We start from the raw sequence: 54678 nt of genomic DNA, 5'->3' as shown, positions 1-54678 counted from the left end.
TTGTAACCCGCTTCATCTTTCATCTCACGATTCTATATTCATCACAAAACCAATTCATTTTTTGAATGAACTCCAGATATTCTTCGTCCGCTATTAAGTTTGGCTGTTAACTTATAAATAACAATAAAGTAACAACCAGGGCGGCAGGAAGCCGAATTTCATCATTGCTATGGCTCGGAGAACATATCATGACAGAAACAACCTCAGCTCTTGAGGGTGAGCGCGGCGTCGAACAGGGGGCGCTGGATAACAAGAAACGCATTTTCGCTATCGTCGGGGCTTCATCAGGCAATCTGGTGGAGTGGTTTGATTTTTACGTTTACTCCTTCTGTTCCATTTACTTTGCCGCCTCGTTCTTTCCGGCGGGCAACAGCACCACGCAGCTGCTGCAAACCGCCGGGGTGTTCGCCGCCGGCTTCTTTATGCGACCTATCGGCGGCTGGCTGTTCGGCTATATTGCCGACAAACATGGCCGAAAAAACTCAATGCTGATTTCGGTCTGCATGATGTGCGCCGGATCGCTGGTGATCGCCTGCCTGCCGACATATGAATCGATCGGCAGCTGGGCACCGGCGCTGCTGTTGATCGCGCGCCTGTTCCAGGGGCTGTCGGTGGGCGGCGAGTACGGCACCAGCGCTACCTACATGAGCGAGGTAGCGATCAAGGGCCGACGTGGCTTTTATGCCTCGTTCCAGTACGTGACGCTGATCGGCGGGCAACTGCTGGCGCTGCTGGTATTGGTGATCCTGCAGCAAATATTGTCCGGCGAAGAACTGAAGGCCTGGGGATGGCGTATTCCGTTTGCCTTGGGGGCGGTGTTGGCGGTGGTGGCGCTGTACCTGCGCCGTTCGCTGAATGAAACCTCCGATGCGAAGACGCGTAACCACAAAGATGCCGGTTCGCTGACGGGACTGTGGAAGAACCGCAAAGCGTTCCTGATGGTGCTGGGCTTTACCGCCGCCGGTTCGCTGACCTTCTACACCTTCACCACCTACATGCAGAAATATCTGGTGAACACCGCCGGTATGGACGCCAAGCTGGCCAGCGCCATCATGACCGTCGCGCTGTTCGTCTTCATGCTGCTGCAGCCGGCGGTCGGCGCGTTCTCGGATAAAATCGGCCGTCGCAGCTCGATGCTGATCTTCTCGGCATTGGCCACCGTGCTGACGGTGCCGATCCTGTTCGCCCTGAAAGAGGTGACCAACCCCTTTATGGCGTTCGGCCTGATCGTGCTGGCGTTGTTCGTCGTCAGCTTTTATACCGCGATCAGCGGGCTGCTTAAAGCCGAGATGTTCCCGCCGGAGGTGCGTGCGCTAGGGGTGGGTTTGTCTTATGCGGTAGCGAATGCCATGTTCGGCGGTTCGGCGGAATATGTCGCGTTGTCGCTTAAATCGTTTGGCGTGGAGAACGCTTTCTTCTGGTACGTTTCCGGCATGTGCCTGCTGGCGTTGCTGGTCTCGCTCCGGCTGCATCGCAAAGGCAAGGAAATACAGCTGTAATAAAAACCCCGGCCTTGGCCGGGGTCAGAGTAGATCTTACAGGATACGGCTAATCAGCCGATCGATGCGGATACGCCGCAGACGGCGAATCAGCTTACGCACCTTGATCGGATACTGCTGAATGCTTTGCAGCTCCTGATAGTGGCCGACCACGGTGGTGTGGGTGCGGATGCATTCCAGCTCTTTTTGCCGCTGCTCGCGCATTTCCTGCTTGGGATCGTGGATCAGAATGGCGTTTTCCAGATCCAGCCGCCAGGCGCGTGGGTTGAGGTTATTGCCGGTGACCAGCTGCCACTCTTCGTCTACCCACATGCCTTTCAGGTGATAGCTGTTATCGCCATCCTTCCACAGACGCACGATCAGCTGGCCGGTGTCGACATAACGCTGCAACCGGCTCAGGAAGCGGCGCAGGTTGATCTCGTACAGGTAGGGCAGTGCGCCGATGATTTTGAACGGCTGGTCTTCCGGAATATAGAAGTCGTTGGCGGTTTTGTCGCCGACGATGATCTCCACCTGTTTGCCCTGGCGCAGCAGATAAATGATGTTGCGCACCAGCAGCGCCGGCAGGTTGAAATAGGGGGTACACAGCGTCAGTTTCTGGTCGGCGCACGACATCAGGTGATGAATGGTTTTATTCAGCACGCTTTGCTTGCCAAGCCCAACCAGCGGCGTCACCGCCAGCTCATCGTTACCGGCTTTACCGCGGAAGTGGTAACCGGCGCGGCGCAGGGCGAAACGAAACAGACGGGTCTCGTTTTTGATCTCCGGGCTTTTCGGTCGATCGCTGCGATCGAGGCGCTGTACGGCGCCGGCGGTGAGCAGATGCTGCTTGATGTAATCGATCAGGGTATCGGCCAACACCTCATTGGTGATCAGCTGGTAGCGATCGTAACGGTATTTCTCATGCTGATGCAGATAGACGTCATTGATGCTGGCACCGCTGTAGATCACGGTATCGTCGACCACAAAGCCCTTCAGATGCAATACGCCCAGCGCTTCGCGGGTATTGACCGGCACTCCGTAGATAGGCACCGATTGCTCCGGATGCTGGCTGGCCATGGCGCAGTACCAGTCGGCGTTGGTATTGGCGGCGGCGGCGCCGATGCGCCCGCGCTGTGCGCGGTGCCAGTCAACCAGCACGCAGATTTCCAGCTCGGGGCGCCGCTGTTTGGCTTGATACAGCGCGTTGAGGACCTCACGCCCGGCGTCGTCATGCTCCAGATACAGGGCCACCAGATAGATGCGTTGGGTGGCGTTGGCGATGGAATCCAGCAGCGTGGTGCGAAAGTCGGACGGCGCGTACAGCGTACGAACATCAGCAACCGTCTGGGGGAGTTTGGGCAGTTGTGCAAGGTGTTGTTGATGTTTGCTACGTTTAAATTTTGACAACATCACAGTGCGCTTCTTCTCTCATGATTGATGGCCGGAACGCCACAGGCTTAAAAACAATAAACCGAATAATCGGGCGATAATACCATTAGTTGCCTCGATTGTGCGTATGTTTTGGCGTTAAGTGGTGGATTCGTAGCGCATTGCGACGCAGGTCACTGCGCGTCGGCGGCCTGCAGCGGCAGCGTCAGATTGACGATGCCGTCCTCAAGCTGCACCTCGATGCCAAAGCCCAGCCGCTGCGCCAGTGCGATCATGCCGCGGTTATTCGGCATGGTGATGCCGCTCAGGCGAGTCAGGCCATGAGCGCGCGCATAGGCGATCATTTTCTCCAGCAGCTGACGGCCCAGGCCCACGCCTTTCAGATCGGAACGCACCAGCACGGCGAATTCGGCGTCGGTGTTGTCCGGATCGGACAGCGCGCGGGTCACGCCGATGATCTCGTCTGCGCGCACCGCCACAAAGGCCATTTCTCGATCGTAGTCGATCTGCGTCATGTTGGCCAAATCGTCATGGGTAAACTCGTTGATCTCGCTGAAGTAGCGATAATAGAGATCTTCCTTGGTCACTCTATCGATGAAATGCTTCAGCGCCGGCTCGTCTTCCGGCAGGATTGGGCGGAACAGGCATTGGCTGCCGTCTTTCAGCGCGATGGTCTCTTCCAGCTCCTGCGGATAAGGGCGGATCGCCAGCCGTGCCTGCGGATCGCCGCTGAACGGCGCGAGCTGCATCGAAACGTCCAGCAGGGTGAACTCGCTGCCGGAGGCCAGCACCGGGTGAATATCCAGCCGGGCGATCTCCGGGCAGTCGAGGATCAGGTTGGAAACCTGCACCAGCAGGCGGCTCAGCCCAGGGATATCCAAAGGCCGCAGCGCGCTGCGCCCGCGGATCTTGCCGCCTTTCACCGCCTGCAGCACCAGATAACGCGCCAGCGCCATGTTCAGCGGCGGCAGCGCGACCGCCACCTGATTTTCCTGGCGCCACTCTACGCCGCCTTCGCCCAGCATGATCAGCGGGCCGAAAATCGCATCCTGCTCTACCGCGATGCGCAGCTCCTGGGCGCCGGCGCGGTTGGCCATGCTCTGCACCAGCAGGCCATGGATGCGCGCCTGGGGGTAGGTGCGCTTCACGCGGTCGAGGATCGCCTCCGCCGCGCGCTGCACTTCGGTCGCTGTGCGCAGGTAGAGCATGACGCCCTGAACTTCCGATTTATGCGGGATATCCGGCGAACGCAGCTTCAGCGCTACCGGGTAGCCGATCTGTTCGGCAATGTGTACCGCTTCGGCGCTGTCCTCGGCAATCCAGGTCGGCAGGGTGCTCAGATCGTAGGCCTGCAGGATGGATTGCACCTCGTGGGTATCCAGCTGGGTGGCGCCTTCGGCCAGCGCCTGATGGATAAGGCGGTGGGCGTCGGCGGTGTTGGCGGTGAGGCCGACCGGCAGCGCCGGCGTCTCTTTCAACTGCTTCTGGTTGCGGCGATATTCCACCATATGCATAAAGGCGGTCACCGCGCCTTCCGGCGTGCGGTAGGTGGGAATGGCGGCCTCGGTAAATAACCGGCGCGCCTCTTGCGAAGAGTATTCGCCGCACCAGTTGGTCAGCAGCGTGATGCGTTTGCCGCGCGGATGGCGGTGCAGCGCCTCGATCAGCCGCTGCGCCGTGGCGGTGCCCGGCGCCGCCGCGCTCGGCGCATGGATTAACAGCAGCGCGTCATAGTCGTGGCTGTCGAGCAGCGCTTCGATTGCCGCCAGGAAGCGCTGCGGCGTGGCATCGTCGCGCAGGTCGAGCGGGTTGCCGGCGCGGATGAAATCCGGCAGCGCGTCGCTCAATGTCGCCAGGCTCTCATCGCTCAGCGTGGCCAGCTTGCCGTTGCGTCCGAGCAGTTCGTCCAGCGCCATCGCCGCCGGCGCCGCCCCGTTGCTGACGATCATCAGCCGCTCGCCGCGCAGCGGATGCATATGGCTGAGGGTTTCCACCGCCGAGAACAGCTCATGGGTATCCTGCACGCGCAGCAGGCCGGCGCGCTGGATGGCGGCGTCATAGGCGGCGTCCAGCCCCAGCTGGCTGTTGAGCAGCAGCTGCGCCTGTTGGCTGCGGCCGCTTTTGATCACCAGAATGGGCTTGTTGCGCGAGGCGCTGCGCGAGGCGGAGAGAAAGCGCCGCGCGTCGCTGATGTTTTCCAGATACAGCAGAATGGCGCTGGTCTTGCTGTCGCGCGCCAAAAAGTCGAGCAGGTCGTCGACGTCGATGTCCAGGCTGTCGCCCAGCGCGATGAAGTAGGAGAAGCCGACTTCGCGCTGCTGCGCCCAGTCGAGAATGGTGTTGGCCACGGCGGCGGACTGCGAGATAAACGCCAGCTTGCCCTTTTGGATCGGCACCGGCGAGAAGCTGGCGTTGATGCCCTGCCACGGCGCCAGCAGCCCCAGGCTGTTGGGGCCCAACAGCCGCATGGCGTAGCGCTGCGCGCAGGCCTTCAGCTCGGCGAACTGTTCCGGCGGCGAAGAGAGTACGATGGCAGTTTTGCAGCCGCGTTGGCCCAGCGCTTCAATCAGCGCCAGATTGCGTTTGGCGTGGGTGCAGATGATCGCCAGATCCGGCGTCAGCGGCAGGCTGGCGACGTCGGGGTAGGCCATGACGCCGCATACCGCCTTGTAGCGCGGCGTGACCGGCAAGATGGGCCCGCCGAATCCGCCGGCCAGCAGGTTGCTCATCATCAGGTTGCCGGCGCGGCCGGGCTGCTGCGAAGCGCCCAGCACGGCGATGGATTTTGGACGTAGTAGCGCTTCTAACCCTCGCTGACTCATGCACGGCTCCTTTATATCCGTCATCCTTCAAAAGACAGGGGTGTTGGCTGCCCTCTCTCACCCAGGTCACTTAGTTAACTAAGCTCCCAGGGATTCGTTCAGTTGCCGCCTGCCTGTCTTTTGAATGCTATTGGCTATAGGCAACGTTACGCCTGATTTTAGGCGCTTTCTGGCTACATTGCTGTGACCGGTGCCTCCGGCCGGGTCGGTTTTCCCGCCAGATATTGTTGACGGAAATAGCGGAAATGCTGATTCAATCCGTCGGCGGCCGGCAGATCGCCCGCCTGTTGCAGCAGGGCGGCGGCCACTTCCGCCGTGCAGTGTTGCTCGGCGCGGCTGGCTTCGCGCAGTTGGTAGTCCGATGCCGCGTCGACGTTGAGGGAAAACACCGGGAATTGATTGAGGTACGGGCTTTTACGGAACATTTTGCGCGCTTCCGCCCAGGTGCCGTCCAGCATAATGAACAGCGGCGGTTTGCCACCGGCGGGCAGCTCGCTGAACACCGGCCGTTCGGCGTCGGCGTAGGAAGCGGGGAACACCACATAAGGCTGCCGCGCCGGATCGTTGATGGCCGCCAGCAGGGCCGGATCGACTTCGGTGCGCGACCAGAGGAACGCCTGGGTGTCCGGCAGGATATCGGCGATCAGGCGGCCGGTGTTGCTGGGCTTGAGCGGCTCGGCGCCGAACATGATCAGGCAGAAACGGCTGCCGGCCTGCTGCGGGCGAATGGTGTCGCACAGGCAGTTTTTATGCGGCAGCAGGCAACCCTGACAACGCGCCACCCGGCAACCGCGCGCCAGAAAGGGGCGGGTGGCGCGGTCTAAACGGAATTGACGCAGGCGAAGTACGGCGTTGTCGGTCATAACGATCCTGGGGAAAAACCGCCATTGTAACGCAGAAAAAAGCCCGCCGGGAGGGGCGGGCTCGATCGAGGCGCGTTCGCGCGCGATGGCGGGATACGGCCTATACTTGCCGAATCACACTAACTCGTTGAGCCAGTTGTCAAACGGCGCTTTTGGCATCGCGCCGTTGAGCATATCGACCATCTTGCCCTGACGGAACACCATGATGGTCGGGATGCTGCGGATGCGGAAACGGGCGCTCAGTTCCGGCTCGGCTTCGGTGTTCACTTTCACGAAGCGCACTTTGCCGGCGCGCTCTTCGGCCACGTCTTCAAAGATCGGCGCAAAGCTGCGGCACGGGCCGCACCATGGCGCCCAGAAATCGACCACGACCGGCAGATCGTCCTGCAGCAGCTGGTCCAGCGTGGCGGCGGTGGCGTTGATCACTTCACCGTCGAAGAGCTCATGGCCGCAGCGGCCGCATTTCGCGTTGTCCGCCAGACGTTCTTCCGGCACGCGGTTGGTGGCATTGCAAGCTGCACAAACTGTATTCATGTTGACCTCGGGTACAGAGAAAGCATGGTCCCCGCAACGCAGTTGCAGAGATGTTTCTTTAATGCTGACAATTATCGGCAAAACCCGGCGCATGAACAATGAGGTTTGTTCAATGGATGTGATAGTTGGGAGCTTTTAGCGCAAGTTGGTGGCTTCATGCACCAACATCAGGTAATCTTCGCGCCCTGCGCGTTGGTGGAGAAGACAATGAACGATTCATTTAGTGGCAAGAACGGTAAGGTCAAAGTGATGTACGTCCGCAGTGACGACGACAACGGCGACGACCGCAACAAGAATAAACGTCCGGCCGGCAAAGGCCGTCCGGCTGACGGTGCGCGCTCCGGCCCCACCGGTCAAGACAAGGCGCGCGGCGGCAACGATCGCCGCGGTGCCGACTCCCGCCGCAGTGAAAGCGATCGTCCTCGCCGTCCGGCGCGCACTGAAGATCGCGGTGGCAACGAGTCGCCGTGGAGAACCGTTTCGCGCGCGCCGAATGAAGAGCCGGCGTTCGATCACGGTGGTATCAGCGGCAAAAGCTTTATCGATCCGGAACAGCTGCGCCGCCAGCGCGCGGAAGAAACCCGCGTTTACGGTGAAAACGCCTGTCAGGCGCTGTTCGCCAGCCGCCCGGAAGCGATCGTGCGCGCCTGGTTCGTGCAGTCGGTCACCCCGCGTTTCCGCGAAGCGCTGCGCTGGATGGCGGCTAACCGCAAGGCTTACCACGTGGTGGATGAGGAAGAGCTGGCCAAGGCTTCCGGCACCGAGCACCACGGCGGCGTCTGCTTCCTGATCAAAAAGCGTCAGGGCCTGGATGCGCAGACCTACCTGAAAAGCGCACCGGCGACCGACTGCGTGCTGGCGCTGGAAGAAGTGGGTAACCCGCATAACCTGGGCGCTATCGTCCGTTCTTGCGCTCACTTCGGCGTCAACGGCGTGCTGCTGCAGGATCCGGCGCTGCTGGAATCCGGCGCGGCGGTGCGTACCGCAGAAGGCGGCGCGGAGCACATCAAGGCGATCAACGCCGACGATTTCCTGTCGGTGCTGGACACCTTCCGCAAGGCGGGTTACACCATCGTTACCACCTCCAGCCACAAAGGCACCGCGCTGGCGCAGGCCAAGCTGCCGGCCAAGATGGTACTGGTGCTGGGCCAGGAACGTGACGGTCTGAGCGACAGCGCCTGGCAGCAGGGCGACATGAACGTGTCTATCGGCGGCACCGGCAAGGTGGAAAGCCTGAACGTTTCCGTGGCGACCGGCATTCTGCTGGCGGACTGGTGGCGTCAGAATCAGGCGTAATCTGTTCTACGTCGGATAAAAAAACGGGCGCCCCAGGGCGCCCGTTTCGTTTATTGAAGCTTAGTGAGCGCCGCCGCCCCCACCGCCGCCGGAGCTGAACGGCGGTTTCGCCACCCACACCAGCACCAGCAGCACCAGGAATACCCCGGCCGACAGCCAGAAGATCTCGTTGGCGGAGATGATCAGGCCCTGCGCGGTGATCTCGTTGGCGATATACGCCGACGCCTGTTGTTTGCTCATGCCGAGCTGCTCCAGCTGCCGGTACATCTCCTGCGACTGCGGGTTGTACGGGTTGACGAACTCCGTCAGTTGCGAATGGTGCTGCGATTCGCGCTGCGTCCACAGGGTGGTGGTGATCGAGGTACCGATCGACCCCGCCAGCGTTCGCGTAAAGTTCGACAGGCTCGACGCCGCCGCCATGCGTTCCGGCGGCAGGCCGGACAGCGTGATGGTGGTCAACGGCATGAAGAAGCAAGCGATGGCGAAGCCCTGGACAAACTGCGGCCAGGCGGAAGCGCCGAAGTCCATGCCCGGTTCAAACGTATAGGCGCGCCAGTAGAAGCACACGGCATACATGATGAAGCTGAAGGTGACCAGCCGGCGCATGTCGAGCCGGTTGCCGAACTTGCCGATGATCGGCGACAGCAGCACCGGGATCAGCCCAACCGGCGCCGACGCCAGCCCCGCCCAGGTGGCGGTATAGCCGTACACCTCTTGCAGCAGCTGCGGCAACAGCACGATGGCGCCGAAGTACAGCATGTAGGCCAGGCTGATACACAGGCAGCCGATGGTGAAGTTGCGCGACTTGAACAGCGACAGATCCACCACCGGATGGTCGTCCGTCAGCTCCCACACCACCAGGAACAGCAGCGCCACCACCGCGACGACGGTGAGCGTGATGATCTCGGTCGAGTTGAACCAGTCCAGCTCCTTGCCCTGATCGAGCATGATCTGCAGCGAACCGATGCCGACGATCAGCAATACCAGGCCGACGGTGTCGATCGGTTTGATCTCGGTTTTGGTTTCCCGCCCCTTCAACGTCGCCATCGCCGCCACGATCACGAAGACGCCGATCGGGATGTTGATGAAGAAGATCCAGCCCCAATGGTAGTTGTCGCTGATGTAGCCGCCGAGGATTGGCCCAAAGATCGGCGCGACGATAACGGTCATCGACCAAAGCGCCAGGGCCATCGCTCGCTTGGCGGGCGGATAGTTGTTCAGCAACAGGCTCTGCGACAGCGGGATCAGCGGCCCGGCCACCACGCCCTGGATCACGCGGAAGAAGATCAGCATGCCGAGGCTGTTGGAGATGCCGCACAGCCAGGAGGCGAGGGCGAACAGCGCGGTGGACCAGAGGAACAGCCGCACTTCGCCGAAGCGCTTCGCCAGCCAGCCGGTGATCGGAATCGAGATGGCGTTCGCCACGCCAAACGAGGTGATCACCCAGGTGCCCTGCGAGTTGGAAGACCCGAGGTTACCGGAAATGGTGGGGATCGCCACGTTGGCGATGGTGGAGTCCAGCACCTGCATGAAGGTCGCCATGGCGAGCGCGACCGTCATCCAGGCAAGCTGGGCGCCTTCAAGCGGTTTCTGTGGCAAGATGGCCTCCCGCGCGCTTAGCCGGCGTTCGCATGGATCACGTCGGCGATCAGCTGGTTAACCGGCGCCAGATTCAACGCCAGCGCGTCGCTCTGGTACAGCGGTTTGTCGCGCACCACGTCGGCCAGCACGCGGCCGTCCAGGTTGGCGGTGTCGACGGTCACCAGCGTCGAAAGACCGATGCGCAGCGGATGATCGGCCACCTGCTTGGCGTCGAGCTCAATACGCACCGGCAGACGTTGCACTACCTTGATCCAGTTGCCGGTGGCGTTTTGCGCCGGCAGCAGGGAGAAGGCGCTGCCGGTGCCCATGTCGATACCGGCCACTTTGCCCTGATACACCACGTCGTCGCCGTAGACGTCGCTGACCACCGTCGCCGGCTGGCCGATGCGCATGTTGGCGATCTGGGTTTCCTTGAAGTTGGCGTCAACCCAAATGTGATCGGCCGGCACCACCGCCATCAGCGGCGAACCGGCGGCGATTTGCGCGCCGACCTGCACGCTGCGGCGCGAGACATAGCCGGTGATTGGGCTGATCACTTTGGTACGCTGCAGCGCCAGCCAGGCATCGCGCATCTGTGCGGCGGCCTGTTGGATCGCCGGCTGCTGTTCCAGCGGGGTGTTCAGCACCATCGCCTGATTGGCGTTGTATTGCTGCACCGCCACTTCCAGCGCGGCCTTGGCGCTGTCGACCGCATCGCGAGCGTGTTGCAGCTCTTCGCGGCCGATGGCGTCAACGCTGCCCAGCACCACGCGGCGCTTCAGATCGTTCTCGGCCTTGCTCAGATCGGTCTTGCGCAGGGCGATGTTGGCCTGATATTGCTTGCTGTTGATGATCAGCTGGTGGGTCTGACGCACGCTGTTGGCCAGGCCGGTCTTGGCGCGTTCAAACGCCTGCTCGGCATCGGTCGGATCGAGCGTCAGCAGCACGTCGCCCTGCTTGACGTAGTCGGTGTTGTCGAAATTGACGCTGTTCACGCTGCCGGACACCTGGGCCATGATCTGCACCTGGTTGCCGGAGACGTAGGCGTCGTCGGTTTCCTGGTGATGACGCAGCACCAGGAACCAATACACTAAGTAAGCCACCCCTATAACAATGAAAATAACCGTCAGCAACAGCAGCCAAAATTTACGCTGCTTCTTTTTGCCGTTCGGCTGCTGCGGGTTTTGGATTTCCGCGCTTGCGCTCATGGTGTTCTCCAAGCCTTATATTATTATGCTTTCGAATCCGCTGCGGCCGGGGCCTGATAGCCACCGCCCAGCGCGCGGATCAGTCCTATCTTCGCCTGCAGTAAATTGCTGCTGGCATTCAACTCCGCCTGTTGCTGCTGTAATAGCTGCGTCTGGCTGGTCAACAGATCGTCGCGCCCGATAATCCCTGCCTGGTAACGGGCGTTGGCGACCTGATACACCTGTTGCATCGACTGGGCCGCGGACGCCGCCTGCAGCTGCTGTTGCGCAGAGCTCTGCTGGATGGTGATGGCGTCGGCGGTTTCCTGTACCGCATTCAGGATGGTTTGGTTGTAGGATTCCACCGCTTCGTCATACAGCGCGGATTCCTCGCCCAGCTTGCTGCGCAGCGCCCCGGCGTGGAAGATTGGCAGCGAAATCGCCGGCATCACGTTCCAGGCCTGGCTGGCCGCTTCAAACAGGTTCGGGCTGGTACCACTGGTATTGGTGGTCATCAGGCCGGCGAAGGCTGAAATGGTCAGGCTGGGGTAAAACTCTTTACGCGCGGCGCTGACGCGCTGGCTGTAAGACTCCACCAGCTGGCGTTGCGCGGCGATGTCCGGGCGTTTGCCCAGCAGATCCGCCGTCAGCTCGCCCTGCGGCGCCATCAGGTTGTCTGCGGGCAACGGCACCTGACGCAGGTGCTGCATGGCGTTCGGCCCCTGGCCGGCCAGCGCGGCGAGCTGGTGTCTGAGCTGCTCGATCTGCGATTGCAGCTGCAGGATCTGCTGCTTGGCGACGTCGGACTGTGCCTGGGTTTGTTGCGGCACGTCGACGCCGGTCAGGCCGGCCTGATAGCGCTGTTGGCGCAGCGCGGTCAGGCGCTCATTGTTGTTCACTTCCTGCTGCAGCAGCTTCTCGAGCGCCAGATTGCTCTGCAGCTGATAGTAGGCGGACGCCACCGAACTGGTCAGCGTCAGCGCCGCCTGTTCCTGCTCGGCGCGCGCGGCGTTGACCTGCGCCTTGGCGGCGTTCACCTGGTTGCGGTATTTGCCCCACCAGTCGAACTCGTACGCCAGGTTCAGCCCCAGTGAATTGGAGCTTTCGTAGATCGGCTTATGCGGATACCCCAGCCCCATATTGACGTTTTGCGGCACGCGCTGGCGTTGGGTGCTGGCATTCAGATCCAGGTTCGGCCCGTTGGCGGCGCTGGCTTCACCCACCACGCTCTGCGCTTCGCGCACGCGGGCGGCGGCCTGCCGCAGGGTCGGCGAGCTTTGCAGCGTCTGCGTCATCAAGGCGTCCAGCTGCGGATCCTTGAGGGCGCGCCACCACTGCGGGCTGACGGTCAGCGAACTGACTTTCGGCTGAGCCAACTGCAGGCTCTGCGGATCCATCAGCGTGGATTGCGGGGCAATATTATCGGTCGAAGCACACCCGGCCAGCAGCAACACGGCGAACAGCGGGGTGAATCTCCAGTTAAATGGGGATCGCATAAGTAGGTACCTGAACAGAAATTGTGAATTAGGATAACTGTTCTGTGATTTCCATTTGATCCAGACGTGCCAGCAATTTGCGCGTCAGCTGTTCCAGCTGTTTTTGCTCATCGTCGGTCAGCGTGGACCACAGGAAATGCAGACATTGGTGCTGCGGCGGCAGCAGTTGACTGAGAAATTCTTCCCCCTGCGGCGTCAGATGCAGATGCAGGCAGCGGCGATCGTTGTCGCTTTCCCGGCGCTCGATCCAGCCGCGTTTCTCCAGCTCGTCGGCGATGCGGGTCGCATTGGTGCGCGAGGAGCCTAAGGCAGAGCTTAGCTCAGAAGGTTGGATGCTGTGGCTTTCCTGCGCATCCAGGGTGATCAGCGCCATAAACAGTGTTTCGTTAATCCCCTGCGCCTTCAGCATCTTATTGCGGTTTTCCAGCAGCTTGCCTTGCATGTGCATGCATAGGCGGGTCAGCAGGATTTCCTGATAAGGGAAATCTTTCTGCCGGGTGGCGCGGAAATTCAGCATTTGTTCTATGGGGGCAAACGAGCTTTCCATAATTTAGGGCCTCATTAATTTCGTTCGAGATAGTAACGACGGTGACAAATAATGTAAATGTTCAGCCGTGCGGATAATTTAGCAATTCGTGTCATTTGTCAGTGTTTGTAAAGATGTGGCGCATGAAAACGCCAAAGTGAAGCCAAACGATCGGGAGCGGCGTCAGCCCGGACCGAAAAGCATTAACAGCTTTAATGTGACGCCAAAGGCCGTCGCGCCGAGCAGCGTCGACAGAATGATGCTTTTGCTGCGGTAGAAGCACAACGCCAGCGCGGCGAACCCTACCAACGTCGGCAGCAGCTTGTCCGGTTCGCGCATGACGACCGGCGTGCTGGAGACCACCAGCAGGGCGCAGATCGAGGCGATGCCGATGCTGTCGAGCAGCAGGGCGGCTTTACCGCGTTTGAGGCCGGGCTGGGCGCGCGCCGGCGCCAGCCGCAGCGGTAGATAACGGAACAGGTAATTGGCGCAGCCCACCACCAGGCCGATCACCAGCACATCAGTGTTCATGGTTGGCCTCCGCAGGGGCGGGCTGGAACAGGGCGGCGACGCAGCCGGCGCCGATGCCGGCCAAAATGGCGACCGGAATGGAGAACAGCACCACGCCGAGCAGCGCGCCGGCCAATGCGGCAGCAATGGTCAGGCTCTGCGGGCGCCGGAAGGCGGCCAGCAGGAAACTGAGAAACAGCGCCGGCAGCATGAAGGCCAGCGAGGCTTCGAGCACCGGGAACTGCTCCAGCGGGCCGTTGCCGAACAGCGCGCCGAGCGCGGTGCCGGCCACCCAGGAAAGCCAGGAACAGAGCGCGATGCCCAGCATCCAGTTTTCGCTCCAGCTGCGGTTATTGCGCATCAGCCTGGCGGTAGCGGCGGCGAAGACCTCATCGGTCAGGCCAAAGGCCCACATCGCCGTTTTACCGGGCGACATGCGCGAGACGATGCGGTGGCGCAGCGCCGGGCCGTAGAGCAGGTGGCGCACATCCATCGCCATCACCGTCAACGCGGAGACCCACAGCGACATCCCGGCGCTCAACAGGGCGGTGATCACGAACTGGCTGGCGCCGGCGTAGATAATGCAGGAGAAGAAAATGCTTTCCAGCGGGGAAAAGCCCAGTTTGACGGCGCTGAGGCCGAAGGCGAACGCCACCGGGACATACCCGATGACGATCGGCAAACTGTCGACGACGCCGTTGGCGAAGGTGGCGCTGACGGCGGGCGGATTGAGGCTGTCTGCAGCTTGGCTTTGCATGGTTGTGGGTCGCAGGGTAGATAGGACTTCAATAGTTTATGCCCAGAACATTACCAGAGAGTAAGTAATGTTTATACCCTGCACCGCTAATAAATTTCTTAAGTGACTATTTGCACGATAATCAGATTGTCGCCGGCCCCTGCGGATCGTGGTGCTTGCCGAGCCACCAGGTCAGCAGGTTGAGCAGGCATAGCACCCCGCCGGCGGCGGCCACGCCGTACCAGCCGGCATGCTGATAGGCCGAGGCGGAGAGCAGTGAACCGAGGGCGCCGCCGATAAAGTAGCTGGTCATGTAGCCGGCGGTCAGGCGGTTGCGCGCGTCCGGCATGATGCGGTACATCACGCTCTGGTTGGTGACATGTACCGCCTGCACCGCCAGATCGAGGATCAGGATGCCGGCGATCAGCGCCCACAGCGATTGTTTGGCGAACGCGATAGGTATCCAGGACAGCAGCAGCAGCACCAGGCCGACGGTGGTGGTCAATCCGGCTTTGCCCTTGTCCGCCAGATGCCCGGCGCGTGAAGCGGCCAGCGCCCCGGCGGCGCCCACCAGGCCGAACAGCCCGATCACCCCCTCGGAATAGTTGAACGGCGGCGCGGCGAGCAGAAAGGCCATGGAGGTCCAGAGCACGCTGAAGTTGGCGAACGACAGGGCGCCGAGGATGGCGCGGGTGCGCAGCAGCGGCGTGCGGCAGAACAGGCTGAAGATCGAGGCCAGCAGCTGCGGGTAGTTCAGCCCGGAGTGTTGCTTATAGCGCGGCAGCGCGCGCCACAGGATCAGCGCCATCAGGATCATCAGCACGCTGGCGACCCAGTAGATGGTGCGCCAGCCGCCGAACGACGCCAGCGCGCCCGCGACGGTACGCGCCAGCAGGATGCCGAGCAGCAGGCCGCTCATGATGATGCCGACGGTCTTGCCGCGCTTTTCCGGGTGGGCCAGCGTGGCGGCCAGCGGCACCAGGATCTGCGCCACCACCGAGAACAGCCCGGTGAGCGCGGTGCCGAGGATCATCATCGGCAGGGTGGCGGAGGTGGCGGTGATCAGCATGCCCCCGGCGGCCAGCAGCGTCATGAACACGATCAGCCCGCGGCGCTCGAACATATCGCCGAGCGGCACCAGCAGCAGCAGCCCGGTGGCGTAACCGAGCTGCGCGGCGGTCACGATAAAGCCGGCCTGATTGACCGACAGGTTGAAGCCGGTGGCGATGGTTTCCAGCAGCGGCTGCGCGTAATAGTTGCTGGCGACCGCCAGGCCGGTAGCGATGGCGATCAGCACGGTCAGCGCCGGGCTGAGGCCCAGGTGGGCGTTTTGTTGGCTCATGGTTTTTTCATCACGGGAAGAAGATGGCGCGCAGTATCCGGCAACGCACGCCGGGAAACCAATGTATAATTTTCATTTTATTTATCTCATTTCAAGATAGATGCCATGAACCTGAAACAGATCCGCTATGCGCTGGCGGTGGCGGAAGAGCTGAACTTTACCCGGGCGGCGCAGCGCTGCCATACGGTGCAGTCGGCGCTGAGCCACCAGATCGCCAAACTGGAAGAGGAGCTGGGCTGCACGCTGTTTGAACGCACTTCGCGTCGGGTGCGGTTGACCCCGGCCGGCCAGGCTTTCGTGGCCCCTGCGCAGCGCCTGTTGGCGGCGCAGCAGGCGCTGGTGGAGGAGGTGACGGCGGCCGACGGCGCGGTGTCCGGCACCCTGACCATCGGCACCATTTCAACGATAAACGTGATGGCTCTGACCGAAAGGCTCGACAAGTTTCATCGCCACTATCCGGCGGTGAATATCCGCCTGTACGTCGGCATGAGCGAAGCGCTGCTGGAGGACGTACGCCAGCAAAAATGCGATATGGCGTTCGTCGGCATCTGGCCGGGCGATGCCGATCTGCTGCCGATGTCGCACCGGCAGTTGGCCGATGAGCCGCTGGTGGCGCTGGTGGCGCCGCAGCATCCGCTGGCCGGCCGCGAGCGGGTGAACCTGCAGGCGCTGGCGGAAGTGCCGCTGGTGGATTTCTACAGCGGCACCGGCGCGCGGCGCCAAACCGATCGCGCCTTTCAGGCGGCGGGCATTCGTCGGCACGTCAGTTTTGAAATCGATCATATCGAATGGCTGGAGAATTTGGTGCGGCGCGGGCTGGCGGCGGGCATCGTACCGATTTCGACCGCGCAACGCTTAAGCGCGCTGGTGTCGATTCCGATTGAAGACGGGCCGCGGCGCCAGGTGTATTGCATTTGGCCGCAGCCCATGTCGACTATCGCCGAGCGCTTTTTGCATTTCAGCGGCATCGATATGGCGGGGTAGGGGCGCGGCACTGGCGGCGCCCCTGAACGGTTACGGCTTCGCCGCTTCGGCGGCGGTTTTCACCCAGCCGTCGAAGGTGGCCTGGTGCGCCTTGATCCAGCCGTTGACGTGGTTCTGGATGTCGGCTTCCGAAGCCTGGCCTTCATGCATGCGCAAGTTTTGCGCGTTGATGTCGGCGATCGGCAGCTTCATGATGGCGAACAGCTTGGCGGCCGCCGGATTGGCTTCGGCCCACTGCTTGTTGGCGGCGATGCGCATGGTGTTGACCGGGAAGCCGTAGTTGGCGCCGTTAGGCAGCTTGGTGTCGACGTTCTTTTGCTCGCCCGGCAGGGAGGAGAACGGCACCTGCAGCCAGACCACGTCGCGCCCCGGCACCATCACATCGCTGACCCAGTACGGCGTCCAGGTGTAATACAGCACCGGTTTGCCCTCTTTGTAGCGGGTGATGGTGTCGGCGATCATCGCCGCGTAGTTGCCCTGGTTGTGTTCGACGGTATTGCTCAGGCCATAGGCCTTGATGTGGTGGTTAATCACCGCTTCGCAGCCCCAGCCCGGGGTGCAGCCGGTCAGATCGGCCTTGCCGTCGCCGTTGGTGTCGAACAGCTTGGCGATCTTGGGATCCTTGAGCTGCTCGACGTTGGTGATGTGGTACTGTTCGGCGGTTTTCTTGTCGATCAGGTAGCCCTGCGCGGCGCCGTTGACGTAGACACCTTCGCGGTAGAACTTGGCGTCGCCGCCGGCGGCCTTGTACTGATCGGCGTGCAGCGGATCCCAGTTGACCGCGATAAAGGTCGCGTCGCCGGAGGCGATCGAGGTGTAGGCGACGTTGTAATCCACTTCACGCGGCTCCTTCACGTCGTAACCCAATTTTTCCAGCGCCTTGCTGACCAGCAGCGTCTGGAACGTCTCTTCGGAAATGGTGCTTTGCACCGGCTGTACCGCGATCCCCTTGCCGGGTAAATCTGCCGCGCTCACGCTCTGTGAGCCGATCAGCGTCGTCAGGGCGAGAGCCCAGATGCCCGTAGTGCGCATAGTGTTTCCCCTTTTTTTCGATGTGGTGGTGTCATAGCCCGCCGGGGCCGCAGCCACCGGCGGGAAAAGCGTCAGGCTTGTTTGATGAACGGGCGAGTCAGCAGCCCGATGGGGCCGCGGCGATACCAGCGGCCGATGCCTTTGCTGCGGCGATCGCGCCCCAGCGATTGGGTGAGGCGATCGAGAATGATCGCCAGGATCACGATGCCGACGCCGCCGACGGCGGCCAGGCCCATGTCCAGCCGGCCGATGCCGCGCAGCACCATCTGGCCCAAGCCGCCGACGGCGATCATCGAGGCAATGACGACCATCGACAGCGCCAACATCAGCGTCTGGTTCACGCCGGCCATGATGGTCGGCATCGCCAGCGGCAGCTGCACCTTGAACAGCAGCTGACGCGGGCTGGCGCCGAAGGATTCGGCGGCCTCGATCAGATCCTCCGGCACCTGCTTGATGCCCAGAATGGTCAGGCGCACGATCGGCGGCAGCGCGAAGATAATGGTGACCACCACGCCCGGCACGTTGCCGATGCCGAACAGCATGACGATCGGCACCAGGTAGACGAAGGCCGGGGTGGTCTGCATGGCGTCGAGCAGCGGTCTAATCACCTTGGCGGCATGCTTGCTGCGCGCCAGCCAGATGCCGAGCGGCAGGCCGATAAGAATGCAGAAGAACAGCGCGGTCAGCACCAGCGCCAGCGTGACCATCGCCTGCGACCAGGCGCCGATGGCGCCGATGGCAACCAGGGAGAGCAGCGTGGCGGCGCCCATGCCGAGGCCTGAGACCTGCCAGGCGAGCAGCGAGAACACCAGAATGGCGATCGGCGCCGGCATGCCCTGCAGAAGCTGCTGGAAGCCGCTCAGGATCATGTCGACCGGCACGCGGATGCCCTGGAACAGCGGGCGGAAGTGCAGCACCAGCCAATCGATGCCTTGCGTGACCCAGGCGTCGAACGGCACCCAGGCTTTGTGGAACGGATCGAGCAGGCTGAAGTGCTCCGGCTGCGCCGGGGCGCCGCTGAGCCAATCGGCGCCTGACGCGGCGGCGTCATGGGCGGCCGGCGCTGGCGCGCTGGACCAGGCGTCGCCGGCGTTGGCGGCGGCATCGTTTGTGGGTGCGGCGCCGGCATCGACCGGTGCGGTAGCCCAGGGATCTTGGGTTTGCGTGGTATCACTCATTGGCGGAGCCCTCCTTGTCCAACGCCTGCAGCAGCATGGCCTTGGAGATGATGCCGAGATAGTTATGTTCTTCGCACACCACCGGCACCGCGCACGGCGCCTGGGCGACCAGGGAGATCAGATCGCTGAGCGGCGTGTCGGCCGGCACGGCGGCGGGGTCCTCGAGCAGGGCATCGTCCAGCGTTTGATTGGCGGACAGCGCCTTTTTCAGCGACTCTATCGACACTACGCCGATAAATTTCTTCCCGCGTTCAACCACATAACCATAGTCCCGGTCCTCATCACGCAGCAGCTGCAGCGCCGAACGGGGGCCAAAACCGGGGGTTTTGCGGATCAGCGTTACCGGGCGCCGTTGGGCGATATCCTTGGCGCTGAACACATGGCTGATGTCCACGCCGCGGAAGAAGGTGCGCACATAGTCGTTGGCCGGGTTATTCAGGATCTCGTCCGGCGTACCGACCTGGATCACCTCACCGCCCTGCATGATGGCGATGCGATCGCCGATGCGCATCGCTTCGTCCAGATCGTGGGAAATAAACACGATGGTGCGTTGATGCTGGGCCTGTAATTTCACCAGCTCATCCTGCATTTCGGTACGAATTAACGGATCGAGCGCCGAGAAGGCTTCGTCCATCAATAATATATCCGGGTTATTGGCCAGGGCGCGGGCTAATCCCACGCGCTGGCGCATACCGCCGGATAATTCATCCGGATAAGACAGCGCATAATTCTCCAGCCCGACCTGGCGCAGGGCGTCCAGCGCTTTTTCCTGGCGCTCCTGCAGCGGTATGTCGGCTAATTCCATACCGAAGGCGGTATTATTCAGGACATTCATGTGCGGCATTAGCGCGAATGACTGAAATACCATGCTGATCTTATTTCGCCGCACGGTACGCAGCGCGGTGTCGGATATTTTGGCGATGTCCTCACCGTCGATCAGTACCTGACCGCGGGTGGGTTCTATCAGACGATTGAGAAGGCGTACCAGGGTGGACTTGCCGGAACCGGAGAGCCCCATGATGACAAATATCTCGCCTTCTTCAATGGCCAGAGTGGCGTCTTTTACGCCGAGCGATAAGCCGGTTTTTTCAAACAGCCGATCTTTTGTCAGACCTTTATCCAGCAGTTTGAATGCGCGTTCCGGGTGTTCGCCAAATATCTTATACAGGTTCTTTACTTCAAGTTTAATTGCCATGCAATTTGCTGTTTCCTCTGGTTTAATTAAAGCGATATGAGCTGTCCTTAGCAAAATAAAAGAGCTTTTTACCCTAACACAGTGAATATCTGAGACAACCCTGAATGTCGTTTAAATGGGATATTAGTGGTTTACATCAAGGTTTTAATTAGTTATGGTAATTTGGCCCGTGACTCAAAATTGACGGCCGTTATTCGCCATAATGGATTGGTTTTGGGGGAAATAACGTGGCGTGAAGCAATGAGATATTTCGCTTCTGCGTCTGCCGTTCGGATAATAAAAAACCCGACCAGAGGCCGGGCAAAAGTCATCAGTATTTCATCAGTTTTAACGACAGGTGCCGATATCGAGGGGGATATCGTCGGGCGCTATGTTATCGCCGTAATATGACAGCCAGATGGCAGCCTCAGGCCTTGCGATACAGCCGCCGCGGATGGCCGATATTGCCGTACAGCATCTCCACCCGCACGAACTGGGTGGCGACGCAATATTCCAGATAACGGCGGGCGGTGGTCTTGCTGATGCCGACCTGCTCCACCACGTCTTCCACCGCATGCGCCACCGCCGGCTGGGCGATAAACAGCGCCTGCACCAGCTCGAGGGTATTGGTTTCGATGCCTTTGGCGCTCGGCTCGCTGGAGAACTGCTTCGACTGCAGGTTGTACAGCGCATCGACGTTGTCCTGATCGATAATCTTGAAGGTGCGCTGGGTCTGCACAAACTGCATGAAGCGTTCGAGCGAATTGCGCAGCCGCTTGTAAGACACCGGCTTGATGATGTAGTCGAAGGCGCCGTTGCGGATCGCCTGGCTGCAGGTATGCATGTCGCTGGCGGCGGTGATGAAGATCACCGAGCAGGCGGGGTTCTTCACCGCCGGTTCTTCCATCAGCTCGATGCCCTGGCCGTCCGGCAGGAAGTTATCCAGCAGGATCAGCCGCGGCTGATGCGTATTGGCTTTGGCCCGCGCTTCGGCCAGCGTGGCGGCGTAAGCCACCACCCGCAGGTTGAAATTTTTCTCGATGAACTCCGCGTGCAGCGTCGCCAGTTGCGGCTCGTCTTCCACGATCAGAACGTCCAGTGCTTGGTGTGACATAATCGGGTGCTCAAAAAATCGGGTTATGGGTTTTATTTAGGGATAAATATAGAGAATATCGCGCCGTGCGGCTCGTTGTCCGACACTTCTATGCTGCCGTGCGCCTGCGCCACGTGGCTGGCGACCAGATGCAGGCCGATGCCGTGGTCGCTTTTATCCGCTTTGGTGGTGACGCCCTGTTCAAACAGCGTATCACGAATCTCCTCGGCGATGCCGGTGCCGCGATCCGCCACCTCGATCACCAGCTCGTCGCTGCCGTCGCTGATATAAAGCTCGATCGCTTCGTGCGGGGCTGGGTAGTGCAGCGTCGCCTCCACCGCATTATCCAGCAGGTTGCCGACGATCGACATCAGTTCGGTCTCATTCAGCGCCGCCGGGATCTGCCGCAGCTGGCAGGCCGGATCGAAGCGCAGCTCAATGCCTTTTTCTCTGGCGCTGGAGTATTTGCCCAGCAGCAGGCCGCACAGCGCCGCCGAACTGAAGCGCTGCGAGATGAAATCGAGGATCTCCTGCGCGCCCTCCGACTGGGCCTCCACGTAGCGGATAGCCTCATCGTAGCGCTGCATATGCAGCAGCCCGGCCAGCGTGGCGGTCCAGTTCAGCTGCTCGTGGCGCATGATACGCAGGTTGTCGGCATAGCGTTTCACCTGGCTGAGCTGGCTGCTCAGGGTATTGATATCGTTCTTGTCGCGGAAGCTGATCACCCAGCCTTGCAGTTCCTGCTCCTGCATGATGCGCACTCGGCTGGCGATCACCCGCACGTGGTTGAAGCGGCACACCTCGTCGTGCGTATCCTGGCCCAGCTGCGCGGCGGCGAAGAAGTTCGGCTGCGCCTGGATCACGTCGCCGAGCGGCCGGCCCAGCAAGCCGGCGGCGGGCTGGTGCAGATCCAGCAGCTCGCGCGCCGCATGGTTGATGGTGATGATCCGCAGCTGCGGATCGATGGCGATCACCCCTTCATAGATGGCTTCCAGCAGCGCTTTTTGCTGGCGCACCAGCAGCGCGATCTCTTTCGGCTCCAGCCAGAACATCTGGCGCTTGAGGTTTTTCGACAGCAGCCAGGAAAAGACGAACAGGGCGATCAGCAGCAGGACGATGGAGCCGATAATTTGCGTCAACGTCCTGGCATTTAAATTATCGATATGCGATTTCAAATAGCCGACGGAAACGATGCCGATCACGCGATTATTTTCATCCAGGATCGGCGCCTTGCTGCGCAATGAAACACCGATGCCGCCCTTGCGAATGGAAATAATGCTTTTTCCTTCCAGCACCTCTTTATTATCGCCGCCGATCATCGGCGTGCCCAGGCGGCCTTCGTATTCGGAATGATAAAGATGGCGGGCATGATTATCGCCGATGACAATATAGCTGGCGTCGCTGCTGGCGCGGATTTTTTTCATCAGCGCGGCGATCCGGGCGGCGTCGTTGTTTTCGACCGCGTCCACCAGCGAAGGGATGAGGGCGATTTCCCGTGCCTGCACCTGGGCGCGGGCGCCAAGATCGCGGTGCAGCTGCGCATCCAACTGGTAATAGGTATAGGCGCCGATGCAGGTCAGCAACAGGCAGGAGAAGGCCACCAGGCACAGAAACAGCTTGATTTGAAATGAGAGTTTGAGGCGCATGGCGGTGCTTCACCGTAAAGAGATCCTGAAACCTTACCCTATCACGAGAAGCGGGGTCTGTAATATTGCGCCCGATCAACTTGTGATCCCTCACACGGGATTAGAGTGAACCGGACGAGAATTGTTCGTCTGCGATAAAGTTGATAAGCTTTAAAATAAAAACGGTATTAACACCATTAAAACCACGCCGGTTTTTACATAATCTTAATTAACCCCATAGAAACCATAACCACCATTAAAAACCCTTTTTAACTTTGAACATAATCACAGCAGATAATCCGTGCGCTTCTCTATGATGGCTGAACAAACTAATAAGAGGCCAGATTATGAGCACAACAGATGATTCTTACCTCGTAGCCAAAGACAAGGCCGCCGATATTCCTCTGCGTGAGAAATGGTGGCGGATACTGGACAATTATAAAGTAGGGATTATTCCGTTACCGTTCTTTATTCTGGCCGGTGTATTGATTCTGCTCGACTGCCTGGAAGGCAAATTGCCGAGCGATATCGTGGTGATGGTGGCCACCCTGGCGTTCTTCGGTTTCGCCTGCGGCGAATTCGGCAAGCGCCTGCCGCTGATCGGCAAAATGGGCGCGGCGGCGATCTGCGCCACCTTCATTCCTTCCGCGCTGGTGCACTACGGTCTGCTGCCGGACGTGGTGGTGGAGTCGACCACCAAGTTCTACAAATCGACCAACATTCTTTATCTCTACATCTGCTGCATCATTGTCGGCAGCATCATGAGCATGAACCGCCAGGTGCTGATCCAGGGCTTCCTGCGCATCTTCATTCCGATGCTGTGCGGCGAGATCGTCGGCATGCTGGTGGGGATGGGCGTCGGCATGGCGCTGGGCCTGGAGCCGTTCCAGATCTTCTTCTTCCTGATCCTGCCGATCATGGCCGGCGGCGTGGGTGAAGGGGCGATCCCGCTGTCGATGGGCTACGCGGCGATCCTGCACATGGAGCAGGGCGTGGCGTTGGGGCGCATTCTGCCGATCGTGATGCTCGGCAGCCTGACCGCCATCGTCATCGCCGGCCTGCTCAACCAACTGGGCAAGCGTTATCCGCACCTGACCGGCGAAGGCAGCCTGATGCCGAGCAAGCAGGGCGACAGCGACATGAACGCGGTGGAAAAAATCAGCGGCAAGGTGGACGTCAGCACCATCGCCTGCGGCGCGCTGCTGGCCATCCTGCTGTATATGGTAGGCATGCTGCTGCACCGCCTGATCGGTCTGCCGGCGCCGGTGGGCATGCTGTTCGCCGCCGTGGCGGTGAAGCTGGCGCACGGGGTGTCGCCGCGCATTCAGGAAGGCTCGCAGGTGGTGTACAAATTCTTCCGCACCGCCGTGACTTATCCGATCCTGTTCGCGGTCGGCGTGGCCATCACGCCGTGGCAGGAGCTGGTGGACGCGTTCACCGTACAGAATCTGATCGTGATCGTCACAACCGTCAGCGCGCTGGTGGCGACCGGTTTCTTCGTCGGCAAGAAAATCGGCATGCACCCTATCGACGTGGCGATTGTCTCCTGCTGCCAAAGCGGGCAGGGCGGTACCGGCGACGTCGCGATCCTCACCGCCGGCAACCGCATGTCGCTGATGCCGTTCGCCCAGATCGCGACGCGTATCGGCGGCGCTATCAACGTCTCGCTGTCGCTGCTGGTGTTGGCCAAGTTCTTCGTATAACTCCTATAAATCCTTAGCGTTACTTTGCCTTTCCCCGCCCCCGCGGGGATTTTTTTTGCCCGCGCGCCGGCCGTACGCGCGGGCAGGGGTAATACCGGTTACGCTGCCTGTTTCATGGCGGCGTCGTACCAGGCGAAGTAGCGCTCTACGCCGCGGCGGCCGGATTCGATCAGCGCGCGTTTCTTCTCCTCGCTGATGCCGAACTCCAGCGTGCCGACGTCGAGCGTGTCGACATACACGGTGCGCTTCCAGTCGTCGCTGTCCAGGTGCACCTTGGTTTGGATGTCCAGCATCACGTTGGCCACCGCCAGGGTGAAATCAAACAGGTTGTTGACCGGCGTGCGCGGGCCGGCCTGCCCGGCGGCCTGGGCGATTTCGCCGGCGGAGTCCAGGCGAAGGCCCAGGGTGCGGGTGTTGATGCGCTGGCTGGAACTGTCGATATAAGGCGGCGTGGCGGAAAAGTCATAGTCGAACAGCCGCACCGGGTAGTTGTCGATCATGCCGCCGTCGATGCACAGATCGCCCAGGGTATTGTTCTTCGCCACGAAGGCGAACGGGAACGACATCGAAATGCGCAGGCCGTCCGCCACTTTCATGCGCGGCGTGGTGCGATGCGAATAGACCTCGCGCTGGCCGCTGTTGAGGTTGGCGCCGATAAAGTAAATCGACTTGAACCCTTTCGCCGCTTTCATCGCTTCGAACTGCTCGAAGGTAATATCCGGCTTGCCGGTATATTGCTTGATAATATCGCGCGACCATTGATAGAAATAATCGCCGGGCGCGATGCCGTATTGATTGAACAGGCGGTAGGCGTCCTGGAGCGTACCGAAAAAGCCGCCGTTATAATCGAGGAATTTTTTAAAATCCATCGCCGACAGAATTTTAGTGACGTCCGCCGAGCTGCAGCCCAGGCCGACCAGCAGCGCGGCGATGGTGCCCGCCGAGGCGCCGGAGGTTTGCTTGATCTGCGGCATGATGCCTTTGGCTTCCAGCAATTCCAGCGCGCCGCCATAGGCGATGCCTTTTACGCCGCCGCCTTCAAAGACCAGATTTTCGAATTGATAGTTCATGATATTTCCTCACTATTGGTTTAGGGAGTAAGAAAAATAACCAAGTGGCGAGCGAGAAAATATTGATTGGGGTTGTGTGGCTCGGCAAACAAAATCATTCATAATGAATATATTATTTATATATTTATCAAAGGCATTTATTAAACAGGCGCATTGGGCTTTTTGCGTCAATACTTAGCGCTGTTCAATTCTCGCAAGGAGTTATCATGTTCTGGAAACGTTGTCTGCTGGGCGCGGCGCTGGCCGTTATGTCATTACAGGCCGGGGCCGCCGCGCCGCAGGCCAAAACCCCGACGCCGGGATTTTATCGCATCATGCTGGGCAGCTTTGAAGTGACCGCGCTGTCCGACGGCATTATTCGTTTGCCGGCGGACAAGCTGTTGCTGAACACCACGCCGCAGCAGATCGCCGCCGGGTTGGCCGAGCGGCATCAAAGCCTGCCGGTGGTCACCTCGGTCAATGCCTATCTGATCAATACCGGCGATAAGCTGGTGATGATCGACAGCGGCGCCGGCCAACTGCTGGGCGACGGCCTGGGCAAGCTGGTGGATAACCTGCGTGCGGCGGGCTACCAGCCGGAGCAGGTGGATGAGATCTACCTGACCCACATGCACCCGGACCACCTCGGCGGCCTGACGCACGACGGCAAGGCGGTATTCCCCAATGCGGTGGTGCGCGCCGCCAGTCAGGACGCGGACTTCTGGCTAAGCGCGGATAAACTGAAACAGGCCAGCGCGGGCAGTAAAAGCAACTTCGAACGGGCTCAGGCGGTGATCAAGCCGTACCAGGCGCTGGGCCACTTTAAGCCGTTCAGCAGCGACGGTGAACTGTCGCCGGGCATTGCCGCCTTCGCCGCCCACGGTCATACGCCGGGGCACAGCGTGTATCAGGTGACCAGCCAGGGCAAGAAGCTGTTGCTGTTGGGGGATCTGATCCACGTGGCGGCGGTGCAGTTGCCGCATCCGAAGGTGGCTATCAGCTTTGACAGCGACGCCAAGGCGGCGGTCGCTCAGCGGCTGCGGATATTTGGCGACAGCGCGCGGCAGAGCGAACTGGTCGGCGGCGCACACCTGTCGTTCCCGGGGTTGGGGTATCTGAACCGCCAGGGCGACGGTTACACCTGGGTGCCGTTGAACTACGGCGCGCTGTAACGCACGCTCTTGTTATCGGTTCCGCTCGGCGAACACCCGGCTGAACCAGTCGAGAAACACGCGCACCCGCGGCGACAGCTGGCGGTTGCGCGGATAAAGCAGCGAGACCGGCATCGGAGGAGAAGGCCAATCCGGCAGCAGCGGCAACAGGCTGCCGTCGGCGAGATCGCCGCGCAGGTGATAGCGCGGCACCTGAATGATGCCCAACCCGGCGCGGGCGGCGGCGACCAGGCTCTCCGCCGCGCTGACCGATACCGTCGCCGGCAGCGTGATGGGCTGCGCTTGCCCCGTCACCGTGAACGCCAGCGGCATTAACGCGCCGGTCGCCGAAGAGCGAAAGCCCACCATGCGGTGATGGCGCAGATCGTCCAGGCTTTGCGGCGTGCCGAAGCGCTGCAGGTAGGCCGGGGCGGCACAGGTCACCTCTTCCAGCTCGCCCAGGCGGCGCGCCACCATGTCGCTGTCCCGCAGTGTGCCGACGCGCACCACGCAGTCGATGCCTTCCCGCAGCGCGTCTACCAGCCGATCGCCTTCGCTCATATAGAGCTCGATATCCGGGTATTGCGCCAAAAAATCCGGCAAATCGGGCAACAGAAAATGGCGCGCCAGCGTGCCGTGTACATCGATGCGCAGCAACCCGCGCGGTTTGGCGCCGGCGAATGCCATCTCCGCCTCTTCGATGTCCGCCAGAATGCTCAGGCAACGCTGATAGTAGGCTTCGCCGTCCAGCGTCGGGCTGACGTGGCGGGTAGTGCGTTGCAGCAGCCTGACCTGCAGCCGGGCTTCGAGCTGTTTGATGGCGTCGGTCACGGTGGAGCGCGGCAAGTTCAGATCCTGCGCCGCCTGGGTGAAGCTGCGTTGTTCTACCACGCGGGTGAACAGACGCATGGCGTCGATTCTGTCCATAATTGTTCGCTTATTTCGGATAGTGATGGCGAAGAATAGGGGATTGTTCGCTGTACCGAAAGGTGCATGATGACAGTACATTAACCCGATGAGGAGATATCCATGAATCACGCGGCTCAACGCGTCGCCATCGTCACCGGCGCATCGCGCGGCATCGGCGCCGCCATCGCCGAGCGTCTGGCCATCGACGGCTTTACCGTCATCATCAACTATTCAGGCAACCCGGCGCCGGCCGATGAGCTGGTGCGCAAGATAGAACAGCGCGGCGGCCGCGCGCTCGGCGCCAAAGCCGACGTCAGCGATGCGGCTGCGGTCACCCAGCTGTTCGACAGCGCCGAACAGGCGTTTGGCGGCGTCGACGTGCTGGTCAATAACGCCGGGGTGATCGCGTTGGCGCCGGTGGCGGACATGCGTGATGAAGACGTGGATCGCCTGCTCAACATCAACCTGAAAGGCAGCTTCAATGCGATGCGCGAGGCGGCGAAGCGCCTGCGCGACAACGGCCGCATCATCAACTTCTCCTCCAGCGTGGTGGGATTGCTGCAGCCGGGTTACGGCATGTATGCCGCCAGTAAGGCGGCGATCGAGGCGCTGACCAGCGTGCTGGCGAAAGAGCTGCGCGGCCGCAATATCACGGTGAACGCCGTCGCGCCGGGGCCGACCGCCACCGGTTTGTTCCTCGACGGTAAAACCCCGGAGCTTATCGAGCGGCTGGCGAAGATGGCGCCGCTGGAGCGCCTGGGCACGCCGGAAGATATCGCTGCGGCGGTGGCCTTCCTCGCCGGGGACGACGGCGGCTGGATCAACGGCCAAACCCTGCGCGCCAACGGTGGCATCATCTGATTGACGACGCGCCGCCGCAGGATCGGGTATCCTGTGGCGGTACACATCACATCAAGGGCAGCGTATGGCGGGCCACACTCAGCAATCCCATCCTGGCGTCAGATCGCCCTGCGTCAGCTTGTGCCGGATTGACGACGAAACCCAGCAGTGCCGGGGATGCCTGCGCACGCGGGCGGAGATCGCCGCCTGGCCGACCGCCAGCGACGCGGAGAAACGCGCCATCTGGCGGCGGCTTGAGCTGCGTGCGGACTTCAAGCAAAACACATAGTCGCGGGAGCACGACACGTCACACTCCCGCGAAAGCCTTTTCCTGATACGGCCAGCCAGTCCTCAGAAATCCCAGTCCTCATCCTCGGTGTTGACCGCCTTGCCGATGACGTAAGACGAACCGGAGCCGGAGAAGAAGTCGTGGTTTTCATCGGCGTTTGGCGACAATGCCGACAGGATCGCTGGGTTGACCTCCGCCATCGCCGGTGGGAACAGCGCTTCATACCCGAGGTTCATCAGCGCCTTGTTGGCGTTGTAGTGCAGGAAGGTTTTCACGTCTTCCGTCCAGCCGACGCCGTCGTACAGCTCCTCGGTGTAACGCACCTCGTTGTCGTACAAATCCTGCATCAGGTCGAAGGCAAAGTTTTTCACCTGCCGACGCCGCGCGGCGTCCACTTTCTCCAGCCCTTTCTGAAACTTATAGCCGATGTAGTAGCCGTGCACCGCCTCGTCGCGAATGATCAGGCGGATCAGATCGGCGGTGTTGGTCAGCTTGGCGCGGCTCGACCAGTACATCGGCAGGTAAAAGCCCGAATAGAACAGGAACGACTCGAGGAACACGCTGGCGACCTTTTTCAGCAGCGGATCGTCGCTGCGGTAGTGGGCCAGAATGATGCCGGCTTTCTTCTGCAGCGCGCGGTTTTCCTCGCTCCAGCGGTAGGCATCGTCCACGTCCGGCGTTTGGCACAGGGTGGAGAAGATTGAGCTGTACGAGCGGGCGTGTACCGCCTCCATAAAGCTGATGTTGGAGTACACCGCCTCTTCGTGCGGCGTCAGCGCATCGGCGATCAGGGCCGGCGCGCCGACGGTGTTCTGGATGGTGTCCAGCAGCGTCAGCCCGGTAAACACCCGAATGGTCAGCTGCTGCTCCTTCGGCGTCAGCGTGGCCCAGGAGGGGATATCGTTGGACAGCGGCACCTTCTCCGGCAGCCAGAAGTTGGAGGTCAGGCGGTTCCATACCTCCAGATCCTTGTCGTCTTCGATGATGTTCCAGTTGATGGCGCGCACCAGCGGCGCCGATGTTAGGGTTGTCATAAGTTGCCTCACAGCGAGCAGGACACGCAGCCCTGCACCTCGGTGCCTTCCAGCGCCATCTGGCGCAGGCGGATGTAGTAAATGGTCTTGATGCCTTTGCGCCAGGCGTAGATCTGCGCGCGGTTGATATCGCGGGTGGTGGCGGTATCGCGGAAGAACAACGTCAGCGACAGCCCCTGATCGACGTGCTGCGTGGCGGCGGCGTAGGTATCGATGATCTTTTCCGGGCCAATCTCGTAGGCATCCTGGTAATACGCCAAGTTGTCGTTGGTCATATAGGGCGCCGGGTAGTAAACGCGGCCGATCTTGCCTTCCTTGCGGATCTCGATGCGCGAGACGATCGGGTGGATGCTGGAGGTGGCGTTGTTGATGTACGAGATAGAACCGGTCGGCGGCACCGCCTGCAGGTTCTGATTGTACAGCCCGTGCAGCATCACCGACTGGCGCAGTGCGCGCCAGTCGTCGCGGCCAGGAATGGCGATACCGGCGGCGGCGAACAGCTCGCGCACCCGCTCGGTCTGCGGCAGCCAGTCGCGTTCGGTGTACTTGTCGAAGTACTCGCCGCTGGCATAGCGGGAGTGCTCAAAACCGTCGAAGGCGCCGCCGCGCTCGATCGCCAGCCGGTTCGAGGCGCGAATGGCGTGATAGGCCACGGTATAGAAATAGAGATTGGTGAAGTCGATGCCTTCTTCCGAGCCGTAGAAGATGCGCTCGCGCGCCAGGTAACCGTGCAGGTTCATCTGGCCCAGACCGATGGCGCGGGCGCTGCGGTTGCCTTCGGCGATCGACGGCACCGAGCGGATATCGCTCATGTCGGCCACCGCGGTCAGCGCGCGGATCGCGGTCTCGATCGCCTTGCCAAAGTCCGGCGCGTCCATGGTTTTGGCGATGTTCAGCGAGCCGAGGTTGCAGGAGATGTCCTTGCCGATGCGATCGTAGCTCAGATCTTCGTGATACGTACTGGCGCGGTTGACCTGCAGGATCTCCGAACACAGGTTGCTCATGTTGATGCGCCCGGCGATCGGATTTTCCCGGTTTACGGTGTCCTCGAACATCACATACGGGTAGCCGGATTCGAACTGGATCTCCGCCAGCACCTGGAAGAACTCGCGCGCGTTGATGCGTGACTTGCGGATGCGCTTGTCGTCCACCATCTCGCGGTACTTCTCGCTGACGGCAATCTCCGAAAACGGCACGCCGTACACCCGTTCGACGTCGTAGGGCGAAAACAGGTACATCTCTTCGTTGTTCTTCGCCAGCTCGAAGGTAATATCCGGGATCACCACCCCCAGCGACAGCGTTTTGATGCGGATCTTCTCGTCGGCGTTTTCCCGTTTGGTGTCGAGGAAACGCAGAATGTCCGGGTGGTGGGCGTTGAGATACACCGCGCCGGCCCCCTGGCGCGCGCCGAGCTGGTTGGCGTAGGAGAAGGCGTCTTCGAGCATTTTCATGATCGGAATGACGCCGGAGGACTGGTTCTCGATGCGCTTGATTGGCGCGCCCACCTCGCGAATATTGCTCAGCAGGAAGGCCACGCCGCCGCCGCGTTTCGACAGCTGCAGCGCGGAGTTCACCGCCCGCCCGATCGATTCCATATTGTCTTCGATACGCAGCAGGAAGCAGGAGACCAGCTCGCCGCGCTGGCGTTTGCCGCAGTTGAGGAAGGTTGGGGTGGCCGGCTGGAAGCGGCCGGAAATCATCTCCTCCACCAGATCCTGCGCCAGCCCGGTGTCGCCCGCCGCCAGCGTCAGCGCCACCATGCATACCCGATCTTCGTAGCGCTCCAGATAGCGTTTGCCATCGAAGGTTTTGAGCGTATAGCTGGTGTAATACTTAAAGGCGCCGAGGAAGGTCTCGAAGCGGAATTTTTTGGCGTAGGCCTGCTGGAACAGCTGCTTGATAAATGGGAATTCGTACTGCGCCAGCACCTGCGGCTCGTAGTAGCCTTCCTCCACCAGATAGTGCAGCTTTTCCTCCAGGTTATGGAAGAACACGGTGTTTTGGTTGACGTGCTGCAGGAAGTAGTGCCGCGCCGCCAGCCGATCTTTATCGAACTGGATCCGGCCTTCCGCATCGTAAAGATTGAGCATCGCGTTGAGCGAATGGTAATCCAGCGCGCCCGTCTCGGGCCTGGTCAGTTCTGTCGTTGCCAAAATGCGGTTACTCCCTGTCGAACGTTTTCAACGTCTTGCGCGGTGCCGAGCAGCTCGAAGCGGTACAAAAAAGGCACCTGGCATTTTTTGGCGATGATGTCGCCGGCGATGCCGTACGCTGCGCCGAAGTTGGTGTTCCCGGCGGCGATGACGCCGCGCAGGTATGAACGGTTTTGCGGAACGTTGAGAAAGCGGATGACCTGGATCGGCACCGCGCCGACGGCGCTGCCGCCGCCATAGCTGGGCACGATCAAGATATAGGGTTGTTCCATCAGCAATTTGCTGCGGGCTCCGGCGATCGGAATGCGGATCGCCGGCAGGCCCAGTTTCTCAACGAACCGATGGGTGTTCTCCGAGCTGCTGGAGAAATAGACCAGCGGATTCATCGGCGGGCCTCAGCAGGTGAGCGCCAGCGCGCCGATCTTGTCCGGCCGGAACCCGGACCAGTGATCGTCACCGGCGATAATCACCGGAACTTGCTGATAACCTAAGGATTTAACGTGGTTCATCGCCTGCTGATCCTGGGTGAGATCGATCACCTGATAATCAATCCCCTGTTTATCAAATGCGCGATAGGTGGCGTTGCACTGGACACAGTCCGGCTTACTGTAAATAATAATGCTCATGATTCGCATTTACCTTTAGGCTGAAGGAAAGGCGGACAAGTCAGATAACGGAGCATCGTTCCTGGCGTTTCTGACGGCGTTATCAACCGAACGACACTCCCTGCGGCTGACCCATAAAATACTATATGTTGATATTTGTTTTATCAACCACGCTATATATGGTGTTTTGTCGGGTTGGAGGCGCAGGCCGCGCCGGGGCTGGAAAAGGCGAGGGAAAAAATTTTTGCGGGTGAGAAATTCCCCCTCTCAGTGAAGAGGGGGAATCGAGCGCATTACTGACGCATGCTGACGGCCAGCCGGTTGAAGGCGTTCATGATGCTGATGGCGAAGGTCAGATCGGCGATCTCGGTATCGCTGAAGTGCACTTTCAGCGCCTCGAAAGCGCTGTCCGGTGCGCCGGTGGCGGCGATCAGCGTCACCGACTCGGCCCATTCCAGCGCGGCGCGTTCGCGCTCGCTGAACTCATGGCTGACGCGCCAGCCCGCCAGCGTATCCAGCTTGGCATGGCTGAAGCCGCTTTCGCGCAGCGCTTTGCCGTGCATATCCAGGCAGTAGGCGCAGCCGTTGATCTGCGAAACGCGCATAAACATCAACTCGATGGTCGCCTTGTCCAGGGCACCTTTCTCCAGCGCCATCAGCGCGCTTACCATATTTTTGTACGGGGCGGGCGCCAGCTCGGCATAGTTCAAACGTTGCTTAATCATGGTCAACCTCAATCGGTAGTAACGAAATCATGACGCTACTTTAGCGGCCTTATGGTCTATGCTATAGGGCCATAAAATGATTATTTAACCGGGCCATGATGCCATCTTTCCTGACCTCGCTGCGGCTGGACAACCGGCTGGCGGAACCGCTGTACCGGCAGATTTACCTGCGGATTAAAGACGCCATCGCCCAGGGCAGCCTGGCGGCGGGCAGCCGATTACCCTCAGTGCGCGGGTTGGCGAGCGATCTGGGCGTGGCGCGCGCCACGGTGGAAAGCGCCTACGCGCAACTTATTGCCGAAGGTTTCTTGCAGAGCCGCGGGCAGGCGGGCACCTATGTCTCGCCGCAGCTGCCGCACGTGCCGCCGGGCGGGGTATCCGCTGCGCCGCCGCTGGCGGCGATGGCGCCCGATCCGCTGCAGCCGCAGGGCATGCTGCAGCCTTTCCAACTGGGCGTGCCGGCGCTGGACGCGTTTCCCCGGGCGTTATGGCAGCGCATTGTCGCCCGCCAGCTGCGCGGTTCCACGGTGGCTTCCCTGGCGCTGCCGCCGGCCGGCGGCCTGCCTGAGCTGCGTGAGGCGATCGCCCATTATCTGCATTTGTCGCGCGGCATCAGCTGCCGGCCGGAGCAGGTTTTCCTCTGCGCCGGTTATCCGGCGCTGTTGGACTGGGTGGTGGAGACGCTGTTGCACGCCGGCGACGCGGTATGGATCGAAGATCCCGGCTATCCGGTCACGCGCCCGCTGCTGCGGGCCGCCGGCGTCAGGCCGATCGCCGTGCCGGTGGATGAACAAGGCATGGACGTGGCCGCCGGTATGCTGACGGCGCCTGAGGCGCGGCTGGCGGTGGTGACGCCAACCCATCAAAGCCCGCTCGGCGTCACGCTCAGCCTGGCGCGGCGCATGGCGCTGCTCGACTGGGCGCAGCAGCGCAGGGCCTGGATCCTGGAAGATGACTACGACAGCGAGTTTCGCTATCACGGGCGGCCATTGCCGCCGCTGAAAAGCCTCGATGTTCAGGGGCGGGTGCTGTACGCCGGCACCTTCAGCAAAACGCTGTTCCCGGCGCTGCGCATGGCTTACCTGGTGGTGCCCGCCGGCCTGACGGAGGCCTTTGCGCGCAGCAGCCGGCTACGTGGCTGCGGCTGCCCGCCGCTGCTGCAGGCCGGCGTGGCGAATTTTATCCGGCAAGGGCATTTCTACCGCCACCTGAAACGCATGCGGCCGCTGTACCGCCAGCGGCGTGAGTGGCTGACGCAGGCGCTGGAACGGCAGCTGGGGACGTGGCTGACGGCGGTGCCGCAACAGGGCGGCATTCAGCTGTTGGCCCGGTTGCGTGACGGGGTGGCGGATACGCCGTTGGCGGCGCAAGCCTGGCAACAGGGGCTGGCGGCGCAGGCGTTGTCGGACTGGCGAATCGACCATCCGGCGGGGCAGGGGTTACTGCTGGGGTTCGCCAATTTCACTCGGCAAGAGGAGACGGAGCGGGCGGTGCAGGGGCTGGCGCAGCTGTTCAAACGCCTCAATTAAACGGCCCGCGATTTCCGCGGGCCAGACGCACATCTGTTTTATCTTTATGACTGCAGGGGTGTTAACGCCGGGCCAGCAGCACGCCGAGCACGATGCCGACGGCGGCACCGATCCCTACGCCCTGCCAAGGTTTGTCACGCACATAGCTGTCGGCTTGATCGACCGCGTCGCGCGCATGCTGTGTCAGACTGGTGGAGCCATTGAACCGCGCCCGGGCGTCGCGCAGCACGCCTTTCGCCTTACTGTGCAGCTCTTTCAGTTCCTCTTTGGTCTTGTCACCGGACTCGCGCAACACTTCATCCAGCGTATCGGCCAACAGAGTGACGTCCTGATCGATATCGCGTTCTGTTCTTTCCGCTTTCTTAAACATTCAGCTCTCCATTTCGACACATGTCTTTTAAGTGTAGACCATGCCGAGATTTGTGTGGCCGATCACGCAAAAAAACGACGATTTACCGGCGTTAGCAGCCGGCGGCGATAAAATCGCCGTTGGCGCTGACCGGGATCACCGAATTGAACAACACCAGCGCGAACAGGATCAGGATCACGCCGCCGAACATCACGGCGATGCGCGACGCCTGTGCCAGATAGTAGCCCGTCAGGCCGGGTTGATGGGCCAGAAAACGCTCGCGCGCGTGGTGCACCAGCGTGGCGAGGATCATGATCGACAGCCCGGTGCCCAGCGCCATGCTCATGGCGGAGATCACCCCCCAGGTGAACATGCCGATGGCGTTGGCGAACACCAGAATCAGGATGGCGCCGCTGCACGGACGAATACCGATGGAGACGATCAGCCACAGCGCGTTACGCCAGCCGCCGGTCAGTTCGGCCGCGCCGGGCTGATGCCGGTGGCCGCACTCGCACGCCGCGCTATGCGCGTGGTCCGCCGGGTGCAGCGCCTGAATGTCCGGCGCGCGGCGCCGACGCCAGCGCCAGCCGCTGGCGCGCAGGATCACCATCAGGCCGAAGGCGGCGATGAAGACCGCGCTGCCTTTTTCCACCCAATAACGGCTGAGGCTGAGATCGCCCATCGACAGGTTGAGCGCCACCGCCAGCACCACCACGAACACAATGGCGACCACGCCTTGCATCAGGCTGCCCAGCAGGGTGATCGCCCGGCTGGCGTTCAGCCGTTCGCGGTGGGTGGCCAGATAAGTGGTGATGACGAACTTGCCGTGGCCGGGGCCGATGGAGTGCAGGAAGCCGTAAGCGAAACTGGCCAGCGTCAGCATCAGCCCGCCGCTGTATTGCTGGTTACGCTGCTGCAGCAGATAGAGCACCAGATAGCGGTGCATGTAAATCTGGAAGTTGATGCAATACTGCACAAACTCGGCCCAGTGCCGCACGAACAGGTAGAGCAGCGTCAGCAGCAGCAGACCGGCGAGGGCCAGACCGGCGTAGCGGCCCGGCGCGTGTTTCAGCGAGACGGTTTTCATAGCGTGAGCGAGCCTGTACCGAGGGGCGTCTTCCTTCAGCATATACCCGCCGATGCGGTTCACAAGCGCCGTTCACAAACGTTGTACATTTGGTTACTCGGCGAAACCAATCACTCACGGAAACGGCAGTTTGATTCCACTAGTATCTGTTTCAACGGCTCCACCGGAGCTTACCGAAACAACACTCTGAGGATTTAAAGATGAAAAAAGTATTAGCGCTGATCGTTGCTGCCACTATGGGTCTGTCTTCTGTTGCTTTCGCTGCTGATACTGCAGCTACTGCTCCGGCTACCACCACCGCGCCAGCTGCGACCACCACTACCGCTGCGCCAGCGGCTGCTGCTGAAAAAGCGCCAGCTAAAGCAACGCACCACAAGAAAGCTAAGCACCACAAAAAAGCGCCAGCCCAGAAAGCTCAGGCCGCTAAAAAGCACCACAAAAAAGCGCCAGCTCAGAAAGCCCAGGCTGCTAAAAAACACCACAAAAAAGCGCCAGTGCAGAAAGCTCAGGCCGCTAAAAAACACCACAAAAAAGCCGGTAAAAAAGCTTAATTAAGTGATGTTTGCGGAACCGAAAGGTTCCGCACTCTCCAGCCCGTACTCCAGACACCCGGTTCTTCCGGGTGTCTTCTTTTGAGGCGACGAACGATGATCAATCGCTATCTGTTTGAAGTCATTTTCAGTGCGGTAACCCTGTGCGGGGTGATCGTCGGTTGGGAACTGTTTTTGGCCGGCAGCTTTTTGTAATTATTGCGCCGCGGCGGTTTCGTGCAAATGCCGCCAACTGAGTAAGTTGGGCTGACGTTCAAAGACCACCGTGGAATAGCGCAGCGTAGCGCTTTGTCCCGGCAGGCTCTGTTTTTCCCGGTAGCTGACTACCGCGCCCGTCGGCCATTCGGCCACCAGCTTCATCTCTTCTATCTCGATTTCCAATCCCGGTTTGGCGGCGCGATGCGCGCGGAAAAAGGCGCACAGCGCGGCAAAATCCAGCGGAGCGCCGCTCAGCGCGATCATGCTGAAATCCGGCGTAAAGCGCGCCAGCAGCGCCTGTTCTTCTCCAGCTCCTTTGCCCAGCCAGCGTTCAATGGCGATGTGGGCGTCGATCACTTCGGTAAAATACGGGTTCATAAAGCATCCTGTTGAGCGTTGAGTTGGCGCACGATGGCGCGGTTGGCGAGGCGCAGGCACAGCAGCAGCGGGATAAATACGCTGGCGCCCGCCAGAATGAAGCAGGTGCGGTAGGCCGCCGCGGGCGGTAGCCCGGTCAGCAGCAAATTCAGCAGCAGGCTGAGCAGCGCCACGCCGAGGCAAAAACTGAGCTGGCGGTTGATGTTCCACAGCGCGCTGGCATCCGCTAACTGAGCGTCGGGGATCTGCAGGAACGCGCTACTCTGCGCGGTGCTGCTGCACAGGCTGCCGCCAAACCCCATCAGGGCGAAGGCGGCGATCTGCAATGCGTGCTGGCCGGCCAGATCGATCTGCGCCAGCGTCAGCATGCCGGCGCCTTGCAACAGGCAGCCGGCGATCAGCAGCGGCCGTGGGCCGAGGCGATTAAAGGTTTTGCCGGTCAGCGTGATGGCCAGGAACGACGCCAGCGCCCAGGGCAGCATCAGGCCGCCGACCTGGGCGGCGGGCATCCCCAGCTGGTTTTGCAGATACAGCATCGCCACCAGGCTGACGCCGATGAACAGGCCGGGAATGCACAAATAAACCGCCATGGCGTTGCGTAGCAGCGGATCGGCGACCAGCCGCAGGTTCAGCAGCGGCTGCGGGGTGCGCAGGCTATGGCGCAGATAATAGGCTAGCACCAGCAGGCCGGCGGCCAGCAGCGCCGCGCCGGAAGCCTGATGACCGGCCTCGCTCAGCCGGGTCAGGCCGAGCAGCAGCAGCGTCAACGCCGCGCAGGCGCTCAGCAGTCCTTTGCCGTCGAGCGGTTTACGCACCGCCGCCGACGTTTCCGCGCGCAGCCACAGCGCCGCCAGGGCCAGGGCCACGGCCGCCAGCGGCAGGTTGGCGAAAAACACCCAGCGCCAGTCCAGCCGATCGACGAGCCAGCCGCCCAGCGCCGGTGACAGCGCCGGGGCCAGCAGCCCCACCAGCATGATGGCCGCAGACAGCCCGGCGCGTTCATGGCTGCGGTACAGCTGGTAGGTCAGCGTTTGACCGATGGGGATCAGCAAGCCGCCGCCCATGCCTTGCAGGGTGCGCCAGCCGATCAGCGCACCGATGCTGTCGGCGTTGCCCGCGCCGAGGGTAGCCAGCATGAACAGCGCCAGCGACAGAAGGAACACCCGCCGCCCGCCGATGCGCTGCGCCAGCCAGGCGCTGAGCGGGATCACCAGCGTCAGGCCGAGAATATAGCCGTTGCTGACCCACGCCAGTTGGCTGACCGACGCCCGCATCGCCTGGCCGATGGCGGGGTAGGCGACGTTGGCGATAAACATATTGATCAGATCGACGAAAAAGCCGAGCAGATAGACGATTGCCACTTTGCTGCGATAAGACATGGTGCCTCCGGTTGAAGGCGAGCAGTGTATCGGGGGAAAAAGTGCGGATAAATCGGCGGCGGGCGATTACACTGTCAAAATGATTTTGACAATAAGGGCGGTGAAATGCTGAATTTGCAGCGTCTGGCGACCTTCGCGGCGGTGGTGGAAGCGGGTAGCTTTACCGCTGCTGCGGCGGCGCTGGGGCAAACCAAGGCGGTGGTGAGCTTTAACGTCAAGCAGCTGGAGAACGAGCTGGGGGTGTCACTGCTGGCGCGCAGCACCCGACGGCTGTCGCTGACCGATGCCGGCGAACGCTTCTACCAGCGCAGCCTGCAGCTGCTGCAGGAGGCGGAAAACGTGCTGGACGACGTGCGTCGCGATCATCACGGGCTGAGCGGCGTGCTGCGTATCACCAGTACGCCGGAGTACGGCGCGCAGGTGGTGGTGCCGGCGCTGGCGGCATTTTCGCGACAGCATCCACGGTTGCGCATCCAGCATGTCTCTTCTTCTTATCACGCCGATCTGATCTCTGAGCGCTTCGACGTGGCGATCCGCCTGGGCCAGTTGGCGGATTCCAGCCACCGCGCGGCGCTGATCGACAGCTTCGCCATTTTTCCGGTGGCGGCGCCGGGTTATCTGGCCGACCGGCCGATTCATTCGCTGACGGATCTGGCGCAGGCGCAGTGGATCGCCCACAGCCGGCTCAGTTCACCGCTCAGCTGGCAGGTGGCCACGCCGCAGCGCGAAGCGGTGCTGTTCAAGGTCGCGGACGCTGCCACGCTCACCGGTGACAGCGCCGCAGCATTGCTGGCGTTCGCCCTGCATGGCGCCGGGGTGGCGCTGCTGCCGGCGTGGCTGGCGCAGCCCGACATCGACGCCGGCCGGCTGCAGCGGTTGCTGCCGGATCACCGTTTCCCCGAGCAGAGCATCTATGCGCTCTACCCGAACACCCGCCATGTGCCGGAGAAGGTACGAGCCTTTATCGATTTTCTGCGTGCGCGGGTAGCCAGGGGCGAATGAACGGCAATATGGCCGCCACCGTTTGCTGATGTACCCATTCCCGTTGGGCAGGCGTGGTTGCGCACAGGACTTCCGCGTCTTTTTCTTCGGACGCCAAAATGTGGCGGCCGTTGGGTTGGCACATGGGCAAGAAATCGAAATGATTGCCGTGGGTTAATCGCTGTGCGCGGATAGGCTGTTCACCGCCGTCAGCTGCCAGCGACGCGCCACCCAAACGCGTGCCTTTCTCGTCTGGCAGATAGTCTTTCGGTTCAATAATCAATAATGGGGCGTTTAGGTGGCGCAGACTCTCCGGCTGCAGATAGGGCACCATGCCGGGATCGAGGGCGACGGCAAAGCGGATGCGCGGGTCGGTATAATCGGCATCGAACCGATCGGCGGCGACCTGCGTCAGGTCAACCCTGGCCTGGGTATAGAACCGGCAGTTGGGTGACTGCGGCCGTTGCCGGCAACCGGCGATGAAATCTGCCAGCCTGACTCTGCCGCCGATGGCCGCGATGGCGCTGTAACCGCCCTTGGAGTGGCCGACAACGCCGATGGCATCGGGGTTAACGAGCGCAGCCCAGCGAGGAGAGGCGCGGATAGCGTCAATCAGCGTGGAGATATCTTCGGTTTGCCGCCAAAGATTGACGGACTGCGCCGGGATAGAGTCGCCGGTGGTGCTGCCGGGTGCGTTGGCGGCGATCACCACCACGCCATGGCGAACCAGCGCTGCCGCCAGCCAGGCCTGGCTGGCATGGTTCCCTCCGCTGCCGTGACTGAACACTACCAACGGAAAGGTGCCCTTGGCCGGTGGTGCGTCAACTTGGCCGGCAATACCGGTGAATACCGGATTGGCTCCGACACTTTGTCGTGGGCCTTCGGCATCCGTGGGATAATAAATACGGCTGGCGAGCGTGCGTGAACCCCGGGAGAACGCTTCATCATGTATGGCGATCTGATAAGGCGATGCGCTGGCCGTCGTGCACAGCAGCAGCCACAGAGACAGTAATTTTTTCATCCTCACATCCTCATTACGACAAAAGCGCAAAGGTGACATCGGCGGTGCCTCTCGGCGACCTCGATCGCGATCAAGGTCGTTAAATTATTGTTTTAATAGACTTCACACCCTACACTTTTCCGCTTCGTCTCTTTGGATAAGGCGTAATGCATGCCGCTCATTCCCGTTACCTTTTTGTTCAGCCTGCTGTGCTGCGGGCTGTTGCTTCGCCTTGGCCGGCCCAGCGCCCGGCGTTGGGTTTTTCAGCTGTTGCTGCTGCTGTGCGCATGGCAAAGCCTGCTGGTGGGGTTGCGTTACGGTTACGACTTAACGCAGTTCAACCGATTGCAGCCTATTGGCGCCGTCATGATCCCGGTGCTGGTCTGGCTGACTTTCCGGATGAGCACACAGGGGCGATTGCGGCTGGCTGATGTTTGGCATCTGACGCCCTTGTGTCTGACGTTGTTGGCCAGTCGGTATGCGCCAGTTTGGTTGGATGCGTTGATTATTGTCGCCGATGCGGGTTACGGCGTGGCCTTGTGGTATGCACTGCGTGGCGGTGAGAATAGTTTGAAGCAGGTGGCGTTGGCGGAAAGCTGGCTCTGCTGCCGGCTGTGGCGTGGGTTAGCCATTTTATTGTTCACCGTCGCGATAGCGGAGCTGATCATTACCCTCGATTTTGCCTGGTTTGGCGGGCGACATGCTGGCCTGTTGGTGACGGTCGACACTTTCCTGCTTACGTTGGGCGTGTACCTGGTCTTGTCCCGCACCCGGCCGGCGGAGCAACCGGTCGAGGAAACGCCGGAGCCTGTTAAAGCCGGCGTGGTGAACGATGACCTGATCCACCACTGGTTTGTTCAGGTGCAACAGCGATTGCTGAAAGACGATCTTTATTTGCAACCGGAGCTGAATTTGGCGCTGTTGGCGCGCAAAAGCGGATTACCGGCACGCCGGGTGTCGCAGGCCATCAATCAGTATGCCGGGATGAATGTCTCGCAATACGTGAACCAATTGCGTATCCGTGAGGCGGCGCGAAGGCTGCTTGTCGGCGACCGCCCGATAACCGAAATCATGCATGAGTCGGGATTTACCACCAAATCGAATTTTAATCGCGAATTCTTGCGCGTATACGGTGCCAACCCCAGCGAATGGCGCAGGCAGCAAACGCTTAGTTAAATAATAATTCGTTATAACTCTCTCATTTATCATCAGATCCCATCGGGGTATGCTGGCAATCTCTGTCTACCCCGTCCGATGCGAGCCACCTTCGATGACCGCAGAAAATAACCTCCAGCTGAACCGACGCATTCTGTCCGTGGTGATGTTCACCTTCGTTTGCTACCTGACCATCGGCCTGCCGCTGGCGGTGCTGCCGGGATTTGTGCATGAGCATCTGGGCTACAACTCGGTGCTGGCGGGCCTTATCATCAGCGCGCAGTACTTCGCCACGCTGTTCAGCCGCCCGCACGCTGGGCGCTATGCCGATCAGCTGGGGCCGAAGAAGGTGGTGCTGTTCGGCCTGGCGTGCTGCGGCACCAGCGGCCTGTTTTACGCGCTAGCATTCGGCGTTGACGGTTACCCGTGGCTCAGCCTGCTGTTGCTGTGCGTGGGGCGGGTGTTTCTCGGCGTCGGCGAAAGCTTCGCCAGCACCGGTTCCACGCTGTGGGGTATCGGCCGGGTCGGAGCGATGCATACCGCGCGGGTGATTTCCTGGAACGGCGTTGCCACTTACGGGGCGATGGCGGCCGGGGCGCCGCTCGGCGTGTACCTGAATCAACAGTGGGGATTGGCCGGGGTGGCGGCGCTGATCGTGCTGGCGGTCGCGGTGGCGCTGCTGTTGGCGAGCGGCAAGCCGGACGTCTCGATCGCCGCCGGGCAGCGCATCGCCTTTCGCGCGGTGTTCGGTCGCATTTGGGCCTATGGTCTCGGGCTGGCGATGGGCACCGTCGGCTTCGGCGTGATCGCCACGTTCATCACGCTTTACTATGCCGACAAAGGTTGGAGCGGCGCGGCGTTTTCGCTGACGCTGTTCAGCTGCGCCTTCGTCGGCATCCGCCTGATCTTCAGCAACGTCATCAACCGCCACGGCGGTCTGAAGGTGACGCTGGCGTCGTTTCTGGTCGAGATCGTCGGGCTGCTGTTGATCTGGCAGGCCGGCGAGCCCTGGATGGTGCAAACCGGCGCGTTGCTGGCCGGCGCCGGTTTTTCGCTGGTGTTCCCGGCGCTGGGCGTTGAGGCGGTGAAACAGGTGCCGCCGCAGAATCAGGGCACGGCGCTCGGCACCTATTCGGCGTTCCTCGACCTGACGCTGGGCATCACCGGACCGCTGGCTGGATTGTTAATCGGGCAGGCAGGCGTGCCGTCGATCTATCTGGCGGCGGCCCTGCTGGTGGCGCTCGGGGTGTTGCTCACCCTGCGCCTGCTGCAGCGCAGCCGGAGCTGATTCAGGAATAGTCTGAAACCCGGATTCCTCCCCAGAAAATCATTGTTTCGGTGAATGATTACGGTAAGGTCGCTCAGCGGTCCAGAATGAGAGGAGGAATCGATGTATTTACGGCCGGATGAAGTGGCTAAAGTGTTGGAGAATACCGGCTTTGAGCGTGATTATGTCACCGATCAGGCCTATGGCTACCGCAAGGGTGCACACTACGTGTATGTGAATCGCGAAGCGCGGATGGGCAGAACCGCGTTGGTGATCCACCCGGCGTTGAAAGAGAGAAGCGTGCATTTCGCCACGCCAACCTCCCCGGTGCGCACCAGCGAGCAGTATCTGGAATTTCCCCTGGATTTAAGCGGCGACGCCCCGAACCTGCGTTACGGCATCGCACATGGCTTCAGCTCGCGCGAAGCGCTGTCGCGCTATCTCTTCAGCATGTTCCTGTAATCGGTCCCCCGCCTTGGGGGACGCGATCAGCCGTGGGCCAACGCTTCGCGGTTGAAATGCTCGTTGTAGGCGCGACGGAACTGCGCCAGTTCAAACGCATCGATATCCAGCTCGGCGAAGTAAAACAGCGCCGCTTCGGTGTGCTCGGCGTGCAGCTCCGGCGACAGCCCGGCGCGCAGCAGCACGTCGCGCCACAGGGCAATCTGTTCGTCGTCCGCCTGTTTGATGAACGTCAGGTAGATGAACAGCAGATAAGCCGCCTGGTGCATCTCTTCGGTGTAGCCGTTGTTCAGCATGCGAATAAAGGTCTGGCTTTGGCGGCCGCCCATTTCCTGGATCATCGATTCGATCAGCATCGGTTTGACCCTCAGCAGATGGGCCAGCGAATCGATGGCTTTGCGGGTGTCGGACGTCAGGACGCGGTAACCGATAATAAATACGACGATCAGGGCGGCGAGGATGATCCAGGTCATTTAGGCTTTATTACACTCTCAATACGCCAGAAGAGGGGCGGGAGGCGCTGTGCGACAGCGCCCGCTATCAATGCTGTTCGCCGCTGAAATTACCGACCGCGCTCTGTTGGCGCAGGTGGTGATTGAAGGTGGCCGCGTCTTTGGCCAGCGCGTCCAGATGAGCGCCGAGCATTTTGATCTGCTTCACCAGCGCATGCTGTTCCGGTACCGAGCTGGCGGTGCTCAGCTTGCGCGCCAGTTGTTCATTCTGCGCCCGCAGCGCGGCTTCGCGCTGTTTGGCTTCTTCCAGCAGTTGCTGCAGCGCCTGGTAGCTCTGCTGCCATTCGCGGTGTTGCCGTTCGAAGCTGCTCTGCAACTCATTCATCGCATTTTGAAACTGGATTTCCAGCTCGCGCATTGTCATGGGCTCGATCCTTTGCGGCACTCAATGATGGCTTAGCAGTATAGCGAAAACTGTTCGCAAGCTCACCCGTTGACGACAAATGAGACAAATGCTGCTGACAATTCCCGGCTTGCAACCGCGCCAAGGCGTCTTACAATCGACCCCATTCCCGGCCGTAAAGGCTGCCGTTCAAGAGAGGTGGAACATGAGCGAGCAGGAAAAAGACTTTTTTGAACAGGCGATGGCGGACGTGGTGCCGCTGGCGAGCGGACGGCAGACGCTGTACCTCAAGCCGCAGGAGGCGGTGGACAAAAGCGCGCGGCGCGAAGCGCATCGGCTGATGCAGGAAAACTTCCTCAGCACCGATTTTCTCGAGGTGATCCCCTGCGAACAGCCGCTGGAGTTCAAAGGGGAAGGCATTCAGCAGGGCGTGCTGGACAAGCTGCGCAACGGGCGTTATCCGCCGCAGGCGTCGCTGAACCTGCTGCGTCAGTCGGTCGAAGCCAGCCGGCAGGCGCTGTTTCGCTTCATCGTGCAGGCGGAGGCGCAAAACCTGCGTTCGCTGCTGATCGTGCACGGTCGCGGGCGGCAGAACGAAAGCCATCCGAATATCGTGCGCAGTTACGTCGCCAAGTGGCTGGCGCAGTTTGAACAGGTACAGGCATTTTGCCGCGCCTTACCGCGCGACGGCGGCGAGGGCGCCTGCTATGTCACGCTGCGTAAATCGGCGCAGGCCAAGGCGGAAAACTTTGAGCGCCACGCCAAGCGCAGCCGTTGAAGGGATAGCCGAAATAAAATGGCCGGCGAATATCGCCGGCCATCGATGAATTATTTATTAAATATTTTATAGTCCAGCGAATAACGGCCGGCGCCGGTTACCGCCAGCAACAGCAAGCCGCCAATGATGCTGATGTTTTTAAAGAAGTTGATTTCATTGCCCATCATTTCCATGCCGGTCATTTTCCAGAACGGATGGCCGATAAACGCGGTGCCCAACACATACAGGGCGAAAATGACCGCGATAGGGCGAGTAAACAGACCGAGAATAAGCGCGATGCCGAAAATAAACTCCACCACCACGGCAACGATCGCCGCTAAATAAGGCATCGGCGTGCCGTAGCCTTCCATCGCCGTGACGGTCGCACCGAAGTTGACCAGTTTCATCCAGCCGAAAATGATAAACAGAACCATCAGTAATATGCGAGACAGCAGAATTACGCCGTCTTTTGAGCTATCACCCATTTCGAACTCCTTAGCCACTGTCGGAATGATGTTGTCTTACTGAATAAAGATTAGAACAATTTACGTTTTTTTCTAGCGGCGGCGGGCAGTTGCGCCACTTTTTTCGGTGAGCGAGACGCGTGGTGAAGCCGGCGGCATTGCCTATACTTGAGCCTGGAGCAAAAACAATAAAACAGGCAATGTGAGGCCAAAATGGACGAGGAATTGACCGCCGCCGGTTACCGCCGTTATTCCGGCGACAAGATTGACGTTTATTTTAACAGCGCGATATGCCGCCATTCCGCCAACTGCGTGCGTGGCAACGCGGCTATTTTTACCCTGAACCGCCGCCCGTGGATTATGCCGGACAATGCCGACGCGGCGGAGGTGAAACGCGTTATCGACACCTGCCCCAGCGGCGCACTTAAATATAGGGAGAAATAATATGGAACATAAAATACTGGCAGACGACAAGCGTTTTTATATCAATGACGAGCAGGGCAAGCTGATCGCCGAGATCTCTTTCGTGCCGAGCGGCGACAAGCTGACCATTATCGATCACACCTGGGTGGATGAGTCATTGAAGGGGCAGAGCGTCGGCAAAAAGCTGGTGGCGCTGCTGGTGGAGAAGATGCGCGCGGAGCAGCGTAAAATCATTCCGCTCTGCCCGTTCGCCAAGCATGAGTTTGATACCACGCCGGCCTATCAGGACATTCGCGCCTGAAGCGATAACGGGGCGCGGTGCGCCCCGGTCATTCAGCAGACGCCGAAATCGCCATCTTCGTGGTACAGCGCCACGTCGCTGGCCTGCACCTCCGTGCGCTGCTCTTTGCCCAGTTCATTCCAGCTGCAAACCAGGGTTTCACCGTCGATCGCCACCACGGTCATCTTTGGGCCGCCGGTGGTGCGTTGAACAAAATCACCGATATTGAATGCCATGCGTTCCTCCACAACAGATTAAACCTCACCTATTGATAACACAGAATGGCGCTGCCGTTGGCACGAGTTTCGTTATGTATTATTTTATATAGCGATTATCACCAAGGAGAGCAGAATAACATGCCGGGATTATTGATGTTTTATGTGGGCGGTACGGCGCCGGGCGCCAATATTGAGCTGCACGACGTGCAGTTCGCGGCGGCGGATCGGCCGGAAGAGGCGTATCCGTTGCTGCGTGAAAAGTGGTTCGGCGATAAGCGCAAGGTGCATGTCGACGGCTATGCGCGCATCGACTGGGCGGACGGTTACGACGTGAGCCTGGAGCCTGCGCCGTTCGCCGGTGAAGAGAAGCTGTTTTTCGTCAACGTGGGCGGCTACCGCAGCGATGAGCTGGCGGAATTGCACCAGTTCGGCCTGTTTGTGGCGCGTTCCGTCGACGAGGCGAAGGACAAAGCCAAACGGGTGCTGCTGACGGACAGCGCGCAGCAGCACAAGGATGACCTGGCCGAGGTGGACGACTGCCTGCTGCTGCAGGCGCTGCAGGGCTACCACGTGCATCTGCGGGCCAACCCGCACGGCAAACCGGCCCGGCCGCTGTGGCAGGGGTATCTGCCGATCGGCGAACCCGCGTTATAACGCCGCCAGCGCCTGCAGCTGTTGCCGCAACCAGCGGCAGGCCTCCGGCCGGCCGTTCTTGCGGTGCAGGTAGATTTTAATCTGATACGGCGGCACCGGAAACGGCAGGGGGTGGATATCCAGCGCCGCCGCCTGCCGCAATTTTTGCGCGGCGTAGCGCGGCATGCTCATCACCAGTTCGCTGTCGGCGACGATGAACGGCGCTCCCAGCAGCGAAGGCGTGCGGATGGCGATATCGCGCTGCAGCCCCAGCTTATCGAGCTGGTAGTCAATGACGCCGCGCTGTTCGTTCCACGGCGTCACCACCAGATGGCGCGCCTGCAGGTAGTTTTCCAGCGTCAGTTCGCCGTATTTTACGCTGAAGGCGGGTGAACAAATCGCCACATACTCATCCTCCAGCCAGCTCACCTCGTCGATATCCGGGTAGCTTTCGCCGTCGGTTTCGGTAAAGCCCAGTGCAAAGTCGATATGCCCCGCCAGCAGATCGTTCAGCGCCACCTTTCGCTCGGAATAGCGCAGCTGGAACGACAGCCCTGGCGCCAGGCGCTGCATCTGCGCCATCAGCGCGGGAAACACCGCGAAGGCGGTGTAATCGGTAATGGCGAAGGTGAAGCTCTCCCGGCTTTCGGCGGGGACGAAGCGCGGGCGCGGATGCAGCCCTTTGGCCAGCAGCGCCAGACTTTCGCTGACGGTCGGGGCCAGGCTGTCGGCATACACCGTCGGGTGCATGTCGTTACCGACCCGGTAGAACAGCTCGTCCGCCAGCGCCTTGCGCAGCCGGATCAGCGCGTGGCTCAGCGCCGACGCGCTGAGGGCCAGCTCCGCCGCGGCGCGCGTCACCGATCGCAGCCGATAGACCGCTTCGAACACCAGCAGCAGGTTGAGATCGAGACGCTTCAAATCCAGATGCATGATATTCATTACCTGTTGATGAAAATGCAGTTCATACAGTATTGGAGGCGCGATATGCTGGCAAGCACAGTCATTAACACACTCAGGATTTGCCATGACCATCGAGATTTACCCGGCGCAAAAAAGCGACGCCAAACTGATTCTGGATATGATTATCGAGCTGGCAGTGTACGAAAAGGCGCGCGAGCAGGTGCTGGCCAGCGTGGAAGATATCGAACGCAGCCTGTTTGGGCCGGGCGCCTGTTCCGAAGCGCTGATTTGTACGGTGAACGGCGAGCCGGCGGGTTATGCGGTGTTCTTTATGAGTTACTCCACCTGGCTGGGTAAAAACGGCATCTATCTGGAAGACCTGTACGTGGCGCCGAAGCATCGCGGCGCGGGCGCAGGTAAAAAGCTGCTGCGGCACATCGCCCAGCTGGCGTGCGAACGGCAGTGCGGTCGCCTGGAGTGGAGCGTGCTGGACTGGAACCAACCGGCCATCGATTTCTACCTCAGCATCGGCGCGCAGCCGCAGGGCGAGTGGGTGCGCTATCGTATGGAAGGCGAGGCGCTGACGCACTTCGCGGCGCACGGGGTGGCGTTGCCGGCATAATAGCCGTTGGGGGGAGGTAGCCTCCCCAACTGTGGTGGTGTGAACGGTTTACTGCGGATCAATCAGGCGGGTTTGCGGGCGGCGAGAATGAAGATCATCGGGCGCTCCTGCTCTTCGTCCAGCGCCGGATTAGCGGCGATTTGCTGCGCGCTGGGGCCCCATTCGTTCAAATGCTGGATGATAAACCCTTGCTGCGCCAGCGGGTTGATATAGCCGCCAAGCGTGCGGTGCTGCTTGATGACGCCTTCCGCCAGCCAGTTGGAAACGCGCTGGCCTTCTCGCTGGTAACCGTTGACCGGCCAGGATTTCTGCCCGTTGCCGTCGGTCAACCAGCCCTGCTGCGCCGGGGCGGTGTAGATCGGGTGCTCGGCGGTGAAGATGAACTGCCCGCCGGGTTTCAGCGCGGCATACACCGTGGCGAACAGGGCGGCCAGATCCTCGAGGTAGTGCAGCGTCAGCGAGCTGTAGACCAGATCGTAACTTTCCGGCGGCAACTGCAGCTGCGCCAAATCCTGCCGACGGTATTCGATGTCCGCGTCGGCGGTCATCTCCCGCGCCTTGGCCAGCATCTTTTCCGAGACGTCCAATCCCAGCACGTCGGCGGCGCCCTGTTCGCGCGCGCTGCGGCAAAACCAGCCGTAGCCGCAGCCGAGATCGACCACGCTTTTGCCCTGCAAATCCGGCAGGATGCGGCGGATGGCGGCCCATTCCGGCGCGCCGTCCAGGCCGTGCTGCGAGCGGCTGAGCTGCGCATAGCCGTCGAAAAAGGCCTGATTGTCATAGATGTTTTGCGTCATGATGACTCCTTAGTGAATGACGGCGGCGGAATGCCGCTGCCATACCCTGCATATTGCTGCATAATTCTACGCTGACAACATGAATAACGGGAATGACGATGGACATGATTTCGGTGCGGCAAGCGCCCGAGCTGGCGCCGCGCGCCATTGCGTATTTTCAGCGGCACTGGGCCACGGCAGAGACGTTGATGATGTATGAAGACGCCATCAACTGCAGCCTCGGCGCCGCCAACCCGCTGCCGCAGTGGTACCTGCTGATGGAAAATGACCAGATCCTCGGCTGTGCGGGGCTCATCACCAACGACTTTATCAGCCGTGGCGAGCTGTATCCCTGGCTGTGTGCGCTCTACGTAGAGGAAACGCAGCGCGGCCGGGGCTACGGCGCCAAACTGATTGAACATGTGGCGGCGGAAACCCGCCGGTTGGGCTTCCCGCAGCTGCACCTGTGCACCGATCTGGAGGGCTACTACGAGCGCAACGGCTTCGTTTATAACGGGCTCGGGTATCACCCCTGGGGCGAAGCCTCGCGGGTCTATTCGCGGGTGCTGTGATCGCCGCCGTCGGGGGCGCGTAAGACAAACCTGACTTTTCTTTCACCTCATCGCGCATCGCGGGTTACACTGACTGCTTGTTCGCCACCGACCGGGTTAATTCGCCGCCGCGATGAGAGTGCCACGCCAGCTACAGCAACGCTTTACCGCCTGCATCGCCATTATGGCGGTGCTGTTGCTGTTTGTGGCGCCGGTGGTGTCGAAATCGCTGATGCACCACCCGATGATGGGCGGCATGGCGCAACCGGACGCCGCTATGCCGCACGACATGCACGCGATGGCGATGCCCGCTGCCGAGCATGCCGGCCACCACGGCATGGATCCTGCGGAGATGATTTTCTGCGGCTATTGCGAGCTGCTGATCCACGTGCCGCTGCTGCTGTGGGCATTCGTCCCGCTGCTGTGGCTGATGGCGCGCATCGCGCGCCTGCCTTGCGCGCCGCGCATCGTTTCTCCGCCCATTCGGCGCCTTACTCTGCGGCCGAGCCCGCGCGGGCCGCCCGGCCAACCGTTTTTCCCTATTGCTTGATCATGGGTAACGCCGTCCGTATCGCTGCGGACGGTTTGCCTGCGCGCACAGTTTGAAAAACGAGAAAGGCCATGTCTTCAATAACCAAAACTCCACCTGCCGCATCGCCGCGTGGCGCGATGCTGAACCTGATCAGACGGCTGCATTTTTATATCGGCCTGCTGGTCGCTCCTTTTATTCTGGTCGCTGCATTGACCGGCACGCTGTATGTGCTGACGCCGCAGCTTGAAGAGGCGCTGTATCGCGATGCGCTTTTCACCGAACCGCACGAACAGGCGAGATCGCTGGCTGACCAGATCGCCGCCGCCCGCCGCGCGGTGGGTGACGAGGCGCGCATTTACGCCGTGCGCCCGGCACCCGGCGCAATGGACACCACGCGAGTGCAGTTCGCGGGCGCCGATCTGGGCGCTTCCGAATCGCGCGCGCTGTTTGTCGACCCTTACACTCTGGCGATCAAGGGCGATATGACGGTGTACGGCACCTCCGGCGTGCTGCCGCTGCGCACCTGGCTGGACAAGCTTCACAGCAGCCTGCTGCTTGGCGATCTAGGGCGCAACTACAGTGAGCTGGCGGCCTCCTGGCTGTGGGTGGCTGCGCTGGGCGGCGTGGCGCTGTGGCTGGCGACGCGGCCGAAGCGCAAGCTGAAAAGGGCAAAAGGGGGCTTCGCCGCCAGCCGCCATTGGCATATCACGCTGGGTGTGGCGCTGCTGGCCGGGCTGCTGTTCTTCTCGGCTACCGGGCTGACCTGGTCGCAGTGGGCCGGCGGCAACATCGACACGCTGCGGGCCAACCTGGGCTGGCTGACGCCGCAGGTCAACGCCAGCCTGCAGGCCGATGCGCCGCAGACGCCGGCCGATCCGCACGCCGAGCACCGCGGGATGATGCCGGGCATGAAGATGGGCCCTGCCGCGCAGAGCAATGCGCTGAACGGCGACTGGGATCGGGCGTTGCACGCTGCACGCGCCGCCGGAATAGATGCCGCCAAGGTCGAGCTGCGCCAGCCGAAAGGCGAGGGCAAAGCCTGGACGGTGACCGAAGTGGATCGCAGCTGGCCGACGCAGGTGGACGCGGTTGCCATCGCACCGCAAAGCTTCGTCGTCATCGATCAGGTGCGGTTCGACACCTTCCCACTCATCGCCAAGCTGACCCGCTGGGGCATCGACGCCCACATGGGCATTCTGTTCGGCTTGCCGAATCAGCTGCTGCTGGCGGCGTTTGGCCTTGGGTTGTGCTTGATGGTCGCGTTGGGTTACCGCATGTGGTGGATCCGCCGCCCGGCGGCGGGGGCGCAGCATCCGGTGCATACGCTGATTGCCGCCTGGCTGGCGCTTTCCCTGCCGTCGCGTGCCGTCACGCTGTTGGTGGCATCGGCGCTGGGGTATTGCCTGCCGGTGATGGGCGTGAGCCTCGTGGCGTTGCTGCTGGTGGACGTGTGGCGCTGGCGCGGCCAACGGCAAAGCCACCGGGACGAAACGCCGGAAGCGGCCGCCCGCCGTGCCGAGGTACGCAAGTTCCGCGCGGCGGTGGCGACCGTGGCGGTGGCGGTCGGCTGCGTGATGGGCCGAGCGATCCTCGGCGGCACCGTCGAGCAATTCCAACTGCCGATCGGCACCTGGAGTGCCCAGATGGTGATCATGCAGAGCCTGATGGTGCTGCTGTATACGCTGGTGTTCACCCTGCTGCTTTCCATTCCGCTGTGGTATTTCTTCCTGGGGGAGAAAGAGGGGCGGTGAGGTAGCGTCCGGCATGCCTGCGGGCATGCCGGATATTTGGGAATGTGGCTTAAGCACGTATCAGCTCACCAAAGGGTAATCGCCACTGAAAGGAAGCGAACGATGACGTTTGAATAACGAAGGGACAAAGCGATAACCGCGAGGAAATTGCACAACAAAGAAACCTAATACCAGAAAATGTAAGCATACTCGTTTTATTTCCTCCTTAAAATATTTTATTTATTTAATATCATAGGGTGAATTCCCGCCGCGCTTTGCTTTTCAGTTGTAGTACGAGGCCTCAGATATTCCTGCTTCGCGGCAAACATTTTTGACGGTCCAATCTGCTTCGACGGAGTTCAGTACGAGGATGATCTGATGCTCAGTAAAATGGGCTTTGCGCATGATGATCTCTTTAAAGGACACATTCTATATGCCGAAAGATCTCTAAAATTGAATAATTCGATTTACTGGATGCTTACACTTGCACAGGAGCTTTGAGATTTTCACTTCAGCCACTTCCACACCACACAATCTTTTTGTGCTCAGTATATGAGATAAATAGAAGAACGTATTAGCGGATCACCCAGGTCGCAGTGTATTAGCCAACGACGCGAACAGGTCAATGATGATGTGAAATGCATTCTTAGTCGGGTTTAATAGACGGGAGAGTGATAAGTAGTATGTATAGTCATTTTTATTGACATGATGAAATCAGATGTTTCCATATTGGAATGTGATTCGTTTTTTATTTAAAAGTTATTATGCATGGAAAAGATAGCTTGAAAAATAGATGGTGTCCGCAATTAAGTTATGTCGTTCAATAAATAGGCTGTGATATTAATACACGGATTAAACCATCTTGATTTATACCTTAATTATATTGCCTAACTATGTTTCACTTGAGATAATACTATTGATATCAAGAAGCTTGAAAATCGACGGTAATTTTTCACACGGCCTAAAATATGGAGGTGTTTCTGTGAAGAAAAGAAAATATCTTACACAAAATGAAATAGATCGCTTGCTTGAGGCATCTCGTAAAGGAAGTTTCCCTAAGCGAGATGAGTGTTTTATTCAAATGTGTTTTATTCATGGTTTCAGGGTTAGTGAGCTCTGCCACTTAAAATTTTCGGATATCAATCTCATTGATAAAGTCGTGCACGTAAACAGGCTAAAAAGCGGCTTAAAAACAACGCATCCACTTTTGGCTTCAGAGATAAAGCTTCTAAAAGCTTGGCTAGAGGAAAGAGTAACATGGCGTGGCTGCGAATCACCTTGGATATTTCTCTCGCAAAAAGGCGGTCCTCTTTCTCGCCAACAAGTTTATAACATGATGAAGAAGTTCGGTTCCTTGGCAAGTATCGCCGTCTCTCTTAATCCACATATGTTGAGGCATTCATGCGGATATGCTTTGGCTAACAGGGGGACAGATACGCGGCTGATACAGGACTATTTGGGACATAGAAACATTCAACACACAGTGTTATATACCTCGAGCAATCATCGTCGGTTTGCAGAGGTTTGGCAAAAGGAATTGTAGAGGAATTAGTCAAAATGAACCAAATTGTAATTAGTTTCGTCTATAATTTGCGCCAAGTCAATTCTTCTTGGATTCTTTTTTTTAACAGAATATCCGCTTTTATTAGTTACCTAACTAGCCAACCGCAGCAGAAACATCTGAGAGTGCAAAATTCTTTGCAGTCGCAATCCATACTTTATCCATTCTTATATTATCCCATCAATCGCCTCTCCAGCTTTTTTGACTGCAATGCATATTTATTTCGAAACATTTAACTGTAATTATGCCAAAAACGATATTTAACTCCAAATGATACAATTTGGTTCATTTTGACTACTTTTTTTGTCTTTCCGTGTTCGATTTGGCGCGAGACAAACAGAAAAAATGCTCATTTGAATCAAGTTGTTATGCCAATTATTGGCCTTTTACCAAGACATGGAGTTTTGAACTTATGCGTAAGATCCGTCTTATCAACACCTTGATTGCCGCCTCTCTGATGACTGCTGGCCTGGCTCATGCAGCAACTACTACCGTTAACGGTGGTACCGTTCACTTTAAAGGTGAAGTAGTTAACGCTGCTTGCGCCGTTGATGCCGGTTCTGTAGACCAAACCGTCCAGCTGGGCCAGGTCAAAACTGCCACGCTGAGCGAGGCGGGTAAAACCAGCTCTGCTGTAGGCTTCAACATTCAGCTGAACGATTGCGATACCACCGTTGCTACCAAAGCGGCCATTGCATTCTCTGGTGTTGCTGTCAATGCTGAGAACCCA

At 60.2% G+C, this 54678-nt stretch carries 57 protein-coding genes and 1 pseudogene; 23 read left to right on the top strand and 35 right to left on the bottom strand.

The annotated features are described in order from the left end of the window. Window positions 1-188 precede the first annotated feature (188 nt). Window positions 189-1499, top strand: a complete 1311-nt coding sequence (locus ACUXAC_RS25625) for an MFS family transporter (RefSeq protein WP_343181777.1) — start codon at window positions 189-191, stop codon at window positions 1497-1499. Window positions 1500-1535: 36 nt separating this feature from the next. Here ACUXAC_RS25625 and pssA read toward each other — a convergent pair whose 3' ends face one another. From pssA to trxC, 4 genes are all read right to left on the bottom strand, one after another. After that, complete coding sequence (gene pssA, locus ACUXAC_RS25620; RefSeq protein WP_454267012.1) at window positions 1536-2891, bottom strand: CDP-diacylglycerol--serine O-phosphatidyltransferase; 1356 nt, start codon at window positions 2889-2891, stop codon at window positions 1536-1538. Between the two features lie 152 nt (window positions 2892-3043). Continuing rightward, window positions 3044-5692, bottom strand: coding sequence for a bifunctional acetate--CoA ligase family protein/GNAT family N-acetyltransferase (locus tag ACUXAC_RS25615; RefSeq protein ID WP_070913743.1), 2649 nt, complete (start codon window positions 5690-5692; stop codon window positions 3044-3046). Window positions 5693-5865: 173 nt separating this feature from the next. Beyond that, window positions 5866-6555 (bottom strand): tRNA-uridine aminocarboxypropyltransferase, encoded by a 690-nt coding sequence (locus tag ACUXAC_RS25610; RefSeq protein ID WP_060431249.1) that lies wholly within the window; start codon window positions 6553-6555, stop codon window positions 5866-5868. A 114-nt stretch (window positions 6556-6669) separates the two neighbouring features. Next, window positions 6670-7089, bottom strand: coding sequence for a thioredoxin TrxC (gene trxC / locus ACUXAC_RS25605; protein ID WP_004928868.1), 420 nt, complete (start codon window positions 7087-7089; stop codon window positions 6670-6672). A 207-nt stretch (window positions 7090-7296) separates the two neighbouring features. On the opposite strand from trxC, the gene ACUXAC_RS25600 reads away from it, so the two are divergent. Further along, the gene (locus ACUXAC_RS25600) at window positions 7297-8385 is read left to right on the top strand and encodes a tRNA/rRNA methyltransferase (RefSeq protein ID WP_454267009.1); all 1089 of its coding nucleotides are present in this window, start codon (window positions 7297-7299) and stop codon (window positions 8383-8385) included. 60 nt (window positions 8386-8445) lie between these two features. Here ACUXAC_RS25600 and emrB read toward each other — a convergent pair whose 3' ends face one another. The 7 genes from emrB to ACUXAC_RS25565 all read right to left on the bottom strand — a co-directional run bounded on the left by emrB (window position 8446) and on the right by ACUXAC_RS25565 (window position 15763). Beyond that, window positions 8446-9984 (bottom strand): multidrug efflux MFS transporter permease subunit EmrB, encoded by a 1539-nt coding sequence (gene emrB, locus ACUXAC_RS25595; RefSeq protein ID WP_038872860.1) that lies wholly within the window; start codon window positions 9982-9984, stop codon window positions 8446-8448. Window positions 9985-10001: 17 nt separating this feature from the next. Further along, complete coding sequence (gene emrA / locus ACUXAC_RS25590; RefSeq protein WP_033635707.1) at window positions 10002-11174, bottom strand: multidrug efflux MFS transporter periplasmic adaptor subunit EmrA; 1173 nt, start codon at window positions 11172-11174, stop codon at window positions 10002-10004. A gap of 23 nt (window positions 11175-11197) precedes the next feature. Then, window positions 11198-12649, bottom strand: coding sequence for an efflux transporter outer membrane subunit (locus tag ACUXAC_RS25585; protein WP_197779123.1), 1452 nt, complete (start codon window positions 12647-12649; stop codon window positions 11198-11200). Window positions 12650-12677: 28 nt separating this feature from the next. Next, complete coding sequence (gene mprA, locus ACUXAC_RS25580; RefSeq protein WP_025160249.1) at window positions 12678-13196, bottom strand: transcriptional repressor MprA; 519 nt, start codon at window positions 13194-13196, stop codon at window positions 12678-12680. A 162-nt stretch (window positions 13197-13358) separates the two neighbouring features. Then, the gene (gene ygaH / locus ACUXAC_RS25575) at window positions 13359-13706 is read right to left on the bottom strand and encodes an L-valine transporter subunit YgaH (RefSeq protein WP_033635704.1); all 348 of its coding nucleotides are present in this window, start codon (window positions 13704-13706) and stop codon (window positions 13359-13361) included. Beyond that, window positions 13696-14442 carry an AzlC family ABC transporter permease gene (locus tag ACUXAC_RS25570; RefSeq protein ID WP_454267005.1) on the bottom strand — a complete coding sequence of 249 codons (747 nt, stop codon included), beginning with the start codon at window positions 14440-14442 and terminating at the stop codon, window positions 13696-13698. Before ACUXAC_RS25570 ends, ygaH begins: the two co-directional genes overlap by 11 nt. Window positions 14443-14563: 121 nt before the next feature. After that, the gene (locus ACUXAC_RS25565; protein WP_454267003.1) at window positions 14564-15763 is read right to left on the bottom strand and encodes an MFS transporter; all 1200 of its coding nucleotides are present in this window, start codon (window positions 15761-15763) and stop codon (window positions 14564-14566) included. 105 nt (window positions 15764-15868) lie between these two features. Here ACUXAC_RS25565 and ACUXAC_RS25560 point away from each other — a divergent pair, with 105 nt between their 5' ends. Beyond that, window positions 15869-16747, top strand: a complete 879-nt coding sequence (locus tag ACUXAC_RS25560; protein WP_038872847.1) for a LysR family transcriptional regulator — start codon at window positions 15869-15871, stop codon at window positions 16745-16747. Window positions 16748-16777: 30 nt separating this feature from the next. On the opposite strand, the gene proX is transcribed toward ACUXAC_RS25560, so the two are convergent. From proX to ACUXAC_RS25535, 5 genes are all read right to left on the bottom strand, one after another. Continuing rightward, complete coding sequence (proX, locus tag ACUXAC_RS25555; RefSeq protein ID WP_033635697.1) at window positions 16778-17779, bottom strand: glycine betaine/L-proline ABC transporter substrate-binding protein ProX; 1002 nt, start codon at window positions 17777-17779, stop codon at window positions 16778-16780. A 71-nt stretch (window positions 17780-17850) separates the two neighbouring features. Next, on the bottom strand, window positions 17851-18957 hold the full coding sequence (gene proW, locus ACUXAC_RS25550) for a glycine betaine/L-proline ABC transporter permease ProW (RefSeq protein ID WP_454267001.1): 1107 nt from the start codon (window positions 18955-18957) through the stop codon (window positions 17851-17853). Next, a complete protein-coding gene (gene proV / locus ACUXAC_RS25545) occupies window positions 18950-20152 on the bottom strand; it encodes a glycine betaine/L-proline ABC transporter ATP-binding protein ProV (RefSeq protein ID WP_454266999.1) in 1203 nt (400 codons plus the stop codon). The genes proW and proV overlap by 8 nt, the downstream gene beginning before the upstream one ends. A 406-nt stretch (window positions 20153-20558) precedes the next feature. Then, window positions 20559-21245 (bottom strand): response regulator, encoded by a 687-nt coding sequence (locus tag ACUXAC_RS25540; RefSeq protein WP_048234594.1) that lies wholly within the window; start codon window positions 21243-21245, stop codon window positions 20559-20561. Between the two features lie 32 nt (window positions 21246-21277). Then, window positions 21278-22870: an ATP-binding protein gene (locus ACUXAC_RS25535; protein ID WP_399615032.1), complete on the bottom strand. Its 1593-nt coding sequence runs from the start codon at window positions 22868-22870 to the stop codon at window positions 21278-21280. Between the two features lie 326 nt (window positions 22871-23196). Between ACUXAC_RS25535 and ACUXAC_RS25530 the strand changes: the two genes are divergently transcribed. Continuing rightward, on the top strand, window positions 23197-24552 hold the full coding sequence (locus ACUXAC_RS25530; RefSeq protein ID WP_033635692.1) for a 2-hydroxycarboxylate transporter family protein: 1356 nt from the start codon (window positions 23197-23199) through the stop codon (window positions 24550-24552). A 98-nt stretch (window positions 24553-24650) separates the two neighbouring features. Here the strand turns inward: ACUXAC_RS25530 and ACUXAC_RS25525 are convergent, their stop codons facing one another. Beyond that, complete coding sequence (locus ACUXAC_RS25525) at window positions 24651-25622, bottom strand: patatin-like phospholipase family protein (RefSeq protein WP_454266995.1); 972 nt, start codon at window positions 25620-25622, stop codon at window positions 24651-24653. Window positions 25623-25828: 206 nt separating this feature from the next. Between ACUXAC_RS25525 and ACUXAC_RS25520 the strand changes: the two genes are divergently transcribed. Then, window positions 25829-26773 (top strand): MBL fold metallo-hydrolase, encoded by a 945-nt coding sequence (locus ACUXAC_RS25520; protein WP_387444540.1) that lies wholly within the window; start codon window positions 25829-25831, stop codon window positions 26771-26773. A gap of 12 nt (window positions 26774-26785) precedes the next feature. On the opposite strand, the gene ACUXAC_RS25515 is transcribed toward ACUXAC_RS25520, so the two are convergent. Continuing rightward, a complete protein-coding gene (locus tag ACUXAC_RS25515; RefSeq protein ID WP_195880653.1) occupies window positions 26786-27679 on the bottom strand; it encodes a LysR family transcriptional regulator in 894 nt (297 codons plus the stop codon). A 102-nt stretch (window positions 27680-27781) separates the two neighbouring features. Here ACUXAC_RS25515 and ACUXAC_RS25510 point away from each other — a divergent pair, with 102 nt between their 5' ends. Continuing rightward, on the top strand, window positions 27782-28522 hold the full coding sequence (locus ACUXAC_RS25510; protein ID WP_225529432.1) for an SDR family oxidoreductase: 741 nt from the start codon (window positions 27782-27784) through the stop codon (window positions 28520-28522). 64 nt (window positions 28523-28586) lie between these two features. Then, a complete protein-coding gene (locus ACUXAC_RS25505) occupies window positions 28587-28790 on the top strand; it encodes a DUF1289 domain-containing protein (RefSeq protein ID WP_225529431.1) in 204 nt (67 codons plus the stop codon). Window positions 28791-28852: 62 nt separating this feature from the next. On the opposite strand, the gene nrdF is transcribed toward ACUXAC_RS25505, so the two are convergent. From nrdF to ACUXAC_RS25480, 5 genes are all read right to left on the bottom strand, one after another. Then, window positions 28853-29824, bottom strand: a complete 972-nt coding sequence (nrdF, locus tag ACUXAC_RS25500) for a class 1b ribonucleoside-diphosphate reductase subunit beta (protein ID WP_038872807.1) — start codon at window positions 29822-29824, stop codon at window positions 28853-28855. An 8-nt stretch (window positions 29825-29832) separates the two neighbouring features. Continuing rightward, on the bottom strand, window positions 29833-31977 hold the full coding sequence (gene nrdE, locus ACUXAC_RS25495) for a class 1b ribonucleoside-diphosphate reductase subunit alpha (protein ID WP_387444545.1): 2145 nt from the start codon (window positions 31975-31977) through the stop codon (window positions 29833-29835). Continuing rightward, window positions 31959-32363, bottom strand: coding sequence for a class Ib ribonucleoside-diphosphate reductase assembly flavoprotein NrdI (nrdI, locus tag ACUXAC_RS25490; protein WP_015378865.1), 405 nt, complete (start codon window positions 32361-32363; stop codon window positions 31959-31961). Before nrdI ends, nrdE begins: the two co-directional genes overlap by 19 nt. A 9-nt stretch (window positions 32364-32372) precedes the next feature. Beyond that, the gene (gene nrdH / locus ACUXAC_RS25485; RefSeq protein ID WP_060441089.1) at window positions 32373-32603 is read right to left on the bottom strand and encodes a glutaredoxin-like protein NrdH; all 231 of its coding nucleotides are present in this window, start codon (window positions 32601-32603) and stop codon (window positions 32373-32375) included. Between the two features lie 272 nt (window positions 32604-32875). Continuing rightward, window positions 32876-33307, bottom strand: a complete 432-nt coding sequence (locus ACUXAC_RS25480) for a carboxymuconolactone decarboxylase family protein (RefSeq protein WP_197653513.1) — start codon at window positions 33305-33307, stop codon at window positions 32876-32878. A 95-nt stretch (window positions 33308-33402) separates the two neighbouring features. Here ACUXAC_RS25480 and pdxR point away from each other — a divergent pair, with 95 nt between their 5' ends. Continuing rightward, a complete protein-coding gene (pdxR, locus tag ACUXAC_RS25475) occupies window positions 33403-34836 on the top strand; it encodes a MocR-like pyridoxine biosynthesis transcription factor PdxR (protein WP_387444551.1) in 1434 nt (477 codons plus the stop codon). Between the two features lie 61 nt (window positions 34837-34897). Here pdxR and ACUXAC_RS25470 read toward each other — a convergent pair whose 3' ends face one another. Both ACUXAC_RS25470 and ACUXAC_RS25465 read right to left on the bottom strand, forming a co-directional pair. Further along, window positions 34898-35206 carry a DUF883 family protein gene (locus ACUXAC_RS25470; RefSeq protein WP_004928950.1) on the bottom strand — a complete coding sequence of 103 codons (309 nt, stop codon included), beginning with the start codon at window positions 35204-35206 and terminating at the stop codon, window positions 34898-34900. Between the two features lie 91 nt (window positions 35207-35297). Next, complete coding sequence (locus ACUXAC_RS25465) at window positions 35298-36272, bottom strand: nickel/cobalt transporter (protein WP_387444556.1); 975 nt, start codon at window positions 36270-36272, stop codon at window positions 35298-35300. A gap of 200 nt (window positions 36273-36472) precedes the next feature. Between ACUXAC_RS25465 and asr the strand changes: the two genes are divergently transcribed. Continuing rightward, window positions 36473-36823: an acid resistance repetitive basic protein Asr gene (asr, locus tag ACUXAC_RS25460; protein ID WP_004928953.1), complete on the top strand. Its 351-nt coding sequence runs from the start codon at window positions 36473-36475 to the stop codon at window positions 36821-36823. A gap of 195 nt (window positions 36824-37018) precedes the next feature. On the opposite strand, the gene ACUXAC_RS25455 is transcribed toward asr, so the two are convergent. Both ACUXAC_RS25455 and ACUXAC_RS25450 read right to left on the bottom strand, forming a co-directional pair. Further along, complete coding sequence (locus tag ACUXAC_RS25455) at window positions 37019-37399, bottom strand: DUF4440 domain-containing protein (RefSeq protein WP_230490008.1); 381 nt, start codon at window positions 37397-37399, stop codon at window positions 37019-37021. Beyond that, the gene (locus ACUXAC_RS25450) at window positions 37396-38778 is read right to left on the bottom strand and encodes an MFS transporter (RefSeq protein ID WP_387444561.1); all 1383 of its coding nucleotides are present in this window, start codon (window positions 38776-38778) and stop codon (window positions 37396-37398) included. The genes ACUXAC_RS25455 and ACUXAC_RS25450 overlap by 4 nt, the downstream gene beginning before the upstream one ends. Window positions 38779-38883: 105 nt before the next feature. Between ACUXAC_RS25450 and ACUXAC_RS25445 the strand changes: the two genes are divergently transcribed. Next, a complete protein-coding gene (locus tag ACUXAC_RS25445; protein WP_141960017.1) occupies window positions 38884-39780 on the top strand; it encodes a LysR family transcriptional regulator in 897 nt (298 codons plus the stop codon). Here the strand turns inward: ACUXAC_RS25445 and ACUXAC_RS25440 are convergent. After that, window positions 39740-40780, bottom strand: coding sequence for an alpha/beta hydrolase family protein (locus ACUXAC_RS25440; RefSeq protein WP_387444563.1), 1041 nt, complete (start codon window positions 40778-40780; stop codon window positions 39740-39742). The two genes, ACUXAC_RS25445 and ACUXAC_RS25440, sit on opposite strands and share 41 nt — an antisense overlap. Before the next feature lie 150 nt (window positions 40781-40930). Between ACUXAC_RS25440 and ACUXAC_RS25435 the strand changes: the two genes are divergently transcribed. The 3 genes from ACUXAC_RS25435 (at window position 40931) to ACUXAC_RS25425 (ending at window position 43643) form a co-directional block, all read left to right on the top strand. Next, a complete protein-coding gene (locus ACUXAC_RS25435; RefSeq protein WP_197834638.1) occupies window positions 40931-41935 on the top strand; it encodes a helix-turn-helix domain-containing protein in 1005 nt (334 codons plus the stop codon). A 94-nt stretch (window positions 41936-42029) separates the two neighbouring features. Continuing rightward, a complete protein-coding gene (locus ACUXAC_RS25430) occupies window positions 42030-43202 on the top strand; it encodes an MFS transporter (protein WP_454266989.1) in 1173 nt (390 codons plus the stop codon). 102 nt (window positions 43203-43304) lie between these two features. Beyond that, window positions 43305-43643, top strand: coding sequence for a DUF2002 family protein (locus ACUXAC_RS25425; protein ID WP_038872785.1), 339 nt, complete (start codon window positions 43305-43307; stop codon window positions 43641-43643). Window positions 43644-43669: 26 nt separating this feature from the next. Here ACUXAC_RS25425 and ACUXAC_RS25420 read toward each other — a convergent pair whose 3' ends face one another. Together ACUXAC_RS25420 and ACUXAC_RS25415 are read right to left on the bottom strand one after the other, a co-directional pair. After that, on the bottom strand, window positions 43670-44116 hold the full coding sequence (locus ACUXAC_RS25420; RefSeq protein WP_387444572.1) for a DUF1198 family protein: 447 nt from the start codon (window positions 44114-44116) through the stop codon (window positions 43670-43672). A 67-nt stretch (window positions 44117-44183) separates the two neighbouring features. Next, on the bottom strand, window positions 44184-44519 hold the full coding sequence (locus tag ACUXAC_RS25415) for an MbeD/MobD family mobilization/exclusion protein (protein ID WP_004928976.1): 336 nt from the start codon (window positions 44517-44519) through the stop codon (window positions 44184-44186). 184 nt (window positions 44520-44703) lie between these two features. On the opposite strand from ACUXAC_RS25415, the gene smrA reads away from it, so the two are divergent. Beyond that, complete coding sequence (smrA, locus tag ACUXAC_RS25410) at window positions 44704-45276, top strand: DNA endonuclease SmrA (RefSeq protein WP_387444576.1); 573 nt, start codon at window positions 44704-44706, stop codon at window positions 45274-45276. 50 nt (window positions 45277-45326) lie between these two features. Here the strand turns inward: smrA and ACUXAC_RS25405 are convergent, their stop codons facing one another. Further along, window positions 45327-45740: a DoxX family protein gene (locus ACUXAC_RS25405; RefSeq protein ID WP_016929826.1), complete on the bottom strand. Its 414-nt coding sequence runs from the start codon at window positions 45738-45740 to the stop codon at window positions 45327-45329. A 192-nt stretch (window positions 45741-45932) separates the two neighbouring features. On the opposite strand from ACUXAC_RS25405, the gene ACUXAC_RS25400 reads away from it, so the two are divergent. Both ACUXAC_RS25400 and ACUXAC_RS25395 read left to right on the top strand, forming a co-directional pair. Further along, on the top strand, window positions 45933-46163 hold the full coding sequence (locus tag ACUXAC_RS25400) for a (4Fe-4S)-binding protein (RefSeq protein ID WP_016929825.1): 231 nt from the start codon (window positions 45933-45935) through the stop codon (window positions 46161-46163). A gap of 1 nt (window position 46164) precedes the next feature. Further along, window positions 46165-46443: a GNAT family N-acetyltransferase gene (locus tag ACUXAC_RS25395; RefSeq protein ID WP_387444581.1), complete on the top strand. Its 279-nt coding sequence runs from the start codon at window positions 46165-46167 to the stop codon at window positions 46441-46443. 32 nt (window positions 46444-46475) lie between these two features. On the opposite strand, the gene ACUXAC_RS25390 is transcribed toward ACUXAC_RS25395, so the two are convergent. Further along, entirely contained in the window at window positions 46476-46658 is a 183-nt protein-coding gene (locus tag ACUXAC_RS25390; RefSeq protein ID WP_025303973.1) for a YodC family protein, read from the bottom strand. A gap of 120 nt (window positions 46659-46778) precedes the next feature. Between ACUXAC_RS25390 and ACUXAC_RS25385 the strand changes: the two genes are divergently transcribed. Next, the gene (locus ACUXAC_RS25385; RefSeq protein ID WP_070913755.1) at window positions 46779-47294 is read left to right on the top strand and encodes a DUF1543 domain-containing protein; all 516 of its coding nucleotides are present in this window, start codon (window positions 46779-46781) and stop codon (window positions 47292-47294) included. Here the strand turns inward: ACUXAC_RS25385 and ACUXAC_RS25380 are convergent. Then, on the bottom strand, window positions 47289-48215 hold the full coding sequence (locus ACUXAC_RS25380; protein ID WP_387444586.1) for a LysR substrate-binding domain-containing protein: 927 nt from the start codon (window positions 48213-48215) through the stop codon (window positions 47289-47291). The two genes, ACUXAC_RS25385 and ACUXAC_RS25380, sit on opposite strands and share 6 nt — an antisense overlap. Before the next feature lie 85 nt (window positions 48216-48300). On the opposite strand from ACUXAC_RS25380, the gene ACUXAC_RS25375 reads away from it, so the two are divergent. After that, a complete protein-coding gene (locus ACUXAC_RS25375; protein WP_141967070.1) occupies window positions 48301-48798 on the top strand; it encodes a GNAT family N-acetyltransferase in 498 nt (165 codons plus the stop codon). Window positions 48799-48860: 62 nt separating this feature from the next. On the opposite strand, the gene ACUXAC_RS25370 is transcribed toward ACUXAC_RS25375, so the two are convergent. Further along, entirely contained in the window at window positions 48861-49595 is a 735-nt protein-coding gene (locus ACUXAC_RS25370) for a class I SAM-dependent methyltransferase (RefSeq protein ID WP_147840210.1), read from the bottom strand. A gap of 98 nt (window positions 49596-49693) precedes the next feature. Here ACUXAC_RS25370 and ACUXAC_RS25365 point away from each other — a divergent pair, with 98 nt between their 5' ends. From ACUXAC_RS25365 to ACUXAC_RS25355, 3 genes are all read left to right on the top strand, one after another. Continuing rightward, window positions 49694-50146, top strand: coding sequence for a GNAT family N-acetyltransferase (locus tag ACUXAC_RS25365; protein WP_080352605.1), 453 nt, complete (start codon window positions 49694-49696; stop codon window positions 50144-50146). 112 nt (window positions 50147-50258) lie between these two features. Continuing rightward, window positions 50259-50675, top strand: coding sequence for a DUF2946 domain-containing protein (locus ACUXAC_RS25360; protein ID WP_240295998.1), 417 nt, complete (start codon window positions 50259-50261; stop codon window positions 50673-50675). A gap of 71 nt (window positions 50676-50746) precedes the next feature. Further along, window positions 50747-52408, top strand: a complete 1662-nt coding sequence (locus ACUXAC_RS25355) for a DUF2534 family protein (RefSeq protein WP_387444592.1) — start codon at window positions 50747-50749, stop codon at window positions 52406-52408. 264 nt (window positions 52409-52672) lie between these two features. Here ACUXAC_RS25355 and ACUXAC_RS25350 read toward each other — a convergent pair. Continuing rightward, window positions 52673-52792, bottom strand: a pseudogene (locus ACUXAC_RS25350) (transposase); the annotation flags it as partial. Window positions 52793-53369: 577 nt separating this feature from the next. Here ACUXAC_RS25350 and ACUXAC_RS25345 point away from each other — a divergent pair. Both ACUXAC_RS25345 and ACUXAC_RS25340 read left to right on the top strand, forming a co-directional pair. Then, window positions 53370-53930 carry a tyrosine-type DNA invertase gene (locus ACUXAC_RS25345; RefSeq protein ID WP_072271062.1) on the top strand — a complete coding sequence of 187 codons (561 nt, stop codon included), beginning with the start codon at window positions 53370-53372 and terminating at the stop codon, window positions 53928-53930. A gap of 430 nt (window positions 53931-54360) precedes the next feature. After that, window positions 54361-54678, top strand: a 318-nt coding sequence (locus tag ACUXAC_RS25340) for a fimbrial protein (RefSeq protein ID WP_454266985.1), incomplete at its 3' end; no start/stop codon positions are given.

The sequence above is a fragment of the Serratia sp. 121840015-1 genome (assembly GCF_053627655.1).
The sequence above is the reverse complement of the archived record's forward strand: the minus strand, read 5'-3'. Positions and strand labels throughout refer to the sequence as shown.

Excerpts from the sequence above, each read along its gene's own strand:
- ACUXAC_RS25405 (WP_016929826.1), bottom strand. The coding sequence starts at position 45,740 with ATGGGTGATAGCTCAAAAGACGGCGTAATTCTGCTGTCTCGCATATTA.
- trxC (WP_004928868.1), bottom strand. The coding sequence starts at position 7,089 with ATGAATACAGTTTGTGCAGCTTGCAATGCCACCAACCGCGTGCCGGAA.
- ACUXAC_RS25455 (WP_230490008.1), bottom strand. The coding sequence starts at position 37,399 with ATGAACCCGTATTTTACCGAAGTGATCGACGCCCACATCGCCATTGAA.
- ACUXAC_RS25430 (WP_454266989.1), top strand. The coding sequence starts at position 42,030 with ATGACCGCAGAAAATAACCTCCAGCTGAACCGACGCATTCTGTCCGTG.
- ACUXAC_RS25445 (WP_141960017.1), top strand. The coding sequence starts at position 38,884 with ATGCTGAATTTGCAGCGTCTGGCGACCTTCGCGGCGGTGGTGGAAGCG.
- ACUXAC_RS25535 (WP_399615032.1), bottom strand. The coding sequence starts at position 22,870 with ATGCGCCTCAAACTCTCATTTCAAATCAAGCTGTTTCTGTGCCTGGTG.
- nrdI (WP_015378865.1), bottom strand. The coding sequence starts at position 32,363 with ATGAATCCGCTGGTCTATTTCTCCAGCAGCTCGGAGAACACCCATCGG.
- ACUXAC_RS25365 (WP_080352605.1), top strand. The coding sequence starts at position 49,694 with ATGGACATGATTTCGGTGCGGCAAGCGCCCGAGCTGGCGCCGCGCGCC.
- ACUXAC_RS25415 (WP_004928976.1), bottom strand. The coding sequence starts at position 44,519 with ATGACAATGCGCGAGCTGGAAATCCAGTTTCAAAATGCGATGAATGAG.
- ACUXAC_RS25395 (WP_387444581.1), top strand. The coding sequence starts at position 46,165 with ATGGAACATAAAATACTGGCAGACGACAAGCGTTTTTATATCAATGAC.
- pdxR (WP_387444551.1), top strand. The coding sequence starts at position 33,403 with ATGATGCCATCTTTCCTGACCTCGCTGCGGCTGGACAACCGGCTGGCG.
- ACUXAC_RS25565 (WP_454267003.1), bottom strand. The coding sequence starts at position 15,763 with ATGAGCCAACAAAACGCCCACCTGGGCCTCAGCCCGGCGCTGACCGTG.
- ACUXAC_RS25400 (WP_016929825.1), top strand. The coding sequence starts at position 45,933 with ATGGACGAGGAATTGACCGCCGCCGGTTACCGCCGTTATTCCGGCGAC.
- ACUXAC_RS25530 (WP_033635692.1), top strand. The coding sequence starts at position 23,197 with ATGAGCACAACAGATGATTCTTACCTCGTAGCCAAAGACAAGGCCGCC.
- ACUXAC_RS25420 (WP_387444572.1), bottom strand. The coding sequence starts at position 44,116 with ATGACCTGGATCATCCTCGCCGCCCTGATCGTCGTATTTATTATCGGT.
- nrdF (WP_038872807.1), bottom strand. The coding sequence starts at position 29,824 with ATGACAACCCTAACATCGGCGCCGCTGGTGCGCGCCATCAACTGGAAC.
- ACUXAC_RS25600 (WP_454267009.1), top strand. The coding sequence starts at position 7,297 with ATGAACGATTCATTTAGTGGCAAGAACGGTAAGGTCAAAGTGATGTAC.
- ACUXAC_RS25560 (WP_038872847.1), top strand. The coding sequence starts at position 15,869 with ATGAACCTGAAACAGATCCGCTATGCGCTGGCGGTGGCGGAAGAGCTG.
- ACUXAC_RS25385 (WP_070913755.1), top strand. The coding sequence starts at position 46,779 with ATGCCGGGATTATTGATGTTTTATGTGGGCGGTACGGCGCCGGGCGCC.
- ACUXAC_RS25360 (WP_240295998.1), top strand. The coding sequence starts at position 50,259 with ATGAGAGTGCCACGCCAGCTACAGCAACGCTTTACCGCCTGCATCGCC.
- nrdH (WP_060441089.1), bottom strand. The coding sequence starts at position 32,603 with ATGAGCATTATTATTTACAGTAAGCCGGACTGTGTCCAGTGCAACGCC.
- ACUXAC_RS25480 (WP_197653513.1), bottom strand. The coding sequence starts at position 33,307 with ATGATTAAGCAACGTTTGAACTATGCCGAGCTGGCGCCCGCCCCGTAC.
- emrA (WP_033635707.1), bottom strand. The coding sequence starts at position 11,174 with ATGAGCGCAAGCGCGGAAATCCAAAACCCGCAGCAGCCGAACGGCAAA.
- ACUXAC_RS25370 (WP_147840210.1), bottom strand. The coding sequence starts at position 49,595 with ATGACGCAAAACATCTATGACAATCAGGCCTTTTTCGACGGCTATGCG.
- ACUXAC_RS25380 (WP_387444586.1), bottom strand. The coding sequence starts at position 48,215 with ATGAATATCATGCATCTGGATTTGAAGCGTCTCGATCTCAACCTGCTG.
- ACUXAC_RS25465 (WP_387444556.1), bottom strand. The coding sequence starts at position 36,272 with ATGAAAACCGTCTCGCTGAAACACGCGCCGGGCCGCTACGCCGGTCTG.
- ACUXAC_RS25450 (WP_387444561.1), bottom strand. The coding sequence starts at position 38,778 with ATGTCTTATCGCAGCAAAGTGGCAATCGTCTATCTGCTCGGCTTTTTC.
- ACUXAC_RS25585 (WP_197779123.1), bottom strand. The coding sequence starts at position 12,649 with ATGCGATCCCCATTTAACTGGAGATTCACCCCGCTGTTCGCCGTGTTG.
- ACUXAC_RS25615 (WP_070913743.1), bottom strand. The coding sequence starts at position 5,692 with ATGAGTCAGCGAGGGTTAGAAGCGCTACTACGTCCAAAATCCATCGCC.
- mprA (WP_025160249.1), bottom strand. The coding sequence starts at position 13,196 with ATGGAAAGCTCGTTTGCCCCCATAGAACAAATGCTGAATTTCCGCGCC.
- ACUXAC_RS25435 (WP_197834638.1), top strand. The coding sequence starts at position 40,931 with ATGCCGCTCATTCCCGTTACCTTTTTGTTCAGCCTGCTGTGCTGCGGG.
- ACUXAC_RS25540 (WP_048234594.1), bottom strand. The coding sequence starts at position 21,245 with ATGTCACACCAAGCACTGGACGTTCTGATCGTGGAAGACGAGCCGCAA.
- ACUXAC_RS25470 (WP_004928950.1), bottom strand. The coding sequence starts at position 35,206 with ATGTTTAAGAAAGCGGAAAGAACAGAACGCGATATCGATCAGGACGTC.
- ACUXAC_RS25355 (WP_387444592.1), top strand. The coding sequence starts at position 50,747 with ATGTCTTCAATAACCAAAACTCCACCTGCCGCATCGCCGCGTGGCGCG.
- asr (WP_004928953.1), top strand. The coding sequence starts at position 36,473 with ATGAAAAAAGTATTAGCGCTGATCGTTGCTGCCACTATGGGTCTGTCT.
- ygaH (WP_033635704.1), bottom strand. The coding sequence starts at position 13,706 with ATGAACACTGATGTGCTGGTGATCGGCCTGGTGGTGGGCTGCGCCAAT.
- ACUXAC_RS25515 (WP_195880653.1), bottom strand. The coding sequence starts at position 27,679 with ATGGACAGAATCGACGCCATGCGTCTGTTCACCCGCGTGGTAGAACAA.
- proX (WP_033635697.1), bottom strand. The coding sequence starts at position 17,779 with ATGCGCACTACGGGCATCTGGGCTCTCGCCCTGACGACGCTGATCGGC.
- ACUXAC_RS25440 (WP_387444563.1), bottom strand. The coding sequence starts at position 40,780 with ATGAAAAAATTACTGTCTCTGTGGCTGCTGCTGTGCACGACGGCCAGC.
- ACUXAC_RS25375 (WP_141967070.1), top strand. The coding sequence starts at position 48,301 with ATGACCATCGAGATTTACCCGGCGCAAAAAAGCGACGCCAAACTGATT.
- smrA (WP_387444576.1), top strand. The coding sequence starts at position 44,704 with ATGAGCGAGCAGGAAAAAGACTTTTTTGAACAGGCGATGGCGGACGTG.
- ACUXAC_RS25570 (WP_454267005.1), bottom strand. The coding sequence starts at position 14,442 with ATGCAAAGCCAAGCTGCAGACAGCCTCAATCCGCCCGCCGTCAGCGCC.
- ACUXAC_RS25520 (WP_387444540.1), top strand. The coding sequence starts at position 25,829 with ATGTTCTGGAAACGTTGTCTGCTGGGCGCGGCGCTGGCCGTTATGTCA.
- pssA (WP_454267012.1), bottom strand. The coding sequence starts at position 2,891 with ATGTTGTCAAAATTTAAACGTAGCAAACATCAACAACACCTTGCACAA.
- proW (WP_454267001.1), bottom strand. The coding sequence starts at position 18,957 with ATGAGTGATACCACGCAAACCCAAGATCCCTGGGCTACCGCACCGGTC.
- ACUXAC_RS25610 (WP_060431249.1), bottom strand. The coding sequence starts at position 6,555 with ATGACCGACAACGCCGTACTTCGCCTGCGTCAATTCCGTTTAGACCGC.
- ACUXAC_RS25425 (WP_038872785.1), top strand. The coding sequence starts at position 43,305 with ATGTATTTACGGCCGGATGAAGTGGCTAAAGTGTTGGAGAATACCGGC.
- ACUXAC_RS25505 (WP_225529431.1), top strand. The coding sequence starts at position 28,587 with ATGGCGGGCCACACTCAGCAATCCCATCCTGGCGTCAGATCGCCCTGC.
- ACUXAC_RS25525 (WP_454266995.1), bottom strand. The coding sequence starts at position 25,622 with ATGAACTATCAATTCGAAAATCTGGTCTTTGAAGGCGGCGGCGTAAAA.
- ACUXAC_RS25510 (WP_225529432.1), top strand. The coding sequence starts at position 27,782 with ATGAATCACGCGGCTCAACGCGTCGCCATCGTCACCGGCGCATCGCGC.
- ACUXAC_RS25390 (WP_025303973.1), bottom strand. The coding sequence starts at position 46,658 with ATGGCATTCAATATCGGTGATTTTGTTCAACGCACCACCGGCGGCCCA.
- ACUXAC_RS25625 (WP_343181777.1), top strand. The coding sequence starts at position 189 with ATGACAGAAACAACCTCAGCTCTTGAGGGTGAGCGCGGCGTCGAACAG.
- proV (WP_454266999.1), bottom strand. The coding sequence starts at position 20,152 with ATGGCAATTAAACTTGAAGTAAAGAACCTGTATAAGATATTTGGCGAA.